Source organism: Ralstonia sp. 25C (genome assembly GCF_051904805.1).
GTDB lineage: Bacteria > Pseudomonadota > Gammaproteobacteria > Burkholderiales > Burkholderiaceae > Ralstonia.
Genome location: NZ_CP196737.1, coordinates 903588 through 959349, shown reverse-complemented (window position 1 = coordinate 959349; position 55762 = coordinate 903588). Strand labels below are relative to the sequence as shown.

52 protein-coding genes, 1 other RNA gene, 1 pseudogene and 1 riboswitch (1 of these 55 running past the window's edge) are annotated in these 55762 nt (G+C 64.9%); of the genes and pseudogenes, 34 read left to right on the top strand and 20 right to left on the bottom strand.

The window, feature by feature from the left end; translation table 11 throughout:
* Positions 1–909, bottom strand: the 5' portion of a protein-coding gene (locus tag ACS7SF_RS04470) for a zinc-dependent alcohol dehydrogenase family protein (protein WP_439891863.1). 108 nt of this gene lie to the left of the window's left edge; 909 of the gene's 1017 nt are visible here — the first part of the coding sequence; the start codon lies at positions 907–909; its stop codon lies off the left edge, out of view.
* Positions 910–1036: 127 nt separating this feature from the next.
* Between ACS7SF_RS04470 and ACS7SF_RS04465 the strand changes: the two genes are divergently transcribed.
* Together ACS7SF_RS04465 and ACS7SF_RS04460 are read left to right on the top strand one after the other, a co-directional pair.
* Positions 1037–1933, top strand: coding sequence for a LysR family transcriptional regulator (locus ACS7SF_RS04465; protein WP_439891862.1), 897 nt, complete (start codon positions 1037–1039; stop codon positions 1931–1933).
* Positions 1934–1965: 32 nt separating this feature from the next.
* The gene (locus ACS7SF_RS04460; protein ID WP_439891861.1) at positions 1966–2367 is read left to right on the top strand and encodes a 5-carboxymethyl-2-hydroxymuconate Delta-isomerase; all 402 of its coding nucleotides are present in this window, start codon (positions 1966–1968) and stop codon (positions 2365–2367) included.
* An 8-nt stretch (positions 2368–2375) separates the two neighbouring features.
* Here the strand turns inward: ACS7SF_RS04460 and ACS7SF_RS04455 are convergent, their stop codons facing one another.
* The 3 genes from ACS7SF_RS04455 to lptF are packed head-to-tail and all read right to left on the bottom strand — an operon-like array spanning position 2376 to position 5070.
* Positions 2376–2747 (bottom strand): sirohydrochlorin chelatase, encoded by a 372-nt coding sequence (locus tag ACS7SF_RS04455; protein ID WP_439891860.1) that lies wholly within the window; start codon positions 2745–2747, stop codon positions 2376–2378.
* Positions 2747–3940 (bottom strand): LPS export ABC transporter permease LptG, encoded by a 1194-nt coding sequence (lptG, locus tag ACS7SF_RS04450; protein WP_439891859.1) that lies wholly within the window; start codon positions 3938–3940, stop codon positions 2747–2749. Before lptG ends, ACS7SF_RS04455 begins: the two co-directional genes overlap by 1 nt.
* Positions 3940–5070, bottom strand: a complete 1131-nt coding sequence (gene lptF, locus ACS7SF_RS04445; protein WP_439891858.1) for an LPS export ABC transporter permease LptF — start codon at positions 5068–5070, stop codon at positions 3940–3942. Before lptF ends, lptG begins: the two co-directional genes overlap by 1 nt.
* A 148-nt stretch (positions 5071–5218) precedes the next feature.
* On the opposite strand from lptF, the gene ACS7SF_RS04440 reads away from it, so the two are divergent.
* The 4 genes from ACS7SF_RS04440 (at position 5219) to lgt (ending at position 8651) form a co-directional block, all read left to right on the top strand.
* Complete coding sequence (locus tag ACS7SF_RS04440; RefSeq protein ID WP_439891857.1) at positions 5219–6733, top strand: leucyl aminopeptidase; 1515 nt, start codon at positions 5219–5221, stop codon at positions 6731–6733.
* Positions 6734–6755: 22 nt separating this feature from the next.
* Positions 6756–7184, top strand: a complete 429-nt coding sequence (locus tag ACS7SF_RS04435) for a DNA polymerase III subunit chi (RefSeq protein WP_439891856.1) — start codon at positions 6756–6758, stop codon at positions 7182–7184.
* Positions 7181–7594 (top strand): DUF2486 family protein, encoded by a 414-nt coding sequence (locus ACS7SF_RS04430; RefSeq protein ID WP_439891855.1) that lies wholly within the window; start codon positions 7181–7183, stop codon positions 7592–7594. Before ACS7SF_RS04435 ends, ACS7SF_RS04430 begins: the two co-directional genes overlap by 4 nt.
* A gap of 151 nt (positions 7595–7745) precedes the next feature.
* Positions 7746–8651: a prolipoprotein diacylglyceryl transferase gene (gene lgt, locus ACS7SF_RS04425; RefSeq protein WP_439891854.1), complete on the top strand. Its 906-nt coding sequence runs from the start codon at positions 7746–7748 to the stop codon at positions 8649–8651.
* Between the two features lie 64 nt (positions 8652–8715).
* On the opposite strand, the gene ACS7SF_RS04420 is transcribed toward lgt, so the two are convergent.
* The 5 genes from ACS7SF_RS04420 to ACS7SF_RS04400 all read right to left on the bottom strand — a co-directional run bounded on the left by ACS7SF_RS04420 (position 8716) and on the right by ACS7SF_RS04400 (position 11241).
* Positions 8716–9432, bottom strand: a complete 717-nt coding sequence (locus ACS7SF_RS04420) for an SIMPL domain-containing protein (protein WP_439891853.1) — start codon at positions 9430–9432, stop codon at positions 8716–8718.
* Between the two features lie 94 nt (positions 9433–9526).
* Positions 9527–9997 carry an EVE domain-containing protein gene (locus ACS7SF_RS04415; protein ID WP_426394480.1) on the bottom strand — a complete coding sequence of 157 codons (471 nt, stop codon included), beginning with the start codon at positions 9995–9997 and terminating at the stop codon, positions 9527–9529.
* Positions 9998–10151: 154 nt separating this feature from the next.
* A non-coding RNA gene (ssrS, locus tag ACS7SF_RS04410) (6S RNA) lies at positions 10152–10372 on the bottom strand.
* Between the two features lie 228 nt (positions 10373–10600).
* Entirely contained in the window at positions 10601–10918 is a 318-nt protein-coding gene (locus ACS7SF_RS04405) for a cell division protein ZapA (protein ID WP_439891852.1), read from the bottom strand.
* A gap of 2 nt (positions 10919–10920) precedes the next feature.
* Complete coding sequence (locus ACS7SF_RS04400) at positions 10921–11241, bottom strand: hypothetical protein (protein WP_439891851.1); 321 nt, start codon at positions 11239–11241, stop codon at positions 10921–10923.
* Between the two features lie 146 nt (positions 11242–11387).
* A riboswitch (cobalamin riboswitch) is annotated at positions 11388–11639 on the top strand.
* A gap of 218 nt (positions 11640–11857) precedes the next feature.
* Between ACS7SF_RS04400 and ACS7SF_RS04395 the strand changes: the two genes are divergently transcribed.
* The 6 genes from ACS7SF_RS04395 to cobC are packed head-to-tail and all read left to right on the top strand — an operon-like array spanning position 11858 to position 17995.
* A complete protein-coding gene (locus tag ACS7SF_RS04395) occupies positions 11858–13774 on the top strand; it encodes a TonB-dependent receptor domain-containing protein (RefSeq protein WP_439891850.1) in 1917 nt (638 codons plus the stop codon).
* On the top strand, positions 13771–14781 hold the full coding sequence (locus tag ACS7SF_RS04390) for a FecCD family ABC transporter permease (RefSeq protein WP_439891849.1): 1011 nt from the start codon (positions 13771–13773) through the stop codon (positions 14779–14781). The genes ACS7SF_RS04395 and ACS7SF_RS04390 overlap by 4 nt, the downstream gene beginning before the upstream one ends.
* Positions 14778–15617 carry an ABC transporter ATP-binding protein gene (locus ACS7SF_RS04385; protein WP_439891848.1) on the top strand — a complete coding sequence of 280 codons (840 nt, stop codon included), beginning with the start codon at positions 14778–14780 and terminating at the stop codon, positions 15615–15617. Before ACS7SF_RS04390 ends, ACS7SF_RS04385 begins: the two co-directional genes overlap by 4 nt.
* A complete protein-coding gene (gene cobT, locus ACS7SF_RS04380) occupies positions 15604–16659 on the top strand; it encodes a nicotinate-nucleotide--dimethylbenzimidazole phosphoribosyltransferase (RefSeq protein ID WP_439891847.1) in 1056 nt (351 codons plus the stop codon). Before ACS7SF_RS04385 ends, cobT begins: the two co-directional genes overlap by 14 nt.
* Positions 16656–17426, top strand: a complete 771-nt coding sequence (locus ACS7SF_RS04375; RefSeq protein WP_439891846.1) for an adenosylcobinamide-GDP ribazoletransferase — start codon at positions 16656–16658, stop codon at positions 17424–17426. Before cobT ends, ACS7SF_RS04375 begins: the two co-directional genes overlap by 4 nt.
* On the top strand, positions 17411–17995 hold the full coding sequence (cobC, locus tag ACS7SF_RS04370) for an alpha-ribazole phosphatase (protein ID WP_439891845.1): 585 nt from the start codon (positions 17411–17413) through the stop codon (positions 17993–17995). Before ACS7SF_RS04375 ends, cobC begins: the two co-directional genes overlap by 16 nt.
* 16 nt (positions 17996–18011) lie before the next feature.
* Here cobC and ACS7SF_RS04365 read toward each other — a convergent pair whose 3' ends face one another.
* Genes ACS7SF_RS04365 through cobU form a run of 4 tightly spaced genes read right to left on the bottom strand, consistent with a single transcriptional unit; the run spans position 18012 to position 21522 of the window.
* The gene (locus ACS7SF_RS04365; protein WP_439892696.1) at positions 18012–18959 is read right to left on the bottom strand and encodes a cobalamin-binding protein; all 948 of its coding nucleotides are present in this window, start codon (positions 18957–18959) and stop codon (positions 18012–18014) included.
* Positions 18960–18971: 12 nt separating this feature from the next.
* Positions 18972–19979 carry a threonine-phosphate decarboxylase CobD gene (cobD, locus tag ACS7SF_RS04360; RefSeq protein WP_439891844.1) on the bottom strand — a complete coding sequence of 336 codons (1008 nt, stop codon included), beginning with the start codon at positions 19977–19979 and terminating at the stop codon, positions 18972–18974.
* Positions 19976–20953, bottom strand: coding sequence for an adenosylcobinamide-phosphate synthase CbiB (cbiB, locus tag ACS7SF_RS04355; protein WP_439892695.1), 978 nt, complete (start codon positions 20951–20953; stop codon positions 19976–19978). The genes cobD and cbiB overlap by 4 nt, the downstream gene beginning before the upstream one ends.
* Positions 20947–21522, bottom strand: coding sequence for a bifunctional adenosylcobinamide kinase/adenosylcobinamide-phosphate guanylyltransferase (gene cobU, locus ACS7SF_RS04350; RefSeq protein WP_439891843.1), 576 nt, complete (start codon positions 21520–21522; stop codon positions 20947–20949). The genes cbiB and cobU overlap by 7 nt, the downstream gene beginning before the upstream one ends.
* Positions 21523–21571: 49 nt before the next feature.
* Here cobU and ACS7SF_RS04345 point away from each other — a divergent pair, with 49 nt between their 5' ends.
* Together ACS7SF_RS04345 and ACS7SF_RS04340 are read left to right on the top strand one after the other, a co-directional pair.
* Complete coding sequence (locus ACS7SF_RS04345; RefSeq protein WP_439891842.1) at positions 21572–23068, top strand: cobyric acid synthase; 1497 nt, start codon at positions 21572–21574, stop codon at positions 23066–23068.
* Positions 23069–23154: 86 nt separating this feature from the next.
* Positions 23155–23820 carry a nucleotide-binding protein gene (locus ACS7SF_RS04340; RefSeq protein WP_439891841.1) on the top strand — a complete coding sequence of 222 codons (666 nt, stop codon included), beginning with the start codon at positions 23155–23157 and terminating at the stop codon, positions 23818–23820.
* Between the two features lie 46 nt (positions 23821–23866).
* Here ACS7SF_RS04340 and panC read toward each other — a convergent pair whose 3' ends face one another.
* Genes panC through ACS7SF_RS04325 form a run of 3 tightly spaced genes read right to left on the bottom strand, consistent with a single transcriptional unit; the run spans position 23867 to position 25873 of the window.
* The gene (gene panC / locus ACS7SF_RS04335) at positions 23867–24718 is read right to left on the bottom strand and encodes a pantoate--beta-alanine ligase (protein WP_439891840.1); all 852 of its coding nucleotides are present in this window, start codon (positions 24716–24718) and stop codon (positions 23867–23869) included.
* Between the two features lie 51 nt (positions 24719–24769).
* On the bottom strand, positions 24770–25651 hold the full coding sequence (locus ACS7SF_RS04330; RefSeq protein WP_439891839.1) for a segregation and condensation protein A: 882 nt from the start codon (positions 25649–25651) through the stop codon (positions 24770–24772).
* A gap of 33 nt (positions 25652–25684) precedes the next feature.
* Positions 25685–25873 (bottom strand): DUF3460 family protein, encoded by a 189-nt coding sequence (locus ACS7SF_RS04325; protein WP_439891838.1) that lies wholly within the window; start codon positions 25871–25873, stop codon positions 25685–25687.
* A gap of 225 nt (positions 25874–26098) precedes the next feature.
* Between ACS7SF_RS04325 and ACS7SF_RS04320 the strand changes: the two genes are divergently transcribed.
* The 3 genes from ACS7SF_RS04320 (at position 26099) to ACS7SF_RS04310 (ending at position 32424) form a co-directional block, all read left to right on the top strand.
* On the top strand, positions 26099–27877 hold the full coding sequence (locus ACS7SF_RS04320) for an autotransporter assembly complex protein TamA (protein WP_439891837.1): 1779 nt from the start codon (positions 26099–26101) through the stop codon (positions 27875–27877).
* Positions 27878–27885: 8 nt separating this feature from the next.
* Positions 27886–31785 carry a translocation/assembly module TamB domain-containing protein gene (locus ACS7SF_RS04315; RefSeq protein ID WP_439891836.1) on the top strand — a complete coding sequence of 1300 codons (3900 nt, stop codon included), beginning with the start codon at positions 27886–27888 and terminating at the stop codon, positions 31783–31785.
* Between the two features lie 96 nt (positions 31786–31881).
* Positions 31882–32424, top strand: coding sequence for a hypothetical protein (locus tag ACS7SF_RS04310; protein WP_439892694.1), 543 nt, complete (start codon positions 31882–31884; stop codon positions 32422–32424).
* Between the two features lie 85 nt (positions 32425–32509).
* On the opposite strand, the gene metG is transcribed toward ACS7SF_RS04310, so the two are convergent.
* Complete coding sequence (metG, locus tag ACS7SF_RS04305; RefSeq protein ID WP_439891835.1) at positions 32510–34579, bottom strand: methionine--tRNA ligase; 2070 nt, start codon at positions 34577–34579, stop codon at positions 32510–32512.
* Between the two features lie 292 nt (positions 34580–34871).
* The gene (locus ACS7SF_RS04300) at positions 34872–35501 is read right to left on the bottom strand and encodes an OmpA family protein (protein WP_439891834.1); all 630 of its coding nucleotides are present in this window, start codon (positions 35499–35501) and stop codon (positions 34872–34874) included.
* 201 nt (positions 35502–35702) lie between these two features.
* On the opposite strand from ACS7SF_RS04300, the gene apbC reads away from it, so the two are divergent.
* From apbC to ACS7SF_RS04220, 16 genes and pseudogenes are all read left to right on the top strand, one after another.
* The gene (apbC, locus tag ACS7SF_RS04295) at positions 35703–36791 is read left to right on the top strand and encodes an iron-sulfur cluster carrier protein ApbC (RefSeq protein ID WP_439892693.1); all 1089 of its coding nucleotides are present in this window, start codon (positions 35703–35705) and stop codon (positions 36789–36791) included.
* Positions 36792–36801: 10 nt separating this feature from the next.
* The gene (locus ACS7SF_RS04290; protein ID WP_439891833.1) at positions 36802–37320 is read left to right on the top strand and encodes a DUF3305 domain-containing protein; all 519 of its coding nucleotides are present in this window, start codon (positions 36802–36804) and stop codon (positions 37318–37320) included.
* A gap of 12 nt (positions 37321–37332) precedes the next feature.
* A complete protein-coding gene (locus tag ACS7SF_RS04285; protein ID WP_439891832.1) occupies positions 37333–37887 on the top strand; it encodes a DUF3306 domain-containing protein in 555 nt (184 codons plus the stop codon).
* A gap of 81 nt (positions 37888–37968) precedes the next feature.
* Positions 37969–40128, top strand: coding sequence for a 4Fe-4S binding protein (locus ACS7SF_RS04280; RefSeq protein ID WP_439892692.1), 2160 nt, complete (start codon positions 37969–37971; stop codon positions 40126–40128).
* 14 nt (positions 40129–40142) lie between these two features.
* Positions 40143–40814, top strand: a complete 672-nt coding sequence (locus ACS7SF_RS04275; RefSeq protein ID WP_439891831.1) for a TorD/DmsD family molecular chaperone — start codon at positions 40143–40145, stop codon at positions 40812–40814.
* A 235-nt stretch (positions 40815–41049) separates the two neighbouring features.
* Entirely contained in the window at positions 41050–41310 is a 261-nt protein-coding gene (locus tag ACS7SF_RS04270) for a ubiquinol-cytochrome c reductase iron-sulfur subunit N-terminal domain-containing protein (protein WP_439891830.1), read from the top strand.
* A 60-nt stretch (positions 41311–41370) separates the two neighbouring features.
* The gene (locus tag ACS7SF_RS04265; RefSeq protein WP_439891829.1) at positions 41371–44367 is read left to right on the top strand and encodes a molybdopterin-dependent oxidoreductase; all 2997 of its coding nucleotides are present in this window, start codon (positions 41371–41373) and stop codon (positions 44365–44367) included.
* Positions 44368–44385: 18 nt separating this feature from the next.
* Positions 44386–45075 (top strand): formate dehydrogenase FDH3 subunit beta, encoded by a 690-nt coding sequence (fdh3B, locus tag ACS7SF_RS04260; protein WP_439891828.1) that lies wholly within the window; start codon positions 44386–44388, stop codon positions 45073–45075.
* Positions 45072–45317: a hypothetical protein gene (locus ACS7SF_RS04255; RefSeq protein WP_439891827.1), complete on the top strand. Its 246-nt coding sequence runs from the start codon at positions 45072–45074 to the stop codon at positions 45315–45317. The genes fdh3B and ACS7SF_RS04255 overlap by 4 nt, the downstream gene beginning before the upstream one ends.
* 31 nt (positions 45318–45348) lie before the next feature.
* Positions 45349–46512, top strand: coding sequence for a formate dehydrogenase subunit gamma (locus ACS7SF_RS04250; protein WP_439891826.1), 1164 nt, complete (start codon positions 45349–45351; stop codon positions 46510–46512).
* Between the two features lie 25 nt (positions 46513–46537).
* Positions 46538–46837, top strand: a complete 300-nt coding sequence (locus tag ACS7SF_RS04245; RefSeq protein WP_439891825.1) for a hypothetical protein — start codon at positions 46538–46540, stop codon at positions 46835–46837.
* Positions 46838–46914: 77 nt separating this feature from the next.
* Positions 46915–47466, top strand: a complete 552-nt coding sequence (locus tag ACS7SF_RS04240) for a superoxide dismutase family protein (RefSeq protein ID WP_439891824.1) — start codon at positions 46915–46917, stop codon at positions 47464–47466.
* A 97-nt stretch (positions 47467–47563) separates the two neighbouring features.
* On the top strand, positions 47564–48433 hold the full coding sequence (locus tag ACS7SF_RS04235) for a formate dehydrogenase accessory sulfurtransferase FdhD (RefSeq protein ID WP_439891823.1): 870 nt from the start codon (positions 47564–47566) through the stop codon (positions 48431–48433).
* The gene (locus tag ACS7SF_RS04230; protein WP_439891822.1) at positions 48430–49029 is read left to right on the top strand and encodes a hypothetical protein; all 600 of its coding nucleotides are present in this window, start codon (positions 48430–48432) and stop codon (positions 49027–49029) included. The genes ACS7SF_RS04235 and ACS7SF_RS04230 overlap by 4 nt, the downstream gene beginning before the upstream one ends.
* 464 nt (positions 49030–49493) lie before the next feature.
* Entirely contained in the window at positions 49494–50060 is a 567-nt protein-coding gene (gene dcd, locus ACS7SF_RS04225) for a dCTP deaminase (protein WP_426394424.1), read from the top strand.
* 64 nt (positions 50061–50124) lie between these two features.
* A pseudogene (locus ACS7SF_RS04220) lies at positions 50125–52405 on the top strand (Orn/Lys/Arg decarboxylase N-terminal domain-containing protein).
* A gap of 80 nt (positions 52406–52485) precedes the next feature.
* On the opposite strand, the gene ACS7SF_RS04215 reads toward ACS7SF_RS04220, so the two are convergent.
* Positions 52486–53679 carry an acyl-CoA dehydrogenase gene (locus tag ACS7SF_RS04215; RefSeq protein WP_439891821.1) on the bottom strand — a complete coding sequence of 398 codons (1194 nt, stop codon included), beginning with the start codon at positions 53677–53679 and terminating at the stop codon, positions 52486–52488.
* A gap of 103 nt (positions 53680–53782) precedes the next feature.
* Between ACS7SF_RS04215 and ACS7SF_RS04210 the strand changes: the two genes are divergently transcribed.
* Positions 53783–54610: an IclR family transcriptional regulator gene (locus ACS7SF_RS04210; RefSeq protein ID WP_439891820.1), complete on the top strand. Its 828-nt coding sequence runs from the start codon at positions 53783–53785 to the stop codon at positions 54608–54610.
* Positions 54611–54895: 285 nt separating this feature from the next.
* Here ACS7SF_RS04210 and kynA read toward each other — a convergent pair whose 3' ends face one another.
* Positions 54896–55732 carry a tryptophan 2,3-dioxygenase gene (gene kynA, locus ACS7SF_RS04205; protein WP_439892691.1) on the bottom strand — a complete coding sequence of 279 codons (837 nt, stop codon included), beginning with the start codon at positions 55730–55732 and terminating at the stop codon, positions 54896–54898.
* Positions 55733–55762 lie beyond the last annotated feature (30 nt).

Below are 55762 nucleotides of genomic sequence, written 5' to 3'. Positions count from 1 at the left end.
GTGCACTGCGAGCGCCCGGTTCATCGCTTCAAACGACGCCCGCGAGCCGACCGACGCAGGTCGGATCACCGCCTTGCGCGCAAAGATCTCCAACGGACTCACGCCGCCTTCACGCCCCGCCAGATAGCCGACCAGGTGAATCTGTCCGCCCACGCGCAGCGCCTTCAATGAGCGCTGTAGCGTCCCGCCGCCGCCCACTTCGATGACGTGATCGACGCCGCGGCCATCCGTGCGCGCGAGCACGGCTTTGTGCCAGTCCGGTGTGGTGCGGTAGTTGATCGTGTCGGATTCGGGCACGCCCACCATCTGTACGCGTTCCAGCTTGGCGTCGCTGCTCGATAGCACGAGAGGGCGCGCCCCGGCCATCAGCGCGAACTGCACCGCAAACATCGACACACCGCCCGTGCCTTGCACGAGCACGGTCTCGCCCGGCTGCAGGCTGCCCGCTTCGATCAGGCAATGCCATGCGGTCAGGCCGGCGCAGGGCAGGGTGGCGGCTTCGGCATCGCTCAGGTGCGGCGGCACGACCACCGCGCCGCCCGCGTCGAGGCGGATGGTGTCTGCGAGCCACCCGTCGATGGGGCCCCCGAGCATGCGGCGCGTATCGGCGTTGCGAAAATCGCCGCCATCCCAGCGCTGCCAGAACGTGCCGGCCACACGGTCGCCAAGGCGCACGCGCGTGACGCTTTTGCCCACGGCCACCACCTCGCCCACGCCGTCCGACAGCGGAATCAGCGGCAGTGGAAAGCGCGTGAAAAACGTGCCGGAGACGATCTCCAGGTCGCGGTAGTTGAGCGATGCGGCGCGGGTGCGCACGATGATTTCGTCGGGCTCGGGCGTGGGGTCGTCGCGCTCGATGGTGCGCAGGGCGTCGATGCCGTAGCCGTCGGTCAGTGCCAGAGCTTTCATGGTGTTCTCGCGATGGGAGTGAAGGAAAACGCAATGCGAAAGGGCGTCTGGCGATACTGTGGCGCGTCGCTTAAGATGAATCCAATTCAATTTGTTCAGGCTGAACATAACGATTGGGAATGTTGTCATGCTTGAAGAGATGCGTACCTTCGTGTTGCTGGCACAGACCGGGTCGATCGCCCGCGTGGCCGAGCACCTGCCGCTCACGCAGCCAGCCGTCACCAAGCAGATTCAGCGGCTGGAGCGCGCGCTCGATACCGTGTTGTTCGATCGACGCGTCAAGCCGTTCCGGCTCACGGCGGAAGGCGAGGCCGTGCTGGCACGCTGCCGCACCATCGTCGGGGAGTTCGAAGCGCTACGGGGCAGCGTGCGCGCCAGCGGCGAACCCGAGGGTGTGCTGCGCGTAGGCGTGAGCCACGCGGTGGGTGATGCCCGGTTTGCGCGGCTGCTGTCGGGGTTGCGGGAGCGCTATCCGGGCGTCTCGTTTCGGCTGAGCTGCGAGTGGGGCGGTGTGCTGCGCGAACGCCTCAAACGCGCCGAACTCGATGCGGCGCTGTGGCTGGCGCCGTCCATTGCGCGAGGTCACCACACGGATGCGGACATCCGCGTCATCGGCACCGAACCCGTGGGCCTGATTGCCGCGCCGGCACGCAAGCTGCCGCACGCGCTGTCGATGGCGCAGGTGCGGGACGAGGCCTGGGTGCTGAACCCCGCCGGCTGCGAGATGCGGGCTTGGCTGCTGGGCCGTTACGAGGCCGATCGCCTGACGCCAAACGTGGCCGCCGAGGTGCAATCCGTGCCGTTGCAGCACGCGTTGGTCGCCGAGGGGTTTGGATTGGGCTTTGCGCCTGTGCGGCTGATTGGCGCCCAGATTGCCGAGGGGGCGCTGTCCCTGCATCGGCTGGCCTCGGCGCCGGCCGAGTGGGATGTCTGCGTTCAACGTGCCCCGTCGCTTGGCCGATTGGCGCGGGTAGTGGATGCACTCGAGACGGCGCTGTCCACTGAAGCCGCTGTGGCGCGTTAATCACCTCATCCCATCTTCCGAATGCCCCTGCGATGCCGCACATCATCATTGAATACACCGCCAATGTCGAAACGGATGCGCGCATTCCGGAGTTGATGCGCGTGGTCAATGACGTCCTCATCGGCCATGCGAATGCGTTTCCCATCGGCGGCATCCGCACGCGTGCGTTGCGGCTGGAGCACTATCGGATGGCCGACGGCGCGGAAGACGATGCGTTCATCCACGTGACGTTCCGCATCAAGGCGGGGCGGCCCAAAGCGGTGACAGGGCCGGTCTGTGCGGAGATGTTCGGCGCGGTGCGTGCGCATCTTGCGGACGTGTTCGCGCGCCGCTACCTTGGGCTGACGTTGGAGCTGGTGGAGTTCGATACCCACGGCTTTCACGTCGAGAACAACGTGCATGCGCGTTTTGCGCGCATCGCCGAGCCGCAGTAAGAGATCGCTCAGCCGAGTTGGCGCACGCAGTACCCGGCGATGGCGTCAAGCACGGCGTCGTCCTCGCCAACGGCGTCCGCGCAGCGGATGGAAAGGGAGGGGTGGGTCTGCGCACACTGCGCAACCAGTGCGGGCAGATCGCGCCGCAAGTGGCCGCCCTGGCCGAAGAACACCGGCACGACCGTGACGCTCTGCGCGCCACTGGCGGCCAGATCGTTAATCGTGCCCGGCAGATCGGGCGTCATCAATTCGAGAAAGGCGAGACGAACATCGACGCCAGGTTGCTGAGCAGAGAGCCGCTCTTTCAAGCGATCAAACGGCTCGCGCCAGCGGGCATCGCGCGCGCCGTGTGCAAACAGAACGAGCGCGCGCGTGGCCATCAGTGGCGCTCCACCCAGCGCAGCGATACGAGTGCGAGCGCGAGATACAAGGCGCCAGGCACGATCGCGGTAAAGATGGCCGGCCACGTATTGAGCAGGCCGACGTGTGAAAACAGGTTGTTCACCAACTGGAACGACAGGCCCAGCATGATGCCGCCGAACACCTTCAGGCCGACCGCGCCGGCACGCGCATGTAGGTACGCAAAGGGCAGGGCCAAGGCCATCATCACCAGCACGGTGAAGGGGTAGACCACCTTCTTCCACAGGGCGATTTCGTAGCGCTGCGTGTCCTGCTTGTTGTCGCGCAGGTGGCGGATGTACTGGAACAGGTCGAGCGTGGCCATGCGGTCAGGCGTCACCATCAGCACCGACAAGATCTGCGGCGTAAGCTCGGAGCGCATCTCCTGCTGCGGCAGCTTGACCTGCTCGCCACGGAAATCGGGGGCCAGTGCATCGGGCGCGCCCGGCACGGCCTGGACCGTGTCTTGCGGCGTCACCGAGCCAGCTTTGCGCGGGAATTCGATGAAATGCGTCTCGGTGACGTCGCTCAATTGCCAGTTCTGGTGGCCTTGATAGCGCGCCTGCTGCGCCACCCGAATCGAACTCAGTCGATAGTCCGCATCGAATTCATAGATGCGCAAGCCCTTGATGGACTGATCCGGCTGCAGGCTGCCCACGTTGACGAAGCGCGTGACTTCACCGCCGCTGCCGTCCGGCTTGGCGGGGCCGCGGTCCTTCACCCACACGCCAGAGCGGAAGCCCGCCGACACCGTCGCGCCCAGCGCTTCCAGGCGGACCTTCTGCGCGTATTCCTCCGCCTTCGGGCCAATGAATTCACCAAAAATGTACGTCACCAGTGCCAGCGGCAGCGCAATCTTGAACAGCGACAGCAGCGCGCGTTTGGTGTCGAGCCCCGCCACGCGAAAGATCGTGAACTCCGACTGGCTCGCCATCTGCGAGAACACGTAGATGGCGCTGATGAGCGCCGCCACCGGAATCACCTCATACACGCGCGTCGGCGCTTGCAGCATCACGTGGAAGAAGGCGATCAGCGTGGTGTAGCGTCCGACCACCGAGCCCAGTTCGCCCAGCATGTCGAAGAAGATGAACAGCGCCAGCACCGCAAACAGGATGAAGACGAACACGCCGTAGATCTGGCGCGCGAAGTACTTCTCGTAGACCGGCATCTTCATCACGCACCCGCCTTGGTTTGTGCCGAACGGGGTGCAAAGCCCAGCAGGGCGAAGATGCCCTTCAGGCCCGCCGCGCTGTAATGGCGGAAGCGGAACAGCAGCATCGCGCAGATGAATGCCGCCAAGTGGATTGGCCACCAGGCCATGAACACGTTCATCTTGCCCTGCGAAACCCACGCCTGCGACAGGTTCAGCAGGTTCGAATACGTCAGGTAGATCAGTACGGCAAAGATCATGGGCGTGTAACGACCCAGACGCGGGTTGACGTACGCCAGCGGAATGGCGATCAGCACGAAGTTCAGCGCCAGCAGGGGCAGGCCGATCCGCCAGACCAGTTCACCAAGGTTTTCGGGTGTCGGATTGGAGAGCAGGTCCGCCGTCGAGCGGCTCTTGGTCGGCAGGTTGGCGTCGGTCTGTGGCGGCTTGTTGGCCACCTTGACACCGTATTTGTCGAATTCGACGATGCGGTAGTCCAGCTTGCCGGGCGTGCCTTCATAGCGGCGGCCCTTGTCGAGCACCACGAAGCGATCGCCGTTGGGCGTGGTCGTGAACTCGCCCGTCTTGGCCAGCGCCACGCCGATCTTGTCTTGTTCCGCGTTGGCGACGAACAGGTTGCGGGCGTGCTTCATGCCGCTATCGACGCCTTCGATGAACAGCACGTAGTTGCCGTGCGCGGGCTCGATGAAGCGGCCGGCGGAGATCATCGACAGCACGTCGCGCTGCTCGAAGCGGTCTCGGAACAGCGCGCTCTGCTGGTTGGCCCACGGCCAGCCGAACAGCGCCAGCAGCGCCACCAGCACGATGAACGGCAGCGAGAAGCGCAGCACCGGGCGGATGAAATCGGTCAGGCTGATACCCGAGGTGAACCACACCACCATCTCGGAGTCCTTGTACCAGCGCGTGAGCACCAGCAGTACCGAGATGAACAGCGTGGCGCACAAGAGAATCGCAAGATAGCCCAGCGAGGCCAGGCCGATGAGGAGCAGGACGTCGTTCGGGTTGGCCTCGCCGTTGGCGGCCATGCCGAGAATGCGGATCACCAGAGTGGTCAGCATGAACGTCAGCAGCACGAGGAAGACGGCGCCGGCGGTGAAGGACAGCTCGCGTCGCAGGGCTTGTTCGAAAATCATGCGGATGCTGGAAGGGAGGGCGAGGTCTAGACCCAGGTTGGGACCGCAGTTGGGACGATAGGTGCCCCATCTGGGTTCCATCGGAGCCCCCGCGCAAAATCGCGGATAATGTGGGCTTTCGTTGACTCGCCTCATAGAGAGAAGCGCGATGGAATTTAGCACAAAAGCCCTGGACTGGGCCAAAGCGGGCGCCCTGGCGGCCAAGAGCGATTGCCTCGTGATCGGTCTGTTCGAGTCGCAGACCCTGGCCGGCGCCGCCAAGGCGCTGGACGTGGCCACCAAGGGCCTGGTCACCCGCCTGATCAAGCTGGGCGACTTTGAAGGCAAGCGCGGCACGTCGCTGCTGCTGCACGAAGTGGCCGGCGTGGGCGCCGCCCGCGTGCTGCTGGTCGGCCTCGGCAAGGAAGCTGACTTCACCGACCGCGCCTACGCCGAAGCCGTGCGCACCGCACTGCGCGCGCTGGCCGGCACCAAGGCCGCCAACGTGACGTGGACGCTCACCGAGCATGCCGCGCGCGACAAGGACACCGCCTGGGCCGTGCTGACCGCCGTCACGCTCATCCGCGAAACCAGCTACCGCTTTATCGAGCGCCATCCTGAGCTCAAGAGCAAGCGCGACAAGAATGGTGCCTCCAACGGCCTGCGCAAGGTCGTGCTGGCCGTGTCGGCAGCCGATGCCAAGGCTGCCAGCGTGGCCGCCGCCCGCGGCACCGCCATCGCCAACGGCATGGACCTGACGCGTGACCTGGGCAACCTGCCGTCCAACATCTGCACGCCGACGTACCTGGCCAACACCGCTCGCCAGATCGCCAAGGAATTCAAGCTCAAGGTCGAAGTGCTCGGCCGCAAGCAGATCGAAGCCCTGAAGATGGGCGCCTTCCTGGCCGTGACCAAGGGCAGCGAAGAGCCGCCGCAGTTTATCGTGCTGCGCTACGAAGGTGGCCCGGCCAAGCAGGCGCCGGTGGTGCTGGTCGGCAAGGGCATCACGTTTGATACCGGTGGCATCTCGCTCAAGCCCGGCGAGGGCATGGACGAGATGAAGTACGACATGTGCGGCGCGGCCTCGGTGCTGGGCACGCTGCGTGCCGTGGCCGAGATGGGTCTCAAGCAGAACGTCATCGCTGTGGTGCCGACCTGCGAGAACATGCCGAGCGGTGTCGCCACTAAGCCGGGCGACGTGGTCACCAGCATGTCGGGCCAGACCATCGAAATCCTGAATACCGACGCCGAAGGCCGCCTGATCCTGTGCGACGCGCTCACCTACGTGGAGCGCTTCAAGCCGGCCGTGGTGATCGACGTGGCCACGCTCACGGGCGCCTGCATCATCGCGCTGGGCCACATCAATACGGGCATGTACGCCCGCAGCGATGCGCTCGCGGATTCGTTGATCGCAGCGGGCAAGCAATCGCTCGACACCGCCTGGCGCATGCCTCTGGACGAGGAGTACCAGGAACAGCTCAAGTCGAACTTTGCCGACATGGGCAACATCGGCGGCCGCCCGGCCGGCAGCGTAACGGCCGCCTGCTTCCTGGCGCGCTTTACCGAGAAGTACGACTGGGCCCACCTCGACATTGCCGGCACCGCCTGGAAGAGCGGCGCGGCCAAGGGCGCCACCGGCCGCCCGGTGCCGCTGCTGACGCGCTTCCTGATGGACCGCGGTTGATTCATCCGAGGCTAAGCACCGTATGACCCGCGTCGATTTCCACAGCAACGTGCCCGGCAAGCTGGCCTACGCCTGCCGGCTCGTGCGCAAGGCTTACGGCGCGGGCCAGAAAGTCATCGTGGTGGGCGATCAAGCGGCGCTGCAAGCGTTCGACACGCAGTTGTGGACCTTCAGTCAGCTCGATTTCCTGCCGCATTGTGGCCTCCGGCACCCGCTGGCCGACCAGACCCCCATCCTGTTGGCCGACGTTTCCGAGCCGCTGGACGACGCCCCGCATCACGACATCCTCGTCAATCTGTCGAGCGAGCCGCCGCCGCTGTTTGCGCGCTTCGAGCGGCTGATCGAAATCGTGGGTGACGACGATGCAGACCGCGCCGCCGCACGAGACCGCTTCCGCTTCTACCGCGACCGGGGCTATCCGATTCAACACCACGACGTGGGGCGCGCATGAACGATCCCAAATCGCACGCGGACAACAACATCCCCGTTCTGACGGAAATCGTCGACCTGGATGACGCTGCGCCCGTGGCCGCGCCTGCTGCAGCACCGCCTGCGCACGTCCAATCCACTGATGTGGTTCCGCCCCTGCTGCGCGAGCAAGGCTTGGCGCCGACCTCCACCATGCCGCCGTCGGGCACGGACGCTGCGCGCGTGATGGGCCATGTGATGTGGCGCTTCCAGACCGAATGGCCGGTGCTGATCGAAACGCAATGCCGCGAGGCGCTGGAGTCGCGCCTGTCGCTGCTGACCGAGCAACTGGCGGCGGACCTCACCCGCACGCTGGAAGCACGCTTGATGGAGTGGCTTGGCGCCGCGCTGGAAGACGCGCTCTCGACGCAACGGCACACGCCGCAGCGCTGACACCATTCCCGGCTATCATGCCGCGCACGGCGGCAGGGATGTCTCCACGTGCACCGCGATGCAACCTGCCGCGGGGTGTCGTGGTCTATCTCCCCACGCGCTACGCCGACCCGGTCATCGGGCACGAACACTTAACCTGACCCCCGGATTCATGCTCATCCATCCGCAATTCGACCCTGTCGCCCTGCATCTCGGGCCGCTCGCCATCCGTTGGTACGGCCTGATGTATCTGGCGGCATTCATCATGTTCCTGTGGTTCGGCCGGCTGCGCACGCGCCAGCCGCATATCGCCGCCGAAGGCTGGACCAGCCGCGATCTCGACGACATGCTGTTCTACGGTGTGCTCGGTGTGATCCTGGGCGGGCGCTTGGGTTACGTGCTGTTCTACAAGGCCGATTGGTACCTCGCCCACCCGCTCGACATCTTCAAAGTGTGGGAGGGCGGCATGGCCTTCCACGGCGGCTTCCTCGGGGTGGTCATTGCGATGATGGTGTACGCACGCATGCGCGGCCGCTCCTGGATGCAGGTGACGGACTTCATCGCGCCGATGGTGCCGTGCGGCCTCGCAGCGGGGCGCCTGGGCAACTTCATCAACGGCGAGCTGTGGGGGCGTGTGTCCTCGCCCAACCTGCCGTGGGCCATGATGTTCCCGCAGGCCCAGGGCGAAGATCGCGAGTGGCTGCTTTCGCACGCGCAGCAGGCGGTCACGAGTGGTCTGCAGGCCGTGTTTGACCAATACCACATGCTGCCGCGCCATCCGTCGCAGCTCTACCAGTTCGCGGGCGAGGGCGTACTGTTCTTCATTCTGCTGTGGCTGTATGCGCGCAAGCCCCGGCCGATGGGTGCGGTGTCGGGCGCGTTTCTGCTCGGCTACGGCGTGTTCCGTTTCGCCGCTGAATTTGCACGTGAGCCGGACAACTTCCTCGGCCTGCTGGCGGCAAACCTGTCGATGGGCCAGTGGCTTTCTTTGCCGATGATCCTGGCGGGTATAGCGATGCTGGTGTGGGCCTACCGACGCGCCCGCGGCAACGGCACAAACGCGCAGGCACACGCCTGACGCGGCATCGACGCAAAGAAAAAGCCACCGGGTTCGGTGGCTTTTTTCATGAGCGCGTGGCCGCTTACTTCAGCATTTGCACTGCGCCGGACACCGTCACCGTCACCTGCGCCTTACCGCCCTCGATGGGCACCGGGGCCGAATCAAACGACGCGGGCGCCGCTGCCATCCGCGCCATCATCGGGCGTGGGCCCGGGTTGTTGCTGCCCTCGCTCACGTGGACGTCGCGGATCGTATAGCTCGTGTAGCCGAACAGCTTGGTGGTCGCCAGCGCCTTGTCGCGGAAGGCGCTCACCGCTTGGTCGATCAGCTTGGCCTCAGCCGCCGTGCGCGCCTCGCGCGAGAGCGTGAAGTTCACGTTCTGCACCTGCATCTGGTTGGCCAGTTGGCCCGCCAGCTTGGAGGCCGCGGCAAAGTCCTTCGACGTGATGCGCACTTCCGCGCGTCCGCGCCAGACGCTGATCTTGCCGTTGCGATCGGTGTTGGGGTAGATGTTGAAGCCGCCGGTTTCCGCCTGCACGCCCGACGTCCGCTTGGCCTGGGCGATGACGTCGTCCGCCTTGCGCGACAGCGCGGTGGAGATCGCGCCAGGGTCCGCGCCTTCCTGCTCAGCGCCCAGCGTGAGGGTGACGGTGTCGGTGGGCACTTCTGCCACGGCCTGCGCGTCCAGTGACAGTACGCCTGAATGCGCGCCCGAATGATTCGTCTCCGGTGCGGCTTGTGCGAAAGCAGTCGTCATCATTGCGGTCCCCAAAATAGTCGCGGCCAAGACGGATTTCATTGTGTTCTCCCAGAAAGGCAATGTGATGCGTCTGACCGGCGCCTAGGCGCATCGTTCATCACGTTTGTAACAAAACCAATCGCGGGTGGGCGATTCACTCGGGATCACGCATCAATTTGGTGGTGATGTAGCGCCACTGCGCTGGTGTGACCGGCGTGATCGACAAGCGGTTGCCGCGCTGGAGCACCGTCATGTCGGCGAGCGGCTCCTGCGCGCGCAGTGTGGGCAGGTCGATCAGCGCGCATTTGCGCACGAACTTCACGTCGACGAGCATCCAGCGCGGCGCTTCAGGTTTGGATGCTGGATCGTGGTAGTGGCTCTTCGCGTCGAACTGGGTGGGGTCGGGGTAGCTGGTGGAGCAAACTTCCGCCAACCCCGCGATGCCCGGCTGCGGGCATGAGGAGTGATAGAACAGCACGCCGTCGCCGATGCGCATGCGGTCGCGCATGAAGTTGCGTGCTTGATAATTGCGCACGCCGGTCCAGGGCAGGGTGCCTTCGGTTTGCAGCGTGTCGATGCTGGCCTCGTCAGGCTCGGACTTCATCAACCAGTATTGGGCGGCCATCGGCTGGGGTGTACGGGCGGCGTACGGAAGTGACGGTGTGCGCAGCATAGCAACACCGCTAGGGCCTTGCCATTGGCGACGCGGGACACCCATACGCAACGGCAGCGCGCAAAGAAAAAGGCGGTAGCGCACGTACATGCACTACCGCCTTTGTTGGGTCCCCACCTTGGCCGCTAGACCCGCATCCTGAACCCAAGTGAGGTTCAGAGTGGCAGCGGAAGCCGCATTTTGGGTACATCACCGGCACAGGGAGCACACGACTTGCGTCGCACGCTATGCGCTGGAAGACGCGCTCGCCCACACGGCATATCCCGCACCAAGCAAATGCTTATCGGTTCAAGGAATTAATGGCCATGGCGAACCAGGCAGGGAAACTGTCAGACGCATCACCACGGGTGGCCATGATGATGCGTCTGAGAGATTCATTGCAGGCAACCGGTTTGCTGACCCTGTAGCCGCTAAAGCCTTATGTTATAAGGGTTTGCGGGAGCTGGCCGGTAGCCATTGGGTGACACTATACACCCCTTCGCATCCGAACCCAAGCCCGGATGCGATCCGGTTACAAAGACGTTGTGTTGCGTCAATCGTGGGGTGAAAGGCCGCTTAAATGGCTTCTCCGTACTGGCGCAGGGCCTCGTCGGCGCGGGCATTCAGTTCGACTAGTTTTGAGCGGATGGAGTCGATCGGCAGGGCGGCATCGGAGGCGGCCTGGCGCTGCATCGAGAGCAGATCCGATGCGATGCTGATAGCGGCCATGACGGCGATGCGTTCGATGCCCTTGGTGTTCGAGCCGTTCTTGATGCGCGTCATCTGGTTGTCGACCATGGCGGCGGCTTCACGCAGCGCGGCTTCGTTGTCGGCAGAGACGGCAAACTTGTAGGCCTGCCCGGCGATGTTCACTTCAATTTGCTTGCTGCTCATGCTCAGGACTCCGAGTGCGGGGCGGGGGCGGGCGTCGTGTCTTCGGCGCCGGCGGCCTGGCCGAGGAGGTCAAGCTGGCGGGCATCGGTGGCCGTGGGCAGCTTGTCGAGAATCGATTGGATGCGCAGTTGCGCTTCTTCGATCTTGGCATTGAGCACGCTGCGATCGGCGACCATGGCGTCGCGCTCGGTCTTGGAGACTTCGGCTTCTGCGGTCAGCCGCTCGACTTCTGCGCGCAGGCGCTGGTTCTCGGCGGCAAGCGCATCGGCGTGACGGAGCACGCGCGCGAACTTGTCGGCAAGGTGTTCGAGTTCGTTCAGCATTGGGTGTCAATCAGAATCGAGTGGGGGGATTTTAGCCGATCGTTGCTGTTGCGCCTGTCCTCCATATGGATGCGCGAAGCGAGGCGGTAACGGGGTGACGGGATAAACACAACGCGCGGCCGGGCTGTTGGGTAGACCTTTTCCGGTAAACTGCCCGGCGTCCTGGTGCCCGCAGCACCATCTGCAGTTAAACGGGAAGCAGGGAGCGCCCACCCCAAGTGACGCGCCAACCTGCGCTGCCCCCGCAACGGTAAGCGAATGTCGCGTGTGCCCGCCATCTCTCGCAAGAAGAGGAGGGCGCCGCGCGGACTGTCCAGACAGCCACTGTTCCTTCGGGAATGGGAAGGCGGACAGGCCGCTTCGCCAGCCCGGATACCGGCCAGGACGGTGGATCTCAAAGAACCGGTTCACGATCCTACTGCGCGGCCCGATCTTGGCCCTGCGATGCTCGCCGTACTCATGTACGGCTGCGCTTCTCGGGCCAATCTCGGACCGCTCGCGACGGATCATGAACCGGTTCTGAGCCGATGTGTGACCTGGGAGGGAACCGCATCGAGATCCTGCTGCCAACGACCTGCGGGGGAACGGGTCCGGCTGACGCTTCTTTCTTTTCAACATGAGCTTGATAACAAAGCGGCCACTCTGGAAGACCCAGACGGCCACGCGCGCGCTTGCCAGCGCGCTGACGGGGGTTCTGGCGGGTGCGGTTGCGCCGGCCCTGGCACAAACCAATACGCAGACAACGACCACGCCAGTGGGTGAACTCAATCCGACGGTGGTGACTGCGTCACGGAGCGAGCAGCGCTTGTCCGACGCGCTGCCGCACACCACGGTCATCAGCCGTGCGGACATCGAGCGTTCGCAAGCACCCGATGCCGTAACGCTGTTGCGCCGCGAGGCCGGCGTCGAGATTGCGCAGAGCGGCGGCCCGGGCGCCACTGCCAGCCTCTTCATGCGCGGCGCAAGTTCCAACCAAACGCTGATTCTGATTGACGGCGTGCGCGTGAGTTCCGGCACGTCGGGCAATGCGCAGATCGATCAGCTGATGGCCGACCAGATCGACCATATCGAGGTCGTGCGCGGTAACGTGTCGGCGCTCTATGGCTCGGACGCGATCGGTGGCGTGGTGCAGATCTTCACGCGCAACGGCCGTGGGCACGCGCCGCTGGCCAATGCCGAGATCGAGTACGGCGCGCGCAACACCAAGCGTGCGCAGGCGGGCATCAGCGGCTCGCTGGGCGAGGGCGGCGATACGTCGTTTGCGGTGTCGGTGTCGGAGTTCAAGACCAATGGGTTCTCGACCATGAACCCGCAGCAGGCACCCAATGCCAACCCGAACGACAACCCTTACACGAACAAGAGCGTGTCGGCGCAGCTGTCGCATCGGTTCTCGGCGGACTGGCAGGCAGGGGTGACGTACTTCCAGACCTGGGGCGATGTCAGCTATGACAACGCCTTTGGTGTGCCGAGCGACATCAATACGTCGCACAACGTGGTGCGTTCGATGTCGGCGTTTGTGGACGGCAAGATCACGCCGGACTGGAAGACGCGTGTGACCCTGTCGCAGGGCGATGACCGCAACTTGAACTTCACCAACGGCGTACTGCAGACGCCGGCGCGCTTCAACACGCGCAACCAGACGGCGAGCTGGCAGAACGACTGGGCGTTCCTGCCCAACCAATTGCTGAAGATTGGTCTGGAGCATCAGCAAACCAGCATCGACAGTGATGCTTACGACGTGGCGACGCGCAATGTCGATTCGGCTTACGTTGGCTACGAAGGCAAGTTCGGCCCGCACCAGTTGCAGTTGAACGTGCGGCGTGATCGCTACTCGGATTTCGGCGGCGCCAACAGCTACTACGCGGGTTACGGCTTTTCGTTCAACCCGCAGTGGAAGGCCGTGGCGAGTGTGAGCAATGCTTTCCGCGCGCCGAGCTTCAACGAGCTGTACTACCCGTTCTTCGGTAACCCGAACGTGCAGCCGGAGAAAGCACGCTCGGTGGAAGGCGGTATTGAATACAGCAGCGCGATCGGCCTGGTGCGTGTGACGGCGTTTGAAACCGACTACAGCAACCTGATTACGGCCGTATGCGACGCGTCGTTCAACTGCGCGGCGGCCAACGTCAACCGTGCACGCGTGAATGGGGTGGAGAGCTCGTACCGCGGTTCGCTCTATGGCGTGGACCTGCGTGCCAGCTTTACCATGCAGAACCCGCAGGATCTGTCGGCCAATCAACTGCTGTCGCGCCGGGCGCGGCACTTCGGCAGCGTATCGGCGTACAAGACGTTTGGGCCGTTCTCGGCGGGCGTGGAGTGGAATGCGGCGGGGGATCGCCGGGATTCGACCCGAATGCTTGGCGGTTATGGCTTGCTGAATGTGGTTGGCCGATATCAGATCACGCAGGACTGGGCGCTGTCGGCGCGCATTGAGAACGTGACGAACAAGAACTACCAGTTGATCTATCCGTACAACACGGCATCGCGTGGGGTGTTCTTCACGCTGTCGTGGCAACAGCACGAACCGAAACGATGAGCACATCTGCACTGCCCGCGCGCGGCTTTGCCTGGCGACTGTGGTCGCTGCTGGCGCTCGCGTGCGTGGTGGTGCTGGTGGCGTCGTTGATGCTCGGCAGCGTGAGGTTGTCGCCCGCCGAGGTTTGGCGGGCCTTGATTGGCGGTGGCGATGGCTTGGCTGCAGGCATCGTCACCGAGTTGCGCCTGCCGCGCGCGGGCGCTGCATTTGCCGCTGGCGGGCTGCTGGCCTTTGCGGGCGCGTTGATGCAGATGCTGTTGCGCAACCCGCTGGCTGATCCGTATGTGCTGGGGGTGTCCGGCGGCGGCGCGGTGGCGGCGCTCACGGCGATGCTGTTTTCGCTGCCGTGGTGGGGCGTGCAGGTTAGCGCTGGTGCGGGGGCATTGCTGTCGATGGCGCTGGTGGCTGCGTTGGCGCGTCAGCACCTGTGGCGCGGCGAGCCGGGCGAGGCGAATGCGCGCTTGCTGCTCGGCGGCGTGGTGATGGCCTCTGGCTGGGTTGGGTTGATTACCTTGATCCTCACGGTTGCACCTGAGAACAAGCTGCGCGGCATGATTTTCTGGATGGTCGGCGACCTGGGTGGCGCCGATCGTTATGTGGGCGCGTTAGTTGCGCTCGCTGCTGCGGTGGCCGTGGTGCTGCCGCATGCGCGCGATCTGAACGTGCTGCTGACAGGCGAGACGCGCGCTCGCGCGCTGGGCGTGCCCGTGGCGCGCGTGCGGGCGCTGATCTACGTGGTCGCCTCGCTGTGCACAGCGGTGGCGGTGACGATTGCCGGCTCCGTCGCCTTTGTCGGCCTGCTGGTGCCGCATATGGTGCGCCTGGCGTGGACGCGCGACGTGCGTATCCACCTGCCTGCCACGGCGATGGCGGGTGGCGGTCTGCTGATGCTCGCGGACCTGATCGCCCGCACGCTGATCGCCCCGACGCAACTGCCCGTGGGCGTGATCACCACCATGCTGGGCGTGCCGACGTTTCTCTACCTGCTGATGCGGAGTGGGCGATGAGCTGGCTGCGCCGTGTGCCCACGCCCGACGTGTTTGCGCGCATGGACGCGCCGCCTGAATTCGCGTTGCACAATCTGCGTGTCACCGTGGATGGGCGTGTGTTGATCGAGCGCTTGTCGATGACGGCTACTGCCGGCCAACTCTGGTGCGTTGTCGGTCCAAACGGCGCGGGCAAATCGACGTGGCTTTCCGTGCTGGCAGGCCTGCGCGCGCCGGACGGCGGCACCATTGCGCTCGACGGCATGCCGCTTGCCGACTGGCCCGCGTTGCCGATGGCCCGCCGCCGGGCGTTCTTGCCGCAGACGCTGCATGACACCTTTCCGATCACCGTGGCCGACGTGGTGATGACGGGCCGCCACCCGCACCTCGCGCGCTGGGAGTGGGAGGGGGATGCCGATACACACGCTGTGGATGCGGCACTGTCTGCGCTGCAGTTGCAGCCGCTTGCCCAGCGGGATGTGCGCACGCTCTCCGGCGGCGAGCGCCAGCGCGTGGCCATGGCGGCCGTGGTGGCGCAGGACGCGCGTGTGCTGTTGCTCGACGAGCCCGTTGCACACCTCGACTTGCATCAACAGATTGCCGTGCTCCGTCTGCTGCGCGAAGGCTGCCGCAAGCACGGCTGGTTGGTAGTGCTGACGGTGCACGATTTGAATCTGGCGCGTCGCTTCGGCACGCATGCCTTGTTGATGGACGGCGAAGGCCATACCACTGTAGGCCCCGTCGCCGATGTCCTCACGTCCCAACACTGCGCACGCGTGCTGCGCACCCCCATTGCCGAGGTGGCGGACGGCCACCGCACGGCGCTGATTCCGGATGATCCCGATGACGATGTCTGACATGCAAATCCCTTCCTTCGATCCGACGCTGAACACCCGCTTGCGGGCGATTGTGGATAGCAAGACCAAACCGCTGGGTGCGCTGGGCCGGCTGGAAGCGCTGGCGGTGCAGATTGGCCTGATCCAAAACACCGAATCGCCGGTGCTCACGCGCCCGGCCACGGTGGTCTTTGCCGCAGACCACGGCATCGCCCACGCGGGGGTGAGCGCTTATCCACAGGCGGTGACTGCGCAGATGGTGCTCAACTTCATCGCGGGTGGCGCGGCCATCAACGTGTTCTGTCGTCAGCATGGGTTTGCGCTGGAAGTGGTGAACGCCGGCGTGGCCGCGCCGCTATGGACGCCTGATACGCCAGGCCTGGTCGATGCGCCCATCGGTTCCGGCACACGCAACTTTGCCGAGCAGCCCGCCATGACCGCCGACGAGCGCGACCGTGCCATGGCACTTGGCGCACAACGTGTGGCACACCACGCGGGGCTGGGCACCAACGTCATCGCGCTGGGCGAAATGGGCATCGCCAACACGGCTGCCGCCGCGTGCCTGATGGCGCGGCTGTGCGATCTGCCGGTGGCGCAATGTGTTGGCCGCGGCACAGGGTTGGACGATGACGGCGTGGCCCATAAACGCGCCGTGCTGGAGGCTGCGCTGGCCAAACATGCTGACGCGCGCGAACCGCTGGATGCGCTGGCTTGCTTTGGCGGATTCGAAATCGCGGCGATGGTGGGCGCGGTCATTGAAGCAGCCCGGCGGCGCATGGTCATCCTCGTCGATGGGTTTATTGCTACGGCGGCGGTCCTGGTAGCAGCACGTGTGGCGCCCGCCGTGCTGCGCTTCTGCGTCTTCGGCCACGCGTCGGATGAGCGCGGGCATCGTGCGCTGCTGGAGGTGCTCGATGCGCGGCCGCTGTTGTCGTTGTCGTTGCGTTTGGGTGAGGGGACCGGCGCGGTGCTGGCCTATCCGCTCGTCGTGTCGGCGGTGGCGTTCCTGCGTGAGATGGCGACGTTTGCCAGCGCAGGCGTGAGCGAGCGTTCTGCGTCATGAACGTCCTGCGAGAGCACTGGCAGGCGTTGTGGACGGCAGTCGGGTATTTCACCCGCATCCCTGTGCCGGCGTCGGTGGGGTTCTCGCAAGCGGGGTTGAATCGCGCGGCGCGTTACTTTCCGTTGATCGGCTGGCTGGTCGGGGCAGTGGCTGCTGCGGTGTATTGGCTGGTGTCGCGCACGGTGCCGGCGGCGGGCGTGGCGGTTGCCGTGTCGATGGTCGCCACGCTGTTGTTGACGGGCGCCTTCCACGAAGATGGCCTGGCCGATTGCGCCGATGGCTTTGGCGGCGGCTACACGCCCGAAGACCGGCTGCGCATCATGCACGACTCGCGCATCGGCGCGTTCGGGGCCATTGCGGTGTGCATGGCGCTCCTGCTCAAGTGGCAACTGCTGACGGCGATGGCGCCGCACGGGTTGGCGATCCTCGCCGCGATGGTGGCGGCCCATGCCGCGAGCCGCGCTGCCGCTGTCAGCTACTTGCTCACGCACGATTACGTGCGCGCTGAGGGCAAGGCCAAGCCCGTCGCACAACGCATGCGTTGGAGCGATGCGCTGTGGGCGGGTGTCTTCGGCATCGCCCCGTTGTTATGGTTTGGGTGGGTGTGCGCGGTGCTTGTCGTGGTCGGGTTGAGCATCGCGCGCTGGCTCCTGGGTTGCTACTTTGTGCGCCGCATTGGCGGCATCACGGGCGATTGCCTGGGGATGGCGCAGCAAGTGTTCGAATTGCTGATTCTGTGGGGGCTGTTGGCATGGATTTCATCCTGATCCGGCATGCGCGGCCCGCCATGACGGCTGGCCTCTGCTATGGCCGCACCGATCTGCCGTTGGAGGATCCGATGGACCCCCATCCTTCGGCCATCGTCGACAAACTCAGCGCGCATCCGCCGCACCGTTTGCTGGCCAGCCCGCTGCAACGCAGTCACCTGACGGCGCAGGCGATCGCGCAGGCGGCTGAACTGCCACCTATCGAGATCGACGCGCAATTGATGGAGCTCGATTTCGGCACCTGGGAAGGCTGCCAGTGGGACGACATCCCCCGCGCAGAAGTCGACCGCTGGGCGCGTGACCTCGTGCATGGCAATCCGCATGGCGGGGAATCGGCAGCGGAGTTGCTGGCCCGCGTGACGACGTGGGCGGATGCCGTAGCAAGCATGCCCGCGCCCGACTCGTGCGTCTGGGCGGTGACGCATGCGGGCTGCATGCGGGCGCTGGCGGCGTACTGGTTGCAGCGCCCGCTGGCGGAGACGTTGCAATGGCCGCTGCAATGGGGCGGGGCCTGCGGCTTTCGTGTGCAGCCGGGTGGCGTGCCGGTCTTGCTGTTCTGGAACCGTTGACGCGGATGCGGATCGGTTAGTGGCGTGCCGCGTTCGCGGCTTGCGTGCCCAGGCGGCGCGTGCGCGCCAGCTCCAGGTCTTCGCACAACTGCGCGGCAGCATCGACGAGGCGTGGGCCGAAACGGTTCATCAGATCGCCATTGATGCTGAACAAGTTGCCGCGCTGCACGGCCAGCAGGCGCGGCCAGCGCTTCCACCCGTCGAGCGTGTCGATGGGGCGGCTGCCTTGCGTGGCGCCCATGCTGGCCGTCAGCAAGACTTCGGGGTTGGCGGCAATGACGGCCTCAGTCGACACGGTGGGCACCAGCAGCGGCTCGCTGGCGAACACATTGCGCCCACCGCACAGGGCAAGCATGTCCGAGAAAATGTGCTGGCCGTTGAGCGTCATCAGCGGCTGTTCCCACACCTGATAGAACACCGACACCGGCGGCCGGCTCGCATAACGATTGCGCAGCGTGTCGACGCGCTGGCGGAATTGCTGGGCGGCGTCGTGGGCGCTGGCGCGGGTGTCGAGCAGCGTGCCGAGCGCCTCAATCGAGCGGGGAATATCGCCCAGTCGATGCGGCTCCGAGAAGAACAGCGGAATGCCCAGCGCGCGCAGACGATCGATCTGCTTTTGCGCATTTCCGTGGCGCCAGACCACGACGAGATCGGGTTTGAGGGCAGCAATGCGCTCCAAGTCGAGCGAGCGGTTGTCACCCACGTGCGGAATGTCGCGCGCGGGCGGCGGGTAGTCGCTGTAGCTGACGGTACCGACGATGCGCGCGCCGCCACCGGCCGCAAACAGCAGTTCGGTTGCGTGCGGCGCCAGGCTCACGACGCGCTGCGCCGGGCGTTGGAGCGTGACAGTGGCACCGCTGTCATCGTTGACGGAAATGGCGGCAAGCGCCGGTGCCATAGCGAGCAACGCAGCCAGACCAAGCGCGGCCACATGGCCGGCAAGACGGGAAGGACGGACGATCATCAAGGGGGGCGGTCAAGCGGAATGCGAGAGCGATGCTAACGCATCGCCAAGGCGTTGCCATCCGGTTTCATCCGCAGGCAAACCGAAGCGCAGTCCGGGCACGGGCGCATCGAAGCGGCGTGTCCAGACGCCCAGGCGCGCCAGGCTTGCGTGCAGCGTCGGTGCGTGTGCTGTGGGTGCCCAGGCAAAGAGCGGCGTCGCGGTGTTCGGTAGACCGTGGCGATCCAACAACGTGTGCAGCCTCGCGCCCTCGCACTGCAGGCGATGGCGGGTTGCCGCCTGCCAGGCGGTATCTGCTAGGGCTGCACGTACGACAGTGCGAGCGGGGCCGTTGACGGTCCAGTGGCCCAGCGCATCACGCAGCGCCGCCAGCACATCGGGCGCAGCCAGCACGAAGCCGATGCGGGCGCCGGCCAGCCCATAGAACTTGCCGATCGAGCGCAGCACGATAAGCCCGGGCGTACCTGCCAAAGGCGCAAGCGTTGGGCCCGCGTCGAAAGCTTCGACGAACGCTTCGTCCACGATCAAGGTGCCGCCACGCGCGTGCAGGCGCGTATGCCAGTCGCGCAAGGTCTCGGCCGGCAGCAGGCGTGCGGTTGGGTTGTTCGGGTTGACGACGACGAGGTGTCGGACATCGTCGGGCAGGTCGCCCAGGAAGGCGGATTCGGGCAACGGCACAACATCGTGCCCAGCGCGCGCAAAGGCAGGTGCGTATTCGCTGTAGCCGACTTGTGCCACGCCGACGCGGCCGTGCGGCAACAGGGCGGGCAGCGCGCGAATGGCGGCCTGCGAGCCCGCAACGGCCAGCACGGCGCGTGCGTCGCTCACGCCGTAGTGCGCGGCCGCCTGTGCCTCCAGGCCATCGTCTTCGGGCAGCCGCAGCCATGCGTCGGAGGGAATCGGCGGGATGGGATAGCCACACGGGTTGATGCCGGTCGACAGATCCAGCCAGCCGCCGGCAGGCTCCCCATACAGCGCACGTGCGGCCGCGAGATTGCCGCCATGGACGATGCCGCTCATGGCAAGCCCCGTACGATGGCAGCGATGAGCATCAGTACACCGAGCCACAGCCACAACGTGCGCGACACCAGCGTCAGCGCGCGGGTGATGTCTTCCGCGATTGCGGGTTCGCCGGTGCCCAGCGCAGGGCGCGCTTCGTCGACGCCCTCGTAGCGTGCTGTGCCACCCAACTGCACGCGCAGGCTGCCTGCGCCGGCTGCCATGACAGGGCCGGCGTTGGGGCTCGACCACTGCGGTGCTTGCACGCGCCAGCAACGCAATGCATCGGCGGTGTGGCCGAGGAGCGCATAGCTCATCGCCGTCAGTCGCGCGGGAACCCAGTTGAGCACGTCGTCGATGCGCGCCGCTGCCCAGCCAAAGCCGGTGAAGCGCGCATTGCGGTAACCCCACATTGCGTCGAGCGTATTGGCGAGCCGATACAGCACCACGCCGGGCGCGCCTGCCACCACCAGCCAGAACAGTGGTGCGAAGATGGCATCGCTGCCGTTTTCCAGCGCGGATTCCACGGCGGCACGGGCGATGGGCTCATCGCCGGCATCGCGCAAATCGCGCGAGACAATGCGTGAAGCGAGGGCACGTGCGCGGGGCAGATCCGCATCACGCAGCGCATGGGCAATCGGCGCGATATGGTCGTGCAAACTGCGCGCGCCGATGGCGAAATACAGCGCGATGGCATCGAGCGCGACCACCAACCATGGGGAGGCGCTCCATATCGAGACGACGAGCCATCCCGCCAGCAATACGAACGGCAACACGGTGATCGCCCACGCTGTCAGCCCGATGAGGCGCGACCACGCCAGCGCGGCAGGCCGGCGGTTCATGGCGCGTTCCACGGCGATGGCGATGCGTCCGAAGCCCACCAATGGATGCCAGCGTGGGACTTCGCCAAAGACGTGGTCGAGCAGCACACCCGCCAGCGCAGCCAGCGCCACGAGTGGCCATCCTAGGTCGGACACACCGCCCAGATTCACGATGCCGCGCCGAGCGCCGGCCCTTTGACCACCATCGGGATGCCGGCCACGAGCAGATGCACGTTGTCGGCCAGCGCGGCCAGGCGCTGGTTCAGTCGGCCCAGTTCATCGACATAGAAACGCGTGATGGCGCCCATCGGCACCACGCCCAGGCCAATCTCGTTGCTCACGAGGATGACTTCGCCAGGTAGAAGCGGCAGCGCGGTCAGGAGCGCGTCGATTTCAGCCGTCCACGCTTCGGGCGGCGTGATGAGGCCGGTCTCCGGATATTCGTGATGCCCGGAGAAGAGCAGGTTGTTGAGCCACAGCGTGATGCAGTCCACCAGCACGCAGCCCCCGTGCTGCGCGTGCGTGTACAGCGCCTCGGCCAGGCGCGTGGGTTCTTCAATCAGCGCCCACTGCTCGGGGCGGCGCGCACGGTGCAGGGCCACGCGCAACTGCATCTCTTCATCGCCCTCGCGCGCGGTAGCGACGTAGGTGACCGGCCCCGCGCACTGCAGCGCGAGTTGTTCAGCGTGGTGGCTCTTGCCGGAGCGGGCACCACCGAGGACGAGTGTGAGACGGCGTGACATCCCGCTATTTTAGCCGTGAGCCGATGGTCTCGAATGCGATAATCCGCGCATGTCGAAGCCTCCGTTTTCTGTGCCAGCGCCCACGTGGCGGGGCACGCTGATGATCCAGGGCACCACGTCCGACGCCGGCAAGAGCACGGTGGTCGCCGGGTTGTGCCGTGTCGCACATCGCGCCGGTGTGCGTGTGGCGCCGTTCAAGCCGCAGAACATGGCGCTCAACAGCGCCGTCACTGCAGATGGCGGCGAGATCGGCCGGGCGCAGGCGTTGCAGGCGCAGGCCGCCGGCCTCGCACCCACGGTGGACATGAACCCCGTGCTGCTCAAGCCCAACAGCGACACCGGCGCGCAGGTCATCATCCACGGCCAGCCGCGCTGCGATCTGAATGCACGCGCGTATCACGCCTACAAGCCCACCGCCATGGCGGCCGTGCTGGAGTCGCACACGCGCCTGCGCGCGCAATACGACCTCGTGCTCGTGGAAGGCGCGGGCAGCCCGGCCGAGATCAACCTGCGCGACCGCGACATCGCCAACATGGGGTTTGCGGAAGCGGTGGACTGCCCGGTGGTGCTCGTCGCGGACATTGATCGGGGTGGTGTGTTCGCGCATCTCGTCGGCACGCTCGCGTGCTTGTCGGATAGCGAACGTGCGCGCGTGGCCGGCTTCGTCATCAACCGGTTTCGCGGCGATATTTCGCTGCTGACGCCGGGGCTCGACTGGCTGACCGCGCAGACGGGTAAACCAGTGTTGGGTGTGCTGCCCTATCTGCAGGGTTTGCACCTCGACGCGGAAGATGCCGTGCAGACATCGCAGCGCGCAGCTGCAGGCGACGCGCTGCGCGTGGTCATTCCGGTGTTGCCGCGCGTGTCCAACCACACCGATTTCGACGCGCTGCGCGCCCATCCGCAAGTGGACGTGCGATTGATCGGCCCTGGCCAACCGATTCCGCCTGCCGACCTCATCATCCTGCCGGGCAGCAAGAGCGTGCAGGCGGACCTTGCCTGGCTGCGTGCCAACGGCTGGGAAGCGGCCATCGCGCGGCACCTGCGCTACGGCGGCAAGCTGATCGGCATTTGCGGTGGCATGCAGATGCTGGGGCGACGCCTGCACGATCCGCAAGGTTTGGAAGGGGCGCCCGGCAGCGTGGATGGCCTCGGCTATCTGGAGTTCGAGACCACGCTGGAAGCCGCCAAGCAACTGCGTCAGGTGCGCGGCACGTTGGCGCAGGGCGGCGCAGCCATCACCGGCTACGAAATCCACATGGGCGTGACCGATGGGCCGGCGCTCGCTCGGCCCGCCGTGCAGCTCGACGATGGCCGTACGGACGGTACGATCTCGGCGGATGGGCAGATTCTCGCTACCTATCTCCACGGGCTGTTCGATGCGCCCGAGGCCTGCCGTGCGCTACTCAGCTGGGCCGGCGTACGCGATGCGCAGGCGCAGGACTACGCTGCGCTGCGCGAAGCCTCGCTCGAACGCCTGGCGGACACGTGTGAAGCGCATCTCGACCTTGCCGCGCTCTTCGGCGCGCTGCCACGTGCGGGCTGAGCCATAATTATCGGATAGGTACATTCGGCGAGTGATTGACTCGCCACACGATTCGACGAGCGCACGCTGCGTACAAGGAGGCAGGCATGCCGGTGGCCGTTGTAGCGAATCCGAAGGGTGGAGTGGGCAAGACCACGTTGGCAACGAACCTGGCCGGCTACTTTGCCGCGCAGGATCACGCTGTGATGCTGGGCGATACCGATCGCCAACAGTCTTCCCGAGAATGGCTCGCCTTGCGCCCCGACACTGCCAAGCCCATCAGCACGTGGGAAATCAACGCCGACCACATCGCCAAGCCGCCCAAGGGCACCACGCACGTGGTGCTCGACACGCCGGCTGGGCTGCACGGCTGGCGGCTGACCGACCTCATCAAATTGTCGGACCACGTGATCGTGCCGCTGCAGCCGTCGATGTTCGACATCCTTGCCACGCAGACTTTCCTGCGCAAACTGGCCGATGAAAAGCCGATCCGCCACGGCGACGTCAAACTGGGCGTGGTCGGTATGCGTGTGGACATGCGCACCCGCGCCGCAGAACAGCTTCAGCGCTTTGTGCAGGGGCTGGAGGTGCCGATCCTCGGTTATCTGCGGGACACCCAGAACTACGTGCAACTGGCCGCGCATGGCTTGACGCTGTGGGACGTGGCGCCCTCACGCGTGGCGAAGGACGTGGAGCAGTGGGGCGGCATCCTCGGCTGGTTGGGGGGAACGCCGCCGCAGGCCGTGCCGGCCGAGACGTCGGCGGCAGCATGAAAAAAGCCCGGCAATTGCCGGGCTTTGTCGTTGGGCGATACCTCGCTCAAATCTCGAGGTTATCGATCAGGCGCGTCTTGCCGAGCTTGGCGGCGGTCAGCACCACTAGCGGTTCGCCCGCGGCGATGTTGTCTGGCGTCGGCACTTGCAGGTCGGAGCGGCGGCGCACTGCCACGTAATCGGGCTGCCAGCCGCGGCCACGCAGGTACTCCATCGCCTTGTTGGTCACCTCTTCGTGCGAGGCCTGGCCTTGCAGCACGGTTTCGAGCACGTCCTGGCGCACCTGGTGCAGCGTGCGGTACAGCTCGGGCGCTTCGACGCGCTCGTCGTTGGACAGGTACATGTTGCGCGACGACAGCGCCAGGCCGTCGTCTGCGCGCACCGTCTCGGCCGGGATGATGTCCACCGGCAGCGCAAACTGGTGGGCCATGCGGCGCACGATCATCAACTGCTGGTAGTCCTTCTTGCCGAACACTGCCACGCGCGGCTGCACGCAGCAGAACAGCTTCATCACCACCGTGCACACGCCCTTGAAGAAGCCGGGGCGGAATTCGCCTTCGAGCGTGTCGCCCAGGTCGTGCGGCGGCTCGACGCGGTATTCCTGCGGCTCGGGGTACATGTCGCGCTCGGTGGGCGCGAACAGCACGTACACGCCTTCCTTCTGCAGCTTTTCGATGTCGTCCTGCAGGGTGCGCGGGTATTTGTCGAAATCTTCGTTCGGGCCGAACTGCAGGCGGTTCACGAAGATGGATGCCACCACCGGGTCGCCATGCTGGCGCGCCAGGCGCATCAGGCTGAGGTGGCCCTCATGCAGGTTGCCCATGGTCGGCACGAAGGCGACGCGGTTCTGGCCGCGCAGCTGGTCGCGCAGTTCCTGGATGGACGAGATGACTTTCATGCGGTGTGGTGGTGAGCTAACGCTTCATGTTGGCCAATGACGTCGGCCGAATTACGTCGGTGAATAGGCAAGGCGCACGTAGATGGGCGCGTACGGTTCCGCCTGCGTGATCTCGAGCAGCGATTCGCGCGAGAGCTCCAGCATGGCGACAAAGTTGACCACCACGATGGGCGCGCCCTTGCCGGACTGGATCGCTTCTTCGAACAGCTCGGTGAATTCCATGAACCGCGCGTGCTGGAGCTTGCGCAGGATCTGGCTCATGTGCTCGCGCACGGACAGCTCTTCGCGCGAGATCTTGTGGTGCTGCGTGAGCTTGGCCCGGCGCAGCACGTCGGCCCACGCGACGCGCAGGTCGTCGGAATTGACGTCGGGGTAGCGTGGCGCGAGGCTCTGCTCGATGTAGACCTGCGCGCGCAGGAAGTCGCGACCGAGCTGCGGCAGCGTATCGAGCTTCTGCGCGGCGAGCTTCATCTGCTCGTATTCGAGCAGGCGGCGCACCAGTTCGGCGCGCGGGTCTTCGGGTTCTTCGCCGGAGTCGGTTTTCTTGACCGGCAGCAGCATGCGCGACTTGATCTCGATCAGCATGGCCGCCATCAGCAGGTATTCGGCGGCCAGCTCCAGGTTGGTCGCGCGGATCTGCTCGATGTAGGCCAGGTACTGCCGCGTGACTTGCGCCAGCGGAATGTCCAGCACATTGAAGTTCTGGCGGCGGATCAGGTACAACAGCAAGTCCAGCGGGCCTTCAAACGCCTCAAGGAAGACCTCGAGCGCGTCGGGCGGGATGTACAGATCCTGCGGGAGCTTGAACAGCGGCTCGCCATAGAGCCGTGCAAAGGCGAGGCCGTCGACCTGCGCGGGCGTGGAGTCCTGATCGGGCGCCACGTTGGGCAGCTCGACAGGCAGCGGCAGCTTGTCCTGCGCGGGGGTGGTCATGCGGCGGTGGGCCTAGTGGGCCTGGTGGGCCGATCAGTCCAGCGAGTAGACGTACGGCTTTTGCGGCACGCGGGCGGTCTTGGCGCGTGCGCGCTCTTCCAGGTCGATCGGGTCCTTGTCCCACAGCAGGGCGCGACCTTGGCGCTGTTGCGCTTCCAGATCGGGCTTCTGGGTCTTGAGTTCTTCCAGGAACTGGGTGATCTCGGACTTGTACAGGGCCATGGCAGTCGGTGAGGTTGGGTGATCTTGCCCGCACGGGAACGTTCCGGGCGGAAAACAGCGCATTTTACCGTATTGGCCGACGGGCACGGCCCCTGCGAAGGCGTTCGGATCGGTCTGAAAGGACATCTCTGTTGCATTTGCCTGGGCACCCGTCAGGATCGGTATGGTCAAATACGGCTTCTTTCCGACTCAGCCGGCCCATGGGGCGGCGCCACGCTTGCCACGATGATTGGCCCCCAGCGACCATCGCGACCGTCACGTTTTCCCCGTTCCGTCTTGCATGCGGCCACACTCGCTGCCGGCTGCGCGCTGGCGCTCGTCTGTGCGCCGGCGAGCGCGGAGTATGACGTCAAGATCGAGGCGCCCAAGGCCATCCGCGACCTGCTGGAGCGTCATCTTGACCTGTCGCGCTACAAAGATCGCAAGGACATCACCGAAGACCAGTTGCAGTACATGGTCGAAACGATTGGCGACCAGGTCACCAAGCTGACAGCGACCGAGGGTTACTTTGTGCCCAAGGCCATCGCGAAAATCGAAGGCCCGCCGGACCACCATGTGATCAGCGTGAAGGTCGAGCCTGGCCCGCGTACCACCATCGATAACGTGGCGCTGGACTTCACCGGCGCCATCACGCAAGACCCGAAGCGCATCGACGAACTGAAAAAAGCGTGGGGCCTTTCGCACGGTACGGCCTTCCGCCAGGCGGGCTGGGACAAGGCCAAGGACGACAGCCTGGCGGCGCTGCAGAGCAAACGCTATTACGCGGCCAAGCAACTGGATTCCCAGGCGCGTATCGACCCCGACGAGAGCAAGGCTGATCTCTCCGTTGCTTACGATAGCGGCCCGGCGTACACCCTGGGGCCACTGGACGTGCAGGGTTTGTCGCGTTATCCGCGCGGCATCATTGACCATGTCAACCCGCTGCGCGTGGGCGAGGATTATTCCGCCGACCGCCTGCAGGCGTTGCAGGCGGCCATTCAGGGGCAGCCGTATTTTTCCAACGCGATTGTTGATCTGGGCGACGATCCGAAGACCCCGGTCAACGCACCCGTGCGCGTGCGCGTGCGGGAGTACCCGCCCAACCGCATCACCAGCGGCGTGGGGTATGGCACGGACACCGGTGCCTCGCTCGAAGGGCGCTATCAGTACCTGAACCTGTTCAACAAGGCCTGGGTGCTGGACACGCAGGCGCGCATCGAACAGCGCCGCCAATACCTGTTCGGCAGTGTGACGTTGCCGCCCGACGACAAGCAGTACGTCAACAGCATCTACGGCAGCATGGACCGCACCGACACCTCGGGCACCGACACGCGCAGCTATCGCTCCGGTTTCAAGCAGACACGTGTACGCGGCATCTATGAGACGTCGTTTACGGTCAACTTCTATTACGACGACTTGCGCCCCGACGGCGCCGAGCGTCAGCTGAGCAAGGCGCTGGTCCCCGGCTTTGCCTGGACCCGCCGCGATGTGGACGACCCGCTGTTCCCGCGTCGCGGCAACATCATCACCACGCAGATCGGCGCGGCGGTCAAGGGCGTGCTGACGGACCAGTCGTTCGTGCGTTCGTATAGCCGCATTCGCCAGTTCGTGCCGGTGGGGCAGCGTGACATCTTTGTCGCGCGGGGCGAGTTGGGCGCCGTCATCACGTCGGGCCCTGGAGATGGCGTGCCGGCCACGCTGCGCTTCCGTACGGGCGGTACGCAATCGGTGCGCGGCTACGACTTTCAGAGCATCGGTAACGATGTCAACGGCAGCACGTTGCCCGCCAAATTTCTCGTGACCGGTGGGTTGGAATATCAGCGCTGGTTCCTGCCGCAGTGGGGCGCCGCCGTGTTTTGGGATACCGGCACGGCCACCGACAACTGGACCCAGCGCCGCTGGTTCAACGGTGTCGGCGCTGGCGTGCGCTGGAAAAGCCCCGTGGGGCCGATCCAGGTGGATCTGGCCTACGGCATCCAGCAGAAGCAGTTCCGGCCGAGCGTATCGCTGGGCATCGCGTTCTGAGCATGACGATGACCGACTCGCAAACGCCGGATTCCAAGCAGCCCGAAGCACCACGTCCCAAGCGGGGCTGGGGCCGCCGCACGCTGCGGTGGTTTGGAGGCTTTGTCGCCCTGGTCCTGGTGATCGTGCTGGCGCTGGCCGGCTGGCTTGTCTGGGCCATCCATTCTCAGATGGGCACGGCGCAGTTGTGGTCGCTTGCCACGCGTTTCGGTCACGCCTATGTGTCCGGCAAGCTGGAAGGCGGCACGGTGCGCGAGGGCCTGTCGCTGCGTGATCTGCACGTGCGCGCGGGCAGCACGGAAGTACGTATCGACCATGTGGAAGGCCGCTGGGCCATCACGCGCGGCCCGTGGCATGCGCACTTCGCGTATCTGCGCGCCGGCAATGTCGAGGTGATCCTGCACCCGACGCCGCCGACGCCACCGAGTGGCCCGCCCGATTCATTGGTGTTGCCGCTGGCGCTGGATGTGGATCGGCTGGCCGTGGATCGGCTCGCCATCCGCGAGGGCACATCCACCACCGAACTAAAGGCGATTGCCGGCAGCGTGCATACGGATGGCACGCACCACAATGTGCTGCTCGACGGCATGGAAACGCCTGCCGGCAAGCTGGCCGCCACGTTGCACATGACCGGCACGCGGCCGTATCCGCTCACCGGCGCAGCCACACTAGCCACGCAGTTCGAGGCGAACGGCCAGAAGCAGGATGCGGCGGTATCGGCGCAGTTGTCCGGCTCGCTGGAGGCGTTGCATATCGACGCCACCGGTACCGGCGCCAAGCTGACCGCGCAGGCGCAGATCGACGCCACGCCGTTCGGCGTGCTGCCGCTGTCGCGCGCCGTTGTATCGGCTGACCATGTCAACCCGCGTGCGTTTGCCCACGGCGCGCCGGAAGCGTCGCTGTCCATCCACGCGGATCTGCGTCCCGACGAACAGGCCAAGACGCTGACCGTCGCCGGCCCCATCCAGATCGACAACGCGCAGCCCGGCACGCTCGACAAGCAGAAGCTGCCGCTGCAGTCCCTGCGTGCGCAGGTGCGCTTGAACGAAGATGATCAACAGCTCACCGGCTTGGATGTACGCCTGCTCGGCGGCGCGCAACTGAGCGGCGGTGCGGACGTCAAGAAGGGCCACGGCACGTTGCGCGTCGATGTGCGTCAGTTGGATCTGCAAGCGCTGCATGCCTCGCTGGAGAAGACGAAGCTCGCCGGCCCCGTCACCGTGGATTTTGCGGGTGGCACCCAGCACGTCGCGCTCGATCTGGCCGGCGGCGATATGCGTGCGCAGGCCAAGGCCGTGCTCGATGCGACGCAGGTGGCGGTGGAGAACGCACAGGTGTCGCTCGGCCGTTCGCGGTTGACATTGGCCGGCACGCTCAAGCATGACGATGCGCAGTCGTTCGCCTTCAAGGGCAACCTGGCGGAGTTCGATCCCGCGCGATTGGCGAAGGTGGCCAAGGGCCGCATCAACGCGGAGTTTGATGCGCGCGGCACGCTGGCGGAGCCCATCGACGCTGCCATCAAATTTACCGTCCGCGACAGCGATTACGCCGGCTTGCCCATGACCGGCGACGGCAATGTCCACCTTCGCGGCGAACGCCTGTTGCCCAGCGACGCCAAGCTCGATGTGGCCGGCAACAAGGCCAGCCTGCGCGGCAGCTTCGGTGCGGCGGGCGACCGTCTGCACGTCGAGGTCGATGCGCCGCAGCTTGCGCGTTTGCAGCTTGGCGTGAGCGGGGCGCTCAGCCTGTCCGGCGATGTGTCTGGCACGATCAAGCGGCCGCAGGTCGATGCCACGTTCCGCGCCAACCAGCTCGCCTATCAAGGCAACAAGATCGAACTGGCAAATGGCCGCGCGCAGATGCGTGACGGTATCGATGGCCCGTTGCAGTTCGAACTGACCGCGCAACGCGTGACGGGCCCGAGCCTGTCGCTGCGCGAGGTGCACGCCACGCTGGACGGCACGCGCCGTGCGCACCGCTTCCGCGCCGATGCCGATGGCAACGTGCGCAGCCAGCCGTTCAAGTTCGCGCTGGCAGGCGACGGTGCCCTCACGTCCGGGAACGGCGGCGATGCGTGGGACGGCACGATCTCGACCCTATCCGCGCAAGGCGCGCCCAATCTGCAATTGAAGGCGCCGGTGCGGGTGTCGGTGGCGCCCGGTCGTCTAGTGGTTGGCCGCACGGACCTGACGCTGGATCAGACGCCCATCCATATCGAACGGGTGGAATCGAATCAGGGCCATCTGCGTAGCGCCGGCCGCTTCGACGGTTTGCAGATCGCGCGCGTGCTGGAGCTGGTGCGCACGTGGACGGGCCAGTCACCGCCCGTGCGTACCGACCTCGTGATCGATGGGCAGTGGGATGTCAACCTCGGCAGCACGGCGACCGGCACCGCCCACATTGCGCGCCGCAGCGGCGATCTGTCGATCAACGCCGGGCGCGGCTTTACTCCGCTGGGGCTCACCGAAGCCACGGTGGACCTGCGCGGCGAAGGCATGCGCCTGGCGTTGCGCGGTACCGTGCAATCCAACCGCGTGGGCAATGCTTACCTCGACGCGGGTATCGGGCTGACGCGCGATGCCGCACCGGGTGCATTGGCATTGACGTCGCCGGCCTCGCCTCTGACCGGCGGGTTGACGATCAGCCTGCCCCACCTCAAGGGCATCGGCGATCTGCTCGGGCCGGACGTGGCAACGGAAGGCCAGCTTGCGGCGAGCCTGACCTTTGCTGGCACGGTGGGTGCGCCCAAGGTAAGCGGCTTCCTGACCGGTCAGGACATCGAAGTCGCGCTGTACGACCAGGGCATCCGCCTGACCGGTGGTCTCGTGCGCGTGGCGCTGGACCAGAACGTGGTCGACCTGCAGCAGGTGGTGTTTCACGGCGGCGAGGGCACCGTGCGGGCGCAGGGTCGTGTGCAGCTGGGCGAGGCGAATCCGAACCTGGCCGGCACCATCGCTGCGGACAAGCTCCAGCTGTTTGCTGATCCGGACCGTACGCTCGTGCTCTCCGGTCAGGCGCGCATCGCCAACGACAACGACCGCGTGGCCATCACCGGCAAGTTCAAGGTCGACCGCGGATTGTTCGATTTGCCCAAGGACGGCGCGCCGGCACTTGGAGACGACGTGGTCATCGTCCGTCGCGCCGATGCCGCGCGCAACCAGGCCGAACGTGGCGTCAAGCGCGAAGAAAAGCCCGCCGGCCGCTTCAGCCCAGTCGTCGATGTCGATGTGGATTTTGGCGACAACTTCCGCTTCAAGGGCGCGGGCGCAGATCTGTCCCTCGGCGGCCAGATGCACGTGCACAGCGAACCGCTGGTGCCTCTGCGCGGCACCGGCACGATCTACGTGCGCCAGGGCAGCACCTACGAAGCCTTCGGCCGCAAGCTGGCGATCGACCAAGGCGTGCTGAACTTCATCGGGCCGATCAACAACCCGTCGTTCAACATCACCGCCATGCGCCGCAACCAGGAGGTCGAGGCCGGCGTGCAGGTGACGGGCACCGTGCGCCAGCCACGCGTCAAGCTCGTCTCCGAGCCCAACGTGCCCGACGAAGACAAGCTTTCGTGGCTGATGTTTGGCTACAGCGCGTCGAATGCGGGTCTGGGTCAGCAGCAGGCGATGTCCGGCGCAGCGCTCGGCCTGCTGGGTAACGTGGCAGGCAAGAATGTGGCGCGACGATTTGGCTTGGACGAGTTCTCGATCGGCGCGTCCACCTCGGGCCTGACCGATCCGCAGGTGGTGAGTCTGGGCAAGGCGATTTCGGAAAGCATTTCGGTGGGCTATGAGCAGAGCCTGTCCACCGCCGATTCCATCGTCAAGCTGACGTGGCAGTTCTCACGGCGCTGGTCAGTGGTGGCGCGCGGCGGCACGATCAACGGCGCGTCGGTGCTGTTCAACAAGCGTTGGTAATTGGGCTACCCGGCTGCCAGAATGGCGGCGGATAGACGTTTCGAACGAGAGGGTTCCATGACGCATCATCGTCAACTCGCACAAGTGGGAGTCACCATGGGCATTCTGGCGTCATTGCTGGGGTTGTTCGGCTGTGATCAGCAGAAGGTGGATCAGGCCGTCGATCGGGTGGGCGATGCCGCCAAGCGGGCGTGGCAATCGGCCAAGCCGGACAACCTGCTATTCAAGGACATCGTGGCCGGGCAGTCCACCGAGGACGACGTGAAGGCCACCGCCGGCCAGCCGGAGATGATCTGGGAGAACGAAGGCGGCACGCGGCAGCTGGAATATCCGCGCGGGCCGGAAGGCACGTCAACGTGGATGGTGACGATCGGGCCCGACGGTCGTGTGCAGAAAATCGATCAGGTCCTGACTGCCGAGAACTTTGGCCGCGTACGTGCTGGGCAGACCAAGGACGACATCCGCCGGATGCTCGGCAAGCCGGGCAAGGTCGAGGCATTCAAGCTGAAGCAGGAAGAGGTCTGGGGCTACAAATGGATGGAAAGCCCGACCGAGAAGGCGTTTTTCAATGTCCACTTTGGGCCGGATGGGCGCGTGAGCACAACATCGCGCAGTGACAACCGGTTGAATGGCGGCTGACCGCGTGCCAACCTAGTGGCACGTCAAAAAACAAAGGCCAACCCCATGGGGTTGGCCTTGTTGTTTCTGGCGTGTGTTCAGCGCATCAACGCACGCGCATCCCCGGCACGGCGCCGGCATGCGGCTCGAGGATATACAGGCCCGGCTGCGCCTTTTCATCCGCCGCCGAAGCCGCCAGCACCATCCCTTCCGACATCCCGAACTTCATCTTGCGCGGCGCGAGGTTGGCCACCATCACGGTCAGCTTGCCAACCAGGTCTTCCGGCGCATACGCCGATTGAATGCCCGAGAACACATTCCGCGTCTTCCCTTCACCCACATCCAGCGTGAGCTGCAGCAGCTTGTTCGAGCCTTCCACGCGTTGGCACGCCACGATCTTGGCGACGCGCAAATCAATCTTCGCGAAGTCATCGATGGTGATGGTCTCGGCCATCGGCTCAATTGTTGCAGCACCGTTGGCGGCAGCAGCCGGCGCATCGGCGGTCGCCTGCAGCGATTGGCGATTCGCCTCCACCAGTGCATCCACCTGCTTCTTGTCCACGCGCGTCATCAGGTGCGAATACGGCTGGATCGGCTTGGCCGACGACAGTTGCGTATCAATCGCACGCCAGGTCAGCGGCTCGACATTCAGGAACGCTTCAATGCGCTCGACCGTCGTCGGCAGGATCGGCTTGAGGTACACGGCCAGCAGGCGGAACGCTTCCAGCGCGACGGAGCACGCGGCGTGCAGCTTCTCGCGGTTGGCTTCGTCCTTGGCGAGGTCCCACGGCTTTTCGGTGTCGACGAAGGCGTTGACGGCGTCGGCCAATTCCATCACCGCACGCAACGCCTTGCTGTACTCGCGCTTCTCGTACAGGTCCGCAATTTGCGGGGCGGCTTCGCGCAGTTGCACCATCAGCGGATGGCCGAGCGCGGCGTCGTTCACGCGGCCCTCGAAGCGCTTGACCAGGAAGCCGGCCGAGCGGCTGGCGATGTTGACGAACTTGCCAACCAGATCGCTGTTCACACGGGCGATGAAGTCGTCCAGGTTCAGGTCCAGGTCTTCCATCGTCGCGTTCAGCTTGGCGGCGAAGTAGTAGCGCAGCCATTCCGGGTTCAGGCCGGTGTCGATGTAGCTCTGCGCGGTGATGAACGTGCCGCGCGACTTGCTCATCTTGGCGCCGTCCACGGTCAGGAAACCATGCGCGAACACGTTGGTCGGTGTGCGGTGGCCCGAGAACTTGAGCATCGCCGGCCAGAACAGCGTGTGGAAGTACAGGATGTCCTTGCCGATGAAGTGGTACTGCTCGGTGGTCGAGTGTTCGTTGATCCACGCATCGAAATCGAGGCCGAGCTTGCCGCACAGGTTCTTGAAGCTGGCGTAGTAGCCGACCGGTGCATCCAGCCACACATAGAAATACTTGCCCGGCGCGCCCGGGATCTCGAAGCCGAAATACGGCGCATCACGCGAGATGTCCCAGTCCGACAGCTTGGCTTCGCCATCGTCGCCAAGCCATTCGCGCATCTTGTTGGTGGCTTCGGGCTGGGCCAGGTCGGCCACCCACTCGCGCAGGAAGCTCTCGCAGCGCGGGTCGGACAGCTTGAAGAAGTAGTGCTCCGACGACTTGCGCACCGGCGTCGCGCCCGACACCACGGAGTACGGGTTCTTCAGGTCGGTCGGCTGGTAGGTCGCGCCGCACACTTCGCACGAATCGCCGTACTGGTCTTTCGCGCCGCACTTCGGGCACTCGCCCTTGATGAAGCGGTCCGGCAAGAACATTTCCTTGACCGGGTCGTAGAACTGCTCCACCTCGCGCACGTCGATCAGGCCGTTTTCCTTGAGCTGGAGGTAAATGCGTTCGGACAGCGCCTTGTTCTCGTCGGAATCGGTGCTGTAGTAGTTGTCGAACGAGATCAGGAAGCTGTCGAAATCACGCTTGTGCTCGGTCCAGACGCGTTCGATCAGTTGGCGCGGGGTCAGGCCTTCCTTCTCGGCGCGCAGCATGACGGGCGTGCCGTGGGTGTCGTCGGCGCCCACGTAGTAGGTCTCATGCCCGCGCATGCGTTGGAAGCGCACCCAGATATCGGTCTGGATGTACTCGACCAGGTGGCCGATGTGGATCGGCCCGTTGGCATAGGGCAGGGCGGAAGTGATGAGGATGCGACGTTCGGACATGGGCAGGCCAGAAAGGTGCGGGCGGGCCGCAAAACGAGGGCGGCGCGCGGAGAAACGCATATTTTAGCGCGCCCGGCGGTGTCAGGCCGGTACAGGGGAATGCCAGGGGTTGGCGGCCGGAATCCATGCGGCACGTTGCCGCACGTTTCGCGAGACAAAAAAAAAGCGCCGGTCTGAGCCGGCGCAGCTTTCCACAACGGAAAAGGAGGAGAAATCAGGCGCCACCCGGGAGGTCAGCCATGCATCGCGAGCCAGCAACGTATGGCAAGCGGCACCCGTTTTTTATGACTGGTCACCCCTGAATTGGTTTCAAATAAATTTCGACGCGGCGATTTTGTGCGCGGCCGGCCTCGGAGGCGTTGTCGGCCACGGGCTGGGTCTGGCCGCGGCCCTCGGCGGAGAGGCGATTGCGCGCAACGCCGCGGTCGGTGAGGTAGCTCGCCACGCTTTGGGCCCGCTTTTGCGACAAGGACATGTTGTAGTTGGGGTTGCCCGTGCTGTCCGTATGGCCGACCACGTTGGCGGCCAGTTCCGGATGCGACGTGAGCGTCTGCGCCACGCTATCCAGCGGGCCACGGAATGACGGCTTGATCACCGCGCTATCGGTATCGAACGACACCTGGCTCGGGATGTTCAGCTTGAGCGAGCCATCGGGCTGTTCGGTGATCTGCGTGCCGGTGCCGGCCGTGTCGCCGCTCAGCTTCGACTTGATCGCGCCCCAGTTGTAGCCCGCCGCCGCGCCCGTGGCGGCGCCAATTGCGCCACCAATGGCTGCACCCTTGCCGTTGCCGACCAGCGCGCCGATGCCCGCGCCCACAGCCGCCCCGACGCCCGTGCCGATGGCGGTCTGGTTCTGTTGCTCGGTGGCGCAGCCGGCCGCCAGCAGGGCGACGAGCGAGACGGAAATAAGCTTGGCTTTCATAATTTCTCCTAAATAACGGGTCGGTTCTTGTCTGGTTTGCCGATGGCCGGCGGCCTGACGGTTCTTGGGGGGAATCGGGCGAATGTCGCGCCGGCAAAATACAATAGCAAATCAGCACATAGAGTGGCGGATGCATTGCAAAGTTCACGCGGTGCCACTGATGGGCCGTCCCCCATACGCATTAGATTTCTGGAGCCAATGTTGAGCGTAACCATCGAACAGATCACCGAAGCCCTGCGCGGCGTGGTGGATCCCAATACCGAGCGCGACCTTGTGTCGTCCAAATCGGTGCGCAATATCCGGGTCGATGGCGGCGAGGTGTCGCTCGACGTGGAGCTCGGCTACCCCGCCAAGAGCCAGTTCGAGCCGATCCGCAAGCTGGTGATCGGCGCGCTGCGCCAGGTGCAAGGTGTCGACAATGTGAGCGTGCAGGTGTCGATGAAGATCGTCGCGCACGCGGTGCAGCGCGGCGTGCACCTGCTGCCGAATGTGAAGAACATCATCGCCGTGGCGTCGGGCAAGGGCGGGGTGGGCAAGTCGACCACCGCCGTGAACCTGGCGCTGGCGCTGGCTGCGGAAGGCGCCAACGTCGGCATTCTGGATGCGGACATCTACGGCCCAAGCCAGCCGATGATGCTCGGCATCCAGGGCCAGCCCGAGTCCGCCGACGGCAAGACCATGGAGCCGATGGAGGGCCACGGCCTGCAGGCCAACTCGATCGGCTTCCTGATCGAGCAGGACAACCCGATGGTCTGGCGCGGCCCGATGGTCACGTCCGCGCTGGAGCAACTGCTCAAGCAGACCAACTGGCGCGATCTGGATTACCTCATCGTCGACATGCCGCCGGGCACGGGCGACATTCAGCTCACGCTGTCGCAGAAGGTGCCCGTGACGGGCGCGGTGATCGTCACCACGCCGCAGGACATCGCGCTGCTCGACGCCAAGAAGGGCCTGAAGATGTTCGAGAAGGTGGGCATTCCCATCATCGGCGTGGTCGAGAACATGGCGGTGTACTGCTGCCTGAACTGCGGCCACACCGAGCACATTTTCGGCGCGGGCGGTGGCGAGAAGATGTGCGAGCAGTACGGTGTGCCGTTCCTGGGCAGCCTGCCGCTGAATCTCTCCATCCGCGAGCAGGCCGATTCGGGCCGCCCGACGGTGGTGGCCGATCCGGATGGCGCGATCGCCGGCGTCTACAAGCAGATCGCGCGCCGCGTCGCCATTGCTGTGGCTGAAAAGGCCAAGGACATGACGAGCAAGTTCCCGTCGATCGTCGTGCAGAACACGTAAGTGCAAAGTCATGGACGCCACCGAGCCGCTGCCGACTGAACGCCCGTCCGTCCGGATGGCGGTGGTGCTGTGCCGCCGACCGACGGCCAACCGCTGGCAGCCGTTCCAGTGGCGGCTGGAGGCCGTGGTGCCGGATCTGGGCGAATACGGCAGCACACCGCGCTGTCTTGACCGCACAGACACTGAGGAGCGCTGGCTCACGCCCGGTTTCAACGTCACCCTGTTCCGCGACGAGGCCGAGGGCTATTACCTCAACGTGACCTCTGCCGCGCCCTGCTGGTTCGTGCTGTGGCGCCTGGGCGAATCCGGCACGGCCGACGAGGGCCGGGCGATTCCGCACACGGTCTCGCTCAGCTACAACGAGGCCGGGCGCTGGCTCGACGGCGGCGAGACGGTCGAAAACATGCCATTGGACGCCGCTGCGCTGGCTTGGCTGCAGGCATACGTGGCCGAGAACTACCGGCCCGAGCCGAAGAAACGCCGCCGGCCCGAGTCGTTCCTGTCGCCCGAAGATCGCGCGAAGTTTTAAAGCGGGGCATCCGTGAGCGACGAGTCTTTCCTCTCCCGCTGGTCACGCCGCAAGGCGGCCGAGCGGCGCGGTGAGCCCGAAGCGGAGGCGCCGCCGCCTGCCGAAGTGGCGCCAGTTGCCGCGCCCGAGCCTGCGTCGGCGGAGCCTGTAGCCGAGGAGCTTCCACCGCTCACGCTGGAAGACGCCGCCAAGCTGACGCCCGCTGACGATTTCTCCCCCTTCGTCGCGCAAGGCGTGGACGAGACCGTCAAGCGTGCGGCGCTTAAGAAGCTCTTCGCCGATCCGCATTTCAATGTGATGGACGGGCTCGATACGTATATCGACGATTACTCGCAGCCCGACCCGATCCCCCCCGCAATGCTGCGCGAGCTGCGCCATGCGGCGAGTTTGCGGTTGTTTGAGCCGTTGGATGAGGATGTGGCGGAAAGGGTGGTTTTCGAACCCGCCACCGAGGCCGCACCTACCGGGGCAGGCGAGACGCCGCCCGAATCAGCCGAGCCGCCCGTGGTCGATGACACCGCCCAGGCAACCCCGGATGGCGACCCTAAGCCGCCGTCCGTAGAATAAAAAAAGGACCGCGCGGCTACGAGCCGGGCGGCCATGTCCCCACAGCCCGTGCGACAGACGCGGGTGCTTACGCAAGATCCCATGCTCACGCTGGTCTGCAGTTGCAATCACACCATGCCGCTTGATGCCGATGCATTGAGCGATGCCCTGCGTGCGTCCGACGCCGCCATCGACGTGCCGGGCAAGACGCACCATCTGCTCTGCCGCCGCGAGATCGGCGCCTTTACCCAGGCGCTGGACGGCACGGAAGATGTCATCGTGGCCTGCACCCAAGAGAAGGCGCTGTTTGCCGAAGTGGCGGCCGAACACGAGGGCGTGACCGCACCGATCCACTTCGTCAATGTGCGCGAGACGGGCGGTTGGTCGGCAGGGGCCAAGCGCGATGCGCGCGGCTTTCACGCCAAGACGGCGGCGCTGCTGGCCGTAGCGGGGCTGCCTGCACCTGATCCGGTGCCGGTGGTGGACTACCGCTCCGATGGCAATCTGCTGATCGTCGGCCCGGCCGAGCGCGTGATGCCGTGGGCCGAACGTCTGGCCGGCCAGCTGAGCGTGACTGTGCTCGCCACCGGCCGCGACCGCGCCATCGGGCCGCTGTCGGTGCCCATGGAGCGCCGCTGGCCCGTCCACGCCGGCGAACTGACGGAGGTGAAGGGCTGGCTCGGCGCGTTCGAGGTGCAGTGGCGCAACCGCAATCCGATCGACCTGGACCGCTGTACGCACTGCAACGCCTGCATTGACGTGTGCCCCGAAGACGCCATCGACGCGCTCTACCAGATCGACTTGGACCGCTGCCGCGACCACCGCGCCTGCGTGAAAGCGTGCGGCGAAGCAATGGCCATCGACTTTGGCCGCGTGGATACGCCTCAGGCGCTGTCCGGCCAGTTCGACCTGATCTTCGATCTGAATGACGCGCCGGCCTTCACGCAGCACCAGCCGCCGCAAGGCTACTTCCACGCCGGTGCGAATGCCGGCAAACAGCTGACCGCCTCATTGGCGCTGCTGCAGATGGTGGGCGAGTTCGAGAAGCCCAAGTTCTTCCAGTACAAGGAATCGATCTGCGCGCACGGGCGCAATGGCCAGGTGGGCTGCGATGCGTGCGTGCAGGTGTGCTCGGCATCGGCCATCTCGTCGCAGTGGAAGGACGGGCGGGGCAGCGTGCACGTAACGCCCAACCTGTGCGTGGGCTGCGGGGCCTGCACGACGGCGTGTCCGACGGGCGCCATGACCTATGCCTATCCGAGTGCGCCGTACCAGGGGCGCAAGCTCAAGACGCTGCTGAATACGCATGCGTCGGCGGGCGGACGTGATGCCGTGGTCCTGCTGCACAACGGGGAGCGCGGTCGCGCGTTGATCGAACAACTGGGCCACGCCGCACGCACAGGCAAGGCGCAGGGCGTGCCGGTGAATGTGTTGCCGGTCGAGATCTTTCACGCAGCATCAACGGGTCTGGACTTATGGCTTTCGGCGCTTGCGTATGGCGCCGCACGCATCGCCATCCTGCTGACGGAAGATGATGCGCCGCAGTACCGCGCGATGCTCGCCGAGCAGGTGGCCGTGGCGCAGGCGGTGCTCGAGGGGCTTGGTGAGCCGGCAGATGTGCCGGCCGTGGTGCTGATCGATGCGACCGATGCGGCTGCGCTGGATGCGCGCCTGAACGCGGCGGACGTGTCCGGTCCGCTGCGTGGTTTCCGCCGTGAGATGTCGGCCGCGACCTTCGCGGTGGCCGCGGCCAAACGAGAGACGCTGGATTTCGCGCTGGATCATCTAGCGCGTCACGCCAAGGCCGCCGAGGCCGTCATCCCGCTGCCGGCTGGTGCACCGTTCGGCGCTATCACCGTGGACCGCGAACGCTGCACGCTCTGCATGGCCTGTGTCGGCGCGTGTCCCTCGCAGGCGTTGCGCGACCAGGCCGAGCGGCCGGTGCTGGCCATGATCGAGCGCAACTGCGTCCAGTGCGGTCTGTGCGAAACCACGTGCCCGGAAGATGCCATCGCCCTCGTGCCGCGTTTGAATCTATCCGCGCAAGCGCGTCAGCCTGTCACGCTCAACGAAACGCAGCCGTTTCACTGCGTGCGCTGCAACAAGCCGTTTGGCACTGCACAGATGGTGACCACGATGCTGGCCAAGCTCGGCGGGCACCCGGCATTCTCCGGCGCCGCCGCCGAGCGCCTGAAGATGTGCGGCGACTGTCGCGTGATCGACATGATGGAGCGCGGCGAACGCCCCGGCTCCGCACACTGAAACGAACGAACCCGATGACCGACGCCCAGCCTTTGCAGTTTCAGCCCGCCGCCACGCCTGCCGACAGCGCCGAGGATCTCGCCCGTGCCGATCTGTATGGCCTGCTGGCGACGCTGTTCTTCCACGCGGCGGACGCCGATTTGCTGCAGCGCATTGCCGCCGCCCCGCAAGACCCGGCAGGCGATGCGGACGCTGACCCTGCCGATGCGCAGGCCGCCGCCAGCAGCGCGCTCACCCAGGCCTGGCGCCGCCTGGTCGCCCGTGCCGGCCAGGTCACGGCCGCACAGGTCGACGACGAGTACACCGAACTCTTCATTGGTGTCGGCAAGCCCGAAGTCTTCCTGTATGGCTCGTACTACCAGGCCGGCTTCCTGAACGAGAAGCCGCTCGTGACGCTGCGCGATGACCTGCGCCGCTACGGCCTCGAACGCGCCGAGGGCATCACGGAAACCGAAGACCACCTCGCCACGCTGTGCGAGGTCATGCGCTATCTGATTGCTGGGGAAGACACTGCCGTCGCCCACATTGAGGAACAGCGCGCCTTCTTCCAGCGTCACCTGGCGCCCTGGGTCGATACTGCTTGCGATGCTGTATTGCAGCATCCGCGCGCCGGGTTTTATGCCGACGTGGCGGGTTTGGCGAAAGCCTTCTTTGAAGTCGAGCGGCTCGCGCTCGAACTGGCGTGACGGTACGTCAGACGATTGCCTAAGAAATGAGCACTCGCCCAAGAACGAGGCCCCGCCCGCGTCACCACGGGGTGGGGCAACTTGTGTCGATTGAAAAAATTCATCGGCAAATCGTCAGGAAAACCCCGGAGTGAGGGTGTTTCGGCATGGTTTTCCCCTGCCGTTACTTCTAAAATGTGTCGGATATTTCCTATTACATTCGGTCATCGGTTTGACTGAGCCGGGGAGCATCGACATGCCCAATCCGAACACCGCGAACGCCGTCCCTCACGCCCACCCCCAGTCGGAACCCGCTGAATCCGCCCCCACGCGCCGCCGCTTCCTGATGGGCGCTGCGGTGGCTGCTGCGGCAGCCGGCACGGCCGCTACGGCAAGCCATCTGGCGCAGACGCCGGCCGGTTCCGTTGTGCCGCAGGCCGAGCCCGCCGACGAGGGCGCCACCGGCTACCGCCTGACCGAACACATCCGCAAGTACTACAAAACGACGTGGATCTGACGCGCCTGCCCACGCAGCCGTGCTCGCCATTTCACGCACCCCACATCTTCAGGTGACCCCATGCTTCTGACCCGCAAACCGGCGGTACAGGACACGAAAGCCACATCGGCCCGCCGCCAGGGCGCGTCGTCGCTGGCCGGTAGTCTGGCGCGCAGCCTGGCCGGCGCAGTGCCGACCATGGATCGCCGGACCTTCCTCAAGCGCTCCGGCATTGGCGTCGGCGCTGGGCTGGCGGCTACGCAGCTCTCGCTGGTGAAGAAATCCGTCGTGGGCGAGGCGCAGGCCGCCGAGGGCAAGGGCGACATCGTTGTACGCCGCACGGTGTGCTCGCACTGCTCGGTGGGGTGCTCGGTGGATGCGGTGGTGCAGAACGGCGTGTGGGTGCGCCAGGAGCCAGTGTTCGATTCCCCCATCAACATGGGGGCGCATTGCGCCAAGGGCGCTGCACTGCGGGAACATGGTCACGGCGAATACCGCCTCAAGACGCCGATGAAACTGGTGGACGGCCGCTACCAGCGCATCAGCTGGGAGCAGGCGCTCAACGAAATCGTCGCCAAGATGAAGACGATCCGCCAGGAGACCGGGCCGGACTCGTTCTTCTTCGTCGGCTCGTCCAAGCACAGCAACGAGCAAGCGTACCTGCTGCGCAAGTGGGTGTCGTTCTTCGGCACCAACAACTGCGACCACCAGGCGCGCATCTGCCACAGCACCACCGTGGCCGGCGTGGCCAACACGTGGGGCTACGGCGCGATGACCAACTCGTACAACGACATGCAGAACGCCAAGTGCGCGTTGTACATCGGCTCGAATGCGGCCGAGGCGCACCCGGTGTCGATGCTGCATCTGCTGCATGCCAAGGAAACCGGTTGCAAGGTCATCGTGGTCGACCCGCGCTACACGCGCACGGCGGCCAAATCGGATGAGTACGTGCGCATCCGCTCAGGCACCGACATTGCGTTCCTGTTCGGCGTGCTGTACCACATCTTCAAGAACGGCTGGGAAGACAAGCAGTACATCCACGACCGCGTCTACGGCATGGACAAGGTGCGCGAGGAAGTGCTCGCCAAGTGGACGCCGGACAAGGTCGAAGAAGTATGTGGCGTGCCTGAGGCGCAGGTGCACAAGGTCGCTGAGATGATGGCGATGAACCGTCCGAGCACGCTGGTGTGGTGCATGGGCCAGACGCAGCACACCATCGGCAACGCCATCGTGCGTGCATCGTGCATCGTGCAACTGGCGCTGGGCAACATCGGCAAGTCGGGTGGTGGCGCCAACATCTTTCGCGGCCACGACAACGTGCAGGGCGCGACGGACGTCGGCCCGAACCCCGATTCGCTGCCGGGCTACTACGGCTTGGCTACTGGCGCGTGGAAGCATTTCGCCAAGGTGTGGGACGTCGATTACGACTGGATCAAGGGCCGTTTCGCCTCGCAGGCGATGATGGAAAAGTCCGGCACGACGGTTTCGCGCTGGGCCGATGCGGTGCTCGAGAAGAATGATCTGATCGACCAGGACAACAACGTCCGCGCCGTCTTCTACTGGGGCCACGCACCCAACTCGCAGACGCGCGGGATGGACATGAAGCGCGCGCTCGACAAACTCGACTTGCTGGTGGTGGTGGACCCGTATCCGTCGGCTACGGCTGCGATGGCCAACATGCCCGCCGCTGACGGTACCCCGCCGAATCCGAATCGCGCGGTCTACCTGTTGCCGGCCGCCACGCAGTTCGAAACGTCGGGCTCGTGCACGGCGTCCAACCGCTCGCTGCAATGGCGCGAGAAGGTGATTGAGCCGCTGTTCGAGTCGCAGCCGGACCACGTCATCATGCAGGCCTTTGCCGATCGCCTCGGCTTCGGCAACGAGTTGAGTAAGGGCTGCAAGATCACCGAATACAAGCGCGCCGGCATGACGTGGCGCGAGCCCGAGATCGAGTCGATCCTGCGCGAGATCAATCGCGGCAATTGGACCATCGGCTACACCGGCCAATCGCCGGAACGCCTGAAGGCCCACATGCGCAACATGCATCTGTTTGACGTGCGCACGCTGCGTTGCAAGGGCGGCAAGGACCCGGAAACCGGCTACGACCTCACCGGCGATTACTTCGGCCTGCCGTGGCCGTGCTACGGCACGCCGGAGTTGAAGCACCCCGGCTCGCCCAACCTGTACGACACCAGCAAGCACGTGATGGAAGGGGGCGGCAACTTCCGCGCCAACTTTGGCGTGGAGCGCGACGGCGTGAGCCTGCTGGCTGAAGATGGATCGTGTTCGCTGGGTGCGGATCTGACCACCGGCTACCCCGAGTTCGACCACGTCTTCCTCAAGAAACTCGGCTGGTGGGATGACCTGACCGACGCGGAGAAGAAGGCCGCCGAGGGCAAGAACTGGAAGACCGATCTGTCCGGCGGTATCCAGCGCGTGGCGATGAAGCACGGTTGCCATCCGTTCGGCAACGCCAAGGCGCGCGCCATCGTTTGGAACTTCCCTGATGCGATTCCGCAGCATCGCGAGCCGCTGTACTCCACGCGGCCCGACATGGTCGCCAAGTACCCGACGCACGACGACAAGAAGGCCTTCTGGCGCCTGCCCACGCTGTACAAGACCGTGCAGCAGCGCAACATCGAGAACAAGGTCTACGAGAAATTCCCGATCATCCTCACCTCCGGCCGCCTGGTCGAGTACGAGGGCGGTGGTGAGGAAACGCGCTCCAACCCGTGGCTGGCCGAGCTGCAGCAGGAGAACTTCGTAGAGATCAACCCCAAGGCTGCAGCCGATCGGGGCATCCGCCACAACGACTTCGTCTGGGTCAAGACGCCGACCGGCGCCCAGATCAAGGTGCGCGCGCTGGTGACAGAGCGCGTGGGTGTCGACCACGCCTTCATTCCGTTCCACTTCTCGGGCTGGTGGCAGGGCAAGGACCTGCTCGACTACTACCCGGAGGGCGCCCACCCGATCGTGCGCGGCGAGGCTATCAACACGGCCACCACCTACGGCTACGACTCGGTGACGATGATGCAGGAAACGAAAACGACGGTCTGCCAGATCGAGCGGTTCGCTTAAGGGAACGGGGAGATCAACATGGCACGCATGAAATTCATCTGTGACAGCGAGCGCTGCATCGAGTGCAACGCCTGCGCCACGGCCTGCAAGAACGAGAACGAGGTGCCCTGGGGCGTGAACCGGCGCCGCGTGGTCACCATCAACGACGGCATGATCGGCGCGGAGAAATCCATCTCCGTGGCGTGCATGCATTGCTCCGACGCGCCGTGTATGGCGGTCTGCCCGGTCGACTGCTTCTACCGCACCGAAGACGGCGTGGTGCTGCACGACAAGGACGTCTGCATCGGTTGCGGTTACTGCTCGTATGCGTGCCCGTTCGGCGCGCCGCAGTTCCCGAGCCAGGGCACCTTCGGCGTGCGCGGCAAGATGGACAAGTGCACGTTCTGCTCAGGCGGCCCGGAGAAGAACGGCAGCGAAGAAGAGTTCGAGAAATACGGCCGCAACCGCCTGGCCGAAGGCAAGCTGCCGCTGTGCGCGGAAATGTGCTCGACCAAGGCGCTGCTTGGCGGCGACGGCGATGTGATTTCCGACATTTTGCGTAATCGTGTGATGAAGCGGGGGAAGGGCGCGGAGTTGTTCGGGTGGGGCACGGCCTATGGTGGTAACACCAGCGGTGCGCAGGGCAAGGGTGGCCAGGCAGCGCCGGCTACACCCGCTGCGCCGATTGCACCTTCGGCGCCGGCTTCGACTCCGGGAGCCCAATCATGAACGCGCGCACACGCACAAGTGGTCTGCTGATCGCTTTGGGCGCCGTGGTGTTGCTCAGCGCTTGTGGTGAGCGTTCGCAAACTGCGATGGCCTCGCATCGGAAGGACGACACGCCGGCTTACAGGGGCGCAGAGGGCGACCCGTTCATGGCGAAGAACTGGACGCCCGGTGACCGCACGAGCTGGCAAAACCAGATCCGTGCACGCGGCCAGTACCAGAACGAGTACAACAAGACGCCGTGACGCCATGACACGTACGAGCGGAGGTTCGTCCATGAGCGCTTCCTGGAAACACCTTGTAATGGCTGTGTTGCTAGGCGGCACGGCCATGTTCGCCAGCGCGCAGCAGCCGGCTAGCGCAGCGGCCACCAACGCGCAGCCCGTCAATCCGGCTGTGCAGCCGGCGCAGCCGTTCTCCAACATCGTCTCGGAGAATGTGTTTGACGTGCAGAAGCGCGACCTCGCCAAAGAGGCGCAGGACCAGAAGGCGCGCCGCATCGATCAGCCCGGCAACAACGCACCCGTCTGGCGCGAGGTCAATTCCGACCAGGCCCATTACGCCAGCATCCCCGGTCTGGAAGCGGGCGTGCTGATCCAGCGTACCGGCCAGAAATGGCGCCTGTTCCGCAACGGCGTCATCACCGTGTGGGGCGGCTGGCTGGTGGTGCTCGTGCCGCTGGCCATCCTCGGCTTCTTCCTGTGGAAGGGCCCGATCCGTCTGAAGGAATCGCCCACCGGCCGCAAGATTGAACGCTTCACCCCCACCGAGCGCTACGTGCACTGGACCATGGCGATCTCGTTCGTCGCGCTGGGCGTGTCGGGCATCGCCATGCTGTGGGGTAAGCATTTCCTGCTGCCGCTGATGGGCCATCAGTTGTTCGGCTGGCTGACGTATGTGCTGAAGAATCTGCACAACCTGGTTGGGCCGCTGTTCACGGTCAGCATCATCGTGGCGTTTGTGATGTGGGTGCGGGACAACCTGCCGCGCCGTGGCGATCTCAAATGGCTGCTGAGCCTGGGCGGCATGTTTGCCGGCGAGCACGGCGCCGAAGTGCCGTCGCACCGCTTCAATGCCGGCGAGAAGCTCTGGTTCTGGGGCGGCCTCGTCGTGTTCGGGCTGATCCTGTCAGCGTCGGGCTGGGTGCTGGATCGCATCGTCCCGGGCGTGGACTACTACCGCAGCACGATGCAACTGGCCGAGATCATCCACGCCATTGCGGCAGTGGGCATGATCTGCATGTCGCTGGGGCACATCTATATCGGTACGATCGGCATGGAAGGCGCCTACCGTGCCATGCGTGAAGGCTATGTCGACGAGGCCTGGGCCAAGGAGCACCACGAACTCTGGTACGACGATATTCAGGCCGGCAAGATTCCGGCCCAGCGCTCTCAGCCGCCCGCGCCCCGCACCCCCAGTGAACAACCTGCCAAGCCCTGACGTCATGGATTCAAGAAACCTCACCATGCATGCACTCGCAATGACGCGCGCCGCAGGTATGACGCTTGCTGCCGCATTGACCCTGACGAGCGGGCTGGCGCTGGCCAAACTGCCGGCGCCGACCCCCGAGCAACAAGCCCAGGCCGACCTGGCCAAAGCCAAGGCTGCCTGGAGCGACAAGGTGGCCGCATACCAGTTGTGCAAGGCGCAGGACAAGGCTGCGGCGGCCTACCAGGCTGGCGGTAAGGGCGCGCATACGCAACCGGGTGCCCAGTGTGTGGATCCAGGCCCGTTCGCGGCGCCGGCACCGGCCACGAAAGGCTGAGCGGGTGCTGATGTTGCGCATTCATCATCCGGCAGTACAATCGTCCGCTCCCCGAGTGAACCCCCTGGAGGTGATACATGAAGCAACTCGTGATTGCACTCGCCGTGATCGGCCTGATGGCCGGCTGCGCATCGAATACCACGTCGACGGCCAAGGCGGCTAGCGCAGGCGATGGGGCCATGGCGGCTTCGGCCGTGCTGGCGCCCAAGAGCGGCAGCACCGTGCAAGGCAGCGTGAAGCTCGTGCAGCAAGGCGACAATCGGGTTGCCATGGCGGTGGACATTTCCGGCTTGCCCGCCAACGGCATGTTCGGCTTCCACGTGCACGAGAAGGGCGACTGCTCCTCGGCTGATGCCATGAGCGCAGGCGGCCACTTCAACCCGACCAGCCAACAGCATGGTGACCCGCGCAGTGGCGCGCACCACGCTGGCGATATCCCGATGCTGCAATCCGACGCCAACGGCAAAGCCGTCGGCTCGATCGTTCTTTCCGGCGTGACGCTGTCGCCCGGGCCCACCAGCCTGGTCGGCCACGCGCTCGTCGTCCACGCTGGCAAGGATGACTATGTCACCCAGCCCACCGGCAATTCCGGCGGGCGCGTCGCCTGTGGCGTGATCGTGGCCAACTGACCGAGCCCGCACGCGGCGCCCGCTTGAGAAAGGGGGCGCCAGCCGCAAGTCCATGCGCACGCTTGTCGTGCGCATTTTTGTTTGAACGAAGAGATCGATGCCGCTGCGCCCTGAACTGACCAACGCTTCCGTTCCACTGCTCGACGAGGTCGAAGTCCTCGACGAGCTGGGCCGCGCACGCACCGTCTACATCCCCGGCGAACGGCCGCTCACGGTCTACCTCGACAAGCGCGAACTCGTCACGCTGATGACGCTCGGCGGCGCACCCGAAGCCCTGGTGCTCGGCTACTTGCGCAATCAGCGCCTGGTCGGCAGTGTGGAAGACATCGCCTCCATCCAGGTCGACTGGGAAACCGAATCCGCCGCTGTCACCACGCGCGCGGGCATTGCCGATCTGGACGAGAAGACCGCACGCCGCACCGTGACCACCGGTTGCGGGCAGGGCACCGTGTTTGGCTCGTTGATGGACGAGATCGATGCCATCCACTTGCCGCCCGAAGCGCGCATGACGCAGACCACGCTGTACCGCGTGGTCGACACCATCCGCCTGCAGCAGTCGATCTATAAACAAGCTGGTTCGGTTCATGGTTGCGCGCTGTTCGATGCGCAAGGCGAACTGCTGCACTTTATTGAAGACGTGGGGCGCCATAACGCCGTCGACGCCATCGCCGGCCGCATGTGGCTCGACGGCCTGGGCGGGGGCGACAAGATCTTCTACACCACCGGCCGCTTGACCTCCGAAATGGTCATCAAGGGCGCGCAGATGGGCATTCCGTTTCTGCTGTCGCGCTCAGGCGTGACGCAGATGGGCTACCAGATGGCCCAGCGCGTCAATTTGAGCCTGTTCGCGCGGTGCACTGGCCGGCACTTTCTGCTCTATACCGGGCGCGAACGCTTTGTCGTCGAGCCGGAGATGGCCGGCGTGGTCGGTCCGCGCGGTGACTTGCCGAAGGTGGCGGCGCAGTGATAACCGGGGGCGACGTCTCCGAACCGACCGTCGATGTGCCGGAAGCGCCGGAAGCGCCGTTGCCGAACGCGCTGGTGACCGTGGCGCAGGTGACGCAGATTCGCCGGCAACTGCCGTGGCTGAGCCTCTGCCTGGCGCTGCTGGGCATGCGGCCGGGCTGGGTTTTACTGATGCGCTTCGCTTCTGCCGCCCCGCCGGCGCATTGGCGTGGTTATGTGGACGCAGGTATTGCGCTTTGGAAGGCGATCGCGCTGTTGGGGGTGGGCGGCTACCTTGGCATGCACTTTGGGCCGAGGCTCCAGCGGCGCCTGCAGGCCTGGGTCGGCGGCGCGCCGATTGATGCCCCGATGCGCGTGCGAATGGATTCCGCGGGCGTCATGATCGAGGGGCTTGCCAGCATTCCGTGGTCGAGCATCCGGCGCAACGGAGCTGCGGAGGCGGAGGGCGACCAGATTCCCAGCTCAGAAGCCGTTCTGGATCTAGACTCGGCGGAGCACGGGCGGATACGGTTGCGGCTTGATGCTCAGGCAGTGGAGCCCCTGCTGGCCCGCTACTACCAGGACCCTTTCGCCGAGCCGTGGCGCCTCGACAAGTAAAACGGGCTGACGGTGGGCGCCTGAAAACCGTTGGGTACGGCCGACGCCGTCATGGGTTTTCCGTCACGGGTTTGGGAGTACAATCCGCGTTCCAAAACCGGGCCAAAGATCGACCGCCTGGCCGGCATGACCAAATGGGGACAGTTTTCGCGCCGCGAAGCCTGCCCCCATTTGTTCATCCAAGGTAAGGGTCTATTTGGCTATGAAACGTACGCACGCAAGGGGCATACGAACCGCAGGGCTAGGCGTCGGCTGCGCGGCTTGGTCATTCCAAGCAAGCAGCCGGCAACAACGCCCTGCGATTCGTATGCCCCTTGCCCTCCGGGTTGGCCCGAGCGGGGGCCATCTGCTTTGTCGGAGTGCCTTGCAAAGGGAGCAACCCTTTGCGGCGGCATCCTTCGCGCACCTGGCCCCCGCTCGGGCCAACGTGCGCACGTTTCATAGCTAAATAGACCCTAAGCTCCATGAGCATCAAATCCGACAAGTGGATCCGCCGCATGGCCGAGCAGCACGGCATGATCGAGCCGTTCGAGCCCGGTCAGGTGCGTGAATCCGAAGGGCGCCGCATCGTCTCCTACGGCACGTCGAGCTACGGCTACGACATCCGCTGCGCCAACGAATTCAAGATCTTCACCAACATCAATAGCACCATCGTCGATCCGAAGAACTTCGACGAGAAGTCGTTTGTCGACTTCAAGGGCGATGTGTGCATCATCCCGCCGAACTCGTTCGCGCTGGCCCGCACGATGGAATACTTCCGCATCCCGCGCACGGTACTGACCGTGTGTCTGGGCAAGAGCACGTACGCGCGCTGCGGGATCATCGTCAACGTCACGCCGTTCGAACCCGAGTGGGAAGGCTACGTGACGCTGGAGTTCTCCAACACCACGCCGCTGCCCGCCAAGATCTACGCTGGCGAAGGCTGCGCGCAGGTGCTGTTCTTCGAGAGCGACGAGGAGTGCGAAACCTCGTACAAGGACCGTGGCGGCAAGTACCAGGGGCAGCACGGTGTGACGCTGCCCAAGACCTAGTTTTTGTAGTCCGTTTCCGAGTTTCCGGAGCGGTGTCTTCTATTTCATCTGTCAAGGAACCACGATGAAATTCCGCTTTCCCGTCATCATCATCGACGAGGACTTCCGCTCCGAGAACGTCTCCGGGTCGGGCATTCGCGCGCTGGCCCAGGCCATCGAGCAAGAGGGTATGGAGGTCACGGGCCTCACCAGCTATGGTGACCTGACCTCGTTCGCGCAGCAGTCGAGCCGCGCGTTCGACCTTCATCGTCTCGATCGACGATGACGAATTCATCAACCCGGACAACGACAAGCCGGAGCCGGAAGCGGTCGAGAACCTGCGCAGCTTCGTGGCCGAAGTGCGCCGCCGCAATGCCGACATCCCCATCTTCCTGTACGGCGAGACGCGCACCTCGCGGCACTTGCCGAACGACGTGCTGCGCGAGCTGCACGGCTTCATCCACATGTTCGAGGACACGCCGGAGTTCGTGGCCCGACACATCATCCGTGAAGCGCGCAACTATCTCGATTCGCTGCCGCCGCCGTTCTTCAAGGCGCTGATCGACTACGCGCAGGACAGCTCGTATTCGTGGCACTGCCCGGGGCACTCGGGCGGCGTGGCATTCCTGAAGAGCCCGGTGGGCCAGGTGTTCCATCAGTTCTTCGGCGAGAACATGCTGCGCGCCGACGTCTGCAACGCCGTGGAAGAACTCGGTCAGCTGCTCGACCATACGGGCCCGGTGGCCGCGTCGGAGCGCAACGCTGCGCGCATCTTCGGCTCGGACCACATGTTCTTCGTGACCAACGGCACGTCCACGTCGAACAAGATGGTGTGGCATGCCAACGTGGCCCCCGGTGACATCGTCGTGGTGGACCGCAACTGCCACAAGTCGATCCTGCATGCGATCATGATGACGGGCGCGATCCCCGTGTTCCTGATGCCGACGCGCAACCACTTCGGCATCATCGGCCCGATCCCGAAGAGCGAGTTCGAGCCGGAGACGATCGCCAAGAAGATCGCCGATCACCCGTTTGCGAGCCAGGCCAAGAACAAGAAGCCGCGCATCCTGACGATCACGCAGGGCACGTACGACGGCGTGCTGTACAACGCCGAGATGATCAAGAACATGCTGTCGACCGAAATCGACACGCTGCACTTTGACGAAGCATGGCTGCCGCACGCGTCGTTCCACCCGTTCTACGAGAACATGCACGCCATCGGCCACGGCCGTGCGCGCAGCAAGGACGCGCTGGTGTTTGCCACGCAGAGCACGCACAAGCTGCTGGCCGGTCTGTCGCAGGCCTCGCAGATCCTCGTGCAGGATTCCGAGACGCGCAAGCTCGATACGTACCGCTTCAACGAGGCGTATCTGATGCACACGTTGACGAGCCCGCAGTACTCGATCATTGCCTCGTGCGACGTTGCGGCCGCGATGATGGAAGCGCCGGGCGGCACTGCGCTGGTGGAAGAGAGCATTGCCGAAGCGCTGGACTTCCGTCGCGCCATGCGCAAGGTGGAGCAGGAATACGTCGGCACGAATGGCGGCAATGGCAAGGGCGACGACTGGTGGTTCAAGGTCTGGGGCCCGAACGACCTGTCGGACGAAGGCATTGAAGAGCGCGAAGCCTGGATGCTCAAGGCCAACGAGCGCTGGCACGGCTTCGGCAACCTGGCAGAAGACTTCAACCTGCTCGACCCGATCAAGGCCACCATCATCACCCCGGGCCTGGACGTGGACGGCAAGTTCAGCGATTCGGGCATCCCGGCGGCCATCGTCACCCGTTACCTGGCCGAGCACGGCATCATCGTCGAGAAGACCGGGTTGTACTCGTTCTTCATCATGTTCACCATCGGCATCACCAAGGGCCGCTGGAACTCGCTGGTGACCGAGCTGCAGCAGTTCAAGGACGACTACGACAACAACCAGCCGCTGTGGCGTGTGTTGCCGGAGTTTGTGCGCCAGTTCCCGCAGTACGAGCGCATCGGCCTGCGCGAGCTGTGCGACAGCATCCACAGCGTCTATCAGGCCAACGACGTGGCCCGCGTGACGACCGAGATGTACCTGTCGAACATGGAGCCGGCGATGAAGCCGTCCGACGCGTGGGCGATGATGGCACACCGTGAGATCGAGCGCGTAGCCATCGACGACCTTGAGGGCCGCATCACCGCTATCCTGCTGACGCCGTATCCGCCGGGCATTCCGCTGCTGATTCCGGGCGAGCGCTTCAACAAGACGATCGTGCAGTACCTGCAGTTTGCGCGTGAGTTCAACAAGCTGTTCCCGGGCTTTGAGACGGACATCCACGGGTTGGTGGAAGAAGAGGTCGACGGCCAGATGGGGTACTTCGTCGACTGCGTGCGCTGACGTTCAGCTGCACCAAAACAAAAACGCCGCGCAGAGATTGCGCGGCGTTTTTTGTTGGGTGCGTGCAAACGTGATGGCAATCAGAAGAACGCCTGAATCCCCGTTTGCGCTCGGCCCAGGATCAGCGCATGGATGTCATGCGTGCCTTCGTACGTATTCACCACTTCCAGGTTGACCACGTGGCGGATCACACCGAATTCATCGGAGATGCCGTTGCCGCCGAGCATGTCGCGCGCCATGCGGGCGATGTCGAGCGATTTGCCACAGGAGTTGCGCTTCATGATCGAGGTGATTTCCACCGCAGCCGTGCCTTCGTCCTTCATGCGACCCAGGCGCAGGCAGCCTTGCAGGCCGAGCGTGATTTCGGTCTGCATGTCGGCCAGCTTCTTCTGGATGAGCTGGTTGGCGGCGAGCGGGCGGCCGAACTGCTTGCGGTCGAGCACGTACTGGCGCGCGCGGTGCCAGCAGTCTTCCGCCGCGCCCAGCGCACCCCATGCGATGCCATAGCGCGCCGAGTTCAGGCACGTGAACGGGCCCTTCAGGCCGTGCACGCCGGGCATCAGGTTTTCTTCCGGCACGAACACCTCGTCCAGCACGATCTCACCGGTGATGGAGGTGCGCAGGCCCACCTTGCCGTGGATGGCCGGTGCCGTCAGGCCCTTCCAGCCTTTTTCCAGGATGAAGCCGCGGATCTCGTCTTCGCCGTTGTCATTCGGCAGCTTGGCCCATACCACGAACACATCGGCGATGGGCGAGTTGGTGATCCACATCTTCGCGCCGGACAGCGAGTAGCCGCCATCGACCTTCTTGGCGCGCGTGATCATCGACGCCGGGTCGGAGCCGTGGTTGGGCTCGGTGAGGCCGAAGCAGCCGATCCACTCGCCGGTGGCCAGCTTTGGCAGGTACTTCTGCTTCTGCGCTTCGCCGCCGAATTCATAGATCGGCACCATCACCAGCGACGACTGCACGCTCATCATCGAGCGGTAGCCCGAGTCCACGCGTTCGACTTCACGCGCGATCAGGCCGTAGCTGACGTAGTTCAGACCCGGGCCGCCGTACTGCTCGGGAATCGTCGGGCCCAGCAGGCCCAGCTCGCCCATCTCGCGGAAGATCGACGCGTCGGTCTTCTCATGCCGGAACGACTCCAGCACGCGCGGCAGCAGCTTGTCCTGACAGTACGAGGCAGCGGCGTCGCGCACCATGCGCTCGTCGTCGGTCAGTTGTTGGTCGAGCAGCAGCGGGTCGGCCCAGTTGAAGGCGTTGCGAGCAGTCACAGCAGTAGTCTCCGAGTCTTTGTTGTTCCGATATACGGAACACAGTTTCGAAATTTAGAGCTATGATAGCCCAACCGCAGATGATTTCCAGCCGTTTTTCACGATGAGCACAACACGTCTCCCTGACCCCGAGTTCGACCTCTCGCCCGTTGAGTCGAGTGACCCGAACTTCGTCACGGCCCTCGCGCGCGGGCTGGAACTGCTGCGCGCCTTCCGCCCCGGTGACACGCTGCTCGGCAACCAGGAATTCGTGCGCCGCACGGGCTTTCCCAAGGCGACCGTCAGTCGGTTGGCGGGCACGCTCGTCTCCCTCGGCTACCTGCGCTACGACGAGGCGCTCGGCAAATACGGGCTCGATGCCGGCGTGCTGGCGCTCGGCTTCGCGTACCTCGCATCGAGCGACGTCATCCAGCTGGCGCGCCCGCACATGAGCGCGTTCGCGCAGAAATACGGCGTGTCGATCTCGCTGGGCAAGCGCGACCGGCTGGACATGGTCTATCTGGAAACGATCCGCCACGACAGCCCGTCGATGAGCGGCTCGTCGGGTTTGGGCGTGGGCTCAAGGCTGTCGTTGCTGTCGAGCTCGATGGGGCGCGCGTATCTGGCCTCCTTATCCCCTGCAAAGCGCGAGCGCCTCTACGAGGCACTGCGCACGCAACAGCCAGCGCAATGGGCTGCGGAAGGTGCGGCAGCAGGCGATGCCGTGAAAGCCGGCGTGCGCGACGGCTATGCCGTATCGCTGCGCGACTGGCATCCGGCCATTCACGCGTGTGCGGTGGCGTTCTTCGTGCCGAGTCAGCGTGAACCGTATGTGGTGAGCTGCAGCGCGCCGTACGCCGCTGCCGATGCGGAGCGGATTCGCAACGAGCTGGCGCCAGCGCTGCGAGAGTTTGCAGCGCGGCTGGGCCAAGTCGCCGAGCCCGCCATGTAGTCCCTTTTAGGGACCGTCTGGATAAATTTGGGTGTGAGTACTCATGTCCAGGCGGTTTGGCCGTTGATGCCCTAGATGGCGCCTTGAATTTCTGTTGCAGAGAGGAAAAAGAGTGCAGGCCTGTTTGAGCGAAGCGAGTTGCCTGCACTCCCTCTCTGCGACATAAATTCAAGGGATGGGTCGCCATCTCGGGCGCGCCTTTCTTTGCTTACTTTCTTTGGCAAGACAAAGAAAGTGAGTCAGCCCCGGCAGGGGATGAAACCGGGGATGGACCAACAGCAAAAATCACAAATCCGTCCGCAACTTCCAAAGCTCCGGAAACAGCACCACATCCAGCATCTTGCGCAGATAGCCCACACCTTCAGTTCCGCCAGTGCCGCGCTTGAAGCCGATCACCCGCTCCACCGTGGTCACATGCCGGAAGCGCCACTGCCGGAACGCATCTTCCAGATCGACAAACTTCTCAGCGAGCTCATACAGCTCCCAGTGATGCGTCGGGTCACGATAGACCTCCAACCAAGCCGCTTCCACTGAAGCGTTGTACGTCACCGGCCGCGACCAATCCCGCTCCACGCAATCCGCATCAAACGCAAAGCCATGCCGCGCCATGTAGCGCACAGCTTCGTCATACAGCGACGGCGTTTCCAGTGCGGCCTTCACCCGCTCGTAATGCTCCGGCCGATGCGCATGCGGCTTCAACATCGCCGCGTTCTTGTTACCGAGAATGAACTCGATCTCGCGATACTGATACGACTGAAAGCCCGACGACTGCCCCAGATGCGGCCGCATGGCCGAGTACTCCGGCGGCGTCATCGTGGCGAGCACGTTCCACGCCTGCACCAGCTGATCCATGATGCGCGACACACGCGCCAGCATCTTGAACGCGGGCGGCAGGTTGTCATTGCGCACGCAGTCACGCGCCGCGCGCAGCTCGTGCAGCATCAGCTTCATCCACAGCTCGGTGGTCTGGTGCTGCACGATGAAGAGCATCTCGTTGTGATCCGGCGAGCGCGGGTGCTGCGCGTTCAGGATCTGGTCGAGCGCGAGGTAATCGCCATAGCTCATCGATTTCGAGAAATCGAGTTGGGCGTCATGCCAGCCTTCACCTTGCGCTGCGTGCATGGGGCAGCCCGATGCTGCGGGTTGATTCGG

Excerpts from the sequence above, each read along its gene's own strand:
- ACS7SF_RS04465 (WP_439891862.1), top strand. The coding sequence starts at position 1,037 with ATGCTTGAAGAGATGCGTACCTTCGTGTTGCTGGCACAGACCGGGTCG.
- cobU (WP_439891843.1), bottom strand. The coding sequence starts at position 21,522 with ATGTCACGCCGTCTCACACTCGTCCTCGGTGGTGCCCGCTCCGGCAAG.
- ACS7SF_RS04280 (WP_439892692.1), top strand. The coding sequence starts at position 37,969 with ATGCTCACGCTGGTCTGCAGTTGCAATCACACCATGCCGCTTGATGCC.
- ACS7SF_RS04210 (WP_439891820.1), top strand. The coding sequence starts at position 53,783 with ATGAGCACAACACGTCTCCCTGACCCCGAGTTCGACCTCTCGCCCGTT.
- ACS7SF_RS04325 (WP_439891838.1), bottom strand. The coding sequence starts at position 25,873 with ATGGCCCTGTACAAGTCCGAGATCACCCAGTTCCTGGAAGAACTCAAG.
- dcd (WP_426394424.1), top strand. The coding sequence starts at position 49,494 with ATGAGCATCAAATCCGACAAGTGGATCCGCCGCATGGCCGAGCAGCAC.
- ACS7SF_RS04405 (WP_439891852.1), bottom strand. The coding sequence starts at position 10,918 with ATGAGCAGCAAGCAAATTGAAGTGAACATCGCCGGGCAGGCCTACAAG.
- kynA (WP_439892691.1), bottom strand. The coding sequence starts at position 55,732 with ATGCACGCAGCGCAAGGTGAAGGCTGGCATGACGCCCAACTCGATTTC.
- ACS7SF_RS04460 (WP_439891861.1), top strand. The coding sequence starts at position 1,966 with ATGCCGCACATCATCATTGAATACACCGCCAATGTCGAAACGGATGCG.
- lptG (WP_439891859.1), bottom strand. The coding sequence starts at position 3,940 with ATGAAGATGCCGGTCTACGAGAAGTACTTCGCGCGCCAGATCTACGGC.
- ACS7SF_RS04320 (WP_439891837.1), top strand. The coding sequence starts at position 26,099 with ATGATTGGCCCCCAGCGACCATCGCGACCGTCACGTTTTCCCCGTTCC.
- ACS7SF_RS04300 (WP_439891834.1), bottom strand. The coding sequence starts at position 35,501 with ATGAAAGCCAAGCTTATTTCCGTCTCGCTCGTCGCCCTGCTGGCGGCC.
- ACS7SF_RS04275 (WP_439891831.1), top strand. The coding sequence starts at position 40,143 with ATGACCGACGCCCAGCCTTTGCAGTTTCAGCCCGCCGCCACGCCTGCC.
- panC (WP_439891840.1), bottom strand. The coding sequence starts at position 24,718 with ATGAAAGTCATCTCGTCCATCCAGGAACTGCGCGACCAGCTGCGCGGC.
- ACS7SF_RS04240 (WP_439891824.1), top strand. The coding sequence starts at position 46,915 with ATGAAGCAACTCGTGATTGCACTCGCCGTGATCGGCCTGATGGCCGGC.
- ACS7SF_RS04415 (WP_426394480.1), bottom strand. The coding sequence starts at position 9,997 with ATGGCCGCCCAATACTGGTTGATGAAGTCCGAGCCTGACGAGGCCAGC.
- cobD (WP_439891844.1), bottom strand. The coding sequence starts at position 19,979 with ATGAGCGGCATCGTCCATGGCGGCAATCTCGCGGCCGCACGTGCGCTG.
- ACS7SF_RS04440 (WP_439891857.1), top strand. The coding sequence starts at position 5,219 with ATGGAATTTAGCACAAAAGCCCTGGACTGGGCCAAAGCGGGCGCCCTG.
- ACS7SF_RS04435 (WP_439891856.1), top strand. The coding sequence starts at position 6,756 with ATGACCCGCGTCGATTTCCACAGCAACGTGCCCGGCAAGCTGGCCTAC.
- ACS7SF_RS04245 (WP_439891825.1), top strand. The coding sequence starts at position 46,538 with ATGCATGCACTCGCAATGACGCGCGCCGCAGGTATGACGCTTGCTGCC.
- cobT (WP_439891847.1), top strand. The coding sequence starts at position 15,604 with ATGACGATGTCTGACATGCAAATCCCTTCCTTCGATCCGACGCTGAAC.
- ACS7SF_RS04340 (WP_439891841.1), top strand. The coding sequence starts at position 23,155 with ATGCCGGTGGCCGTTGTAGCGAATCCGAAGGGTGGAGTGGGCAAGACC.
- ACS7SF_RS04290 (WP_439891833.1), top strand. The coding sequence starts at position 36,802 with ATGGACGCCACCGAGCCGCTGCCGACTGAACGCCCGTCCGTCCGGATG.
- metG (WP_439891835.1), bottom strand. The coding sequence starts at position 34,579 with ATGTCCGAACGTCGCATCCTCATCACTTCCGCCCTGCCCTATGCCAAC.
- ACS7SF_RS04400 (WP_439891851.1), bottom strand. The coding sequence starts at position 11,241 with ATGCTGAACGAACTCGAACACCTTGCCGACAAGTTCGCGCGCGTGCTC.
- ACS7SF_RS04430 (WP_439891855.1), top strand. The coding sequence starts at position 7,181 with ATGAACGATCCCAAATCGCACGCGGACAACAACATCCCCGTTCTGACG.
- ACS7SF_RS04365 (WP_439892696.1), bottom strand. The coding sequence starts at position 18,959 with ATGATCGTCCGTCCTTCCCGTCTTGCCGGCCATGTGGCCGCGCTTGGT.
- ACS7SF_RS04250 (WP_439891826.1), top strand. The coding sequence starts at position 45,349 with ATGAGCGCTTCCTGGAAACACCTTGTAATGGCTGTGTTGCTAGGCGGC.
- ACS7SF_RS04375 (WP_439891846.1), top strand. The coding sequence starts at position 16,656 with ATGAACGTCCTGCGAGAGCACTGGCAGGCGTTGTGGACGGCAGTCGGG.
- ACS7SF_RS04345 (WP_439891842.1), top strand. The coding sequence starts at position 21,572 with ATGTCGAAGCCTCCGTTTTCTGTGCCAGCGCCCACGTGGCGGGGCACG.
- ACS7SF_RS04390 (WP_439891849.1), top strand. The coding sequence starts at position 13,771 with ATGAGCACATCTGCACTGCCCGCGCGCGGCTTTGCCTGGCGACTGTGG.
- ACS7SF_RS04330 (WP_439891839.1), bottom strand. The coding sequence starts at position 25,651 with ATGACCACCCCCGCGCAGGACAAGCTGCCGCTGCCTGTCGAGCTGCCC.
- ACS7SF_RS04420 (WP_439891853.1), bottom strand. The coding sequence starts at position 9,432 with ATGAAATCCGTCTTGGCCGCGACTATTTTGGGGACCGCAATGATGACG.
- lgt (WP_439891854.1), top strand. The coding sequence starts at position 7,746 with ATGCTCATCCATCCGCAATTCGACCCTGTCGCCCTGCATCTCGGGCCG.
- ACS7SF_RS04310 (WP_439892694.1), top strand. The coding sequence starts at position 31,882 with ATGGGCATTCTGGCGTCATTGCTGGGGTTGTTCGGCTGTGATCAGCAG.
- fdh3B (WP_439891828.1), top strand. The coding sequence starts at position 44,386 with ATGGCACGCATGAAATTCATCTGTGACAGCGAGCGCTGCATCGAGTGC.
- ACS7SF_RS04255 (WP_439891827.1), top strand. The coding sequence starts at position 45,072 with ATGAACGCGCGCACACGCACAAGTGGTCTGCTGATCGCTTTGGGCGCC.
- ACS7SF_RS04315 (WP_439891836.1), top strand. The coding sequence starts at position 27,886 with ATGACCGACTCGCAAACGCCGGATTCCAAGCAGCCCGAAGCACCACGT.
- ACS7SF_RS04235 (WP_439891823.1), top strand. The coding sequence starts at position 47,564 with ATGCCGCTGCGCCCTGAACTGACCAACGCTTCCGTTCCACTGCTCGAC.
- cobC (WP_439891845.1), top strand. The coding sequence starts at position 17,411 with ATGGATTTCATCCTGATCCGGCATGCGCGGCCCGCCATGACGGCTGGC.
- ACS7SF_RS04385 (WP_439891848.1), top strand. The coding sequence starts at position 14,778 with ATGAGCTGGCTGCGCCGTGTGCCCACGCCCGACGTGTTTGCGCGCATG.
- ACS7SF_RS04270 (WP_439891830.1), top strand. The coding sequence starts at position 41,050 with ATGCCCAATCCGAACACCGCGAACGCCGTCCCTCACGCCCACCCCCAG.
- ACS7SF_RS04265 (WP_439891829.1), top strand. The coding sequence starts at position 41,371 with ATGCTTCTGACCCGCAAACCGGCGGTACAGGACACGAAAGCCACATCG.
- lptF (WP_439891858.1), bottom strand. The coding sequence starts at position 5,070 with ATGATTTTCGAACAAGCCCTGCGACGCGAGCTGTCCTTCACCGCCGGC.
- ACS7SF_RS04395 (WP_439891850.1), top strand. The coding sequence starts at position 11,858 with ATGAGCTTGATAACAAAGCGGCCACTCTGGAAGACCCAGACGGCCACG.
- ACS7SF_RS04455 (WP_439891860.1), bottom strand. The coding sequence starts at position 2,747 with ATGGCCACGCGCGCGCTCGTTCTGTTTGCACACGGCGCGCGCGATGCC.